At 63.0% G+C, this 55,519-nt stretch carries 56 protein-coding genes; 37 read left to right on the top strand and 19 right to left on the bottom strand.

From position 1 onward, the window contains the following. Positions 1-139: 139 nt before the first annotated feature. Together A0O30_RS13595 and A0O30_RS13590 are read right to left on the bottom strand one after the other, a co-directional pair. Positions 140-1,345 carry a transporter associated domain-containing protein gene (locus tag A0O30_RS13595; protein ID WP_105946859.1) on the bottom strand — a complete coding sequence of 402 codons (1,206 nt, stop codon included), beginning with the start codon at positions 1,343-1,345 and terminating at the stop codon, positions 140-142. 9 nt (positions 1,346-1,354) lie between these two features. Then, positions 1,355-2,164, bottom strand: a complete 810-nt coding sequence (locus tag A0O30_RS13590) for an inner membrane protein YpjD (protein ID WP_060497395.1) — start codon at positions 2,162-2,164, stop codon at positions 1,355-1,357. A gap of 314 nt (positions 2,165-2,478) precedes the next feature. Between A0O30_RS13590 and ffh the strand changes: the two genes are divergently transcribed. The 6 genes from ffh (at position 2,479) to A0O30_RS13555 (ending at position 6,548) form a co-directional block, all read left to right on the top strand. After that, positions 2,479-3,855, top strand: a complete 1,377-nt coding sequence (gene ffh / locus A0O30_RS13580) for a signal recognition particle protein (protein ID WP_012270758.1) — start codon at positions 2,479-2,481, stop codon at positions 3,853-3,855. A 247-nt stretch (positions 3,856-4,102) separates the two neighbouring features. Beyond that, positions 4,103-4,354 (top strand): 30S ribosomal protein S16, encoded by a 252-nt coding sequence (rpsP, locus tag A0O30_RS13575; protein ID WP_008094480.1) that lies wholly within the window; start codon positions 4,103-4,105, stop codon positions 4,352-4,354. Between the two features lie 5 nt (positions 4,355-4,359). Then, positions 4,360-4,896: a ribosome maturation factor RimM gene (gene rimM / locus A0O30_RS13570; RefSeq protein WP_060497393.1), complete on the top strand. Its 537-nt coding sequence runs from the start codon at positions 4,360-4,362 to the stop codon at positions 4,894-4,896. 3 nt (positions 4,897-4,899) lie between these two features. Continuing rightward, entirely contained in the window at positions 4,900-5,652 is a 753-nt protein-coding gene (trmD, locus tag A0O30_RS13565; protein ID WP_087502637.1) for a tRNA (guanosine(37)-N1)-methyltransferase TrmD, read from the top strand. A gap of 42 nt (positions 5,653-5,694) precedes the next feature. Continuing rightward, positions 5,695-6,045: a 50S ribosomal protein L19 gene (gene rplS, locus A0O30_RS13560; protein WP_003252148.1), complete on the top strand. Its 351-nt coding sequence runs from the start codon at positions 5,695-5,697 to the stop codon at positions 6,043-6,045. A gap of 95 nt (positions 6,046-6,140) precedes the next feature. Continuing rightward, positions 6,141-6,548 (top strand): acyl-CoA thioesterase, encoded by a 408-nt coding sequence (locus A0O30_RS13555; RefSeq protein WP_016501229.1) that lies wholly within the window; start codon positions 6,141-6,143, stop codon positions 6,546-6,548. A 3-nt stretch (positions 6,549-6,551) separates the two neighbouring features. Here the strand turns inward: A0O30_RS13555 and A0O30_RS13550 are convergent, their stop codons facing one another. Then, positions 6,552-8,357 carry a sodium:proton antiporter gene (locus A0O30_RS13550; protein WP_105946857.1) on the bottom strand — a complete coding sequence of 602 codons (1,806 nt, stop codon included), beginning with the start codon at positions 8,355-8,357 and terminating at the stop codon, positions 6,552-6,554. A 68-nt stretch (positions 8,358-8,425) separates the two neighbouring features. Between A0O30_RS13550 and xerD the strand changes: the two genes are divergently transcribed. The 6 genes from xerD to A0O30_RS13520 all read left to right on the top strand — a co-directional run bounded on the left by xerD (position 8,426) and on the right by A0O30_RS13520 (position 14,073). Beyond that, complete coding sequence (xerD, locus tag A0O30_RS13545; RefSeq protein ID WP_060497391.1) at positions 8,426-9,322, top strand: site-specific tyrosine recombinase XerD; 897 nt, start codon at positions 8,426-8,428, stop codon at positions 9,320-9,322. A 153-nt stretch (positions 9,323-9,475) separates the two neighbouring features. Beyond that, positions 9,476-10,219: a thioredoxin fold domain-containing protein gene (locus A0O30_RS13540; RefSeq protein WP_012270764.1), complete on the top strand. Its 744-nt coding sequence runs from the start codon at positions 9,476-9,478 to the stop codon at positions 10,217-10,219. Positions 10,220-10,302: 83 nt separating this feature from the next. Next, positions 10,303-11,607 carry a homoserine dehydrogenase gene (locus tag A0O30_RS13535; protein WP_016712995.1) on the top strand — a complete coding sequence of 435 codons (1,305 nt, stop codon included), beginning with the start codon at positions 10,303-10,305 and terminating at the stop codon, positions 11,605-11,607. A 55-nt stretch (positions 11,608-11,662) separates the two neighbouring features. Continuing rightward, on the top strand, positions 11,663-13,072 hold the full coding sequence (gene thrC, locus A0O30_RS13530; RefSeq protein WP_105946856.1) for a threonine synthase: 1,410 nt from the start codon (positions 11,663-11,665) through the stop codon (positions 13,070-13,072). Between the two features lie 220 nt (positions 13,073-13,292). Next, positions 13,293-13,712: a response regulator gene (locus A0O30_RS13525; RefSeq protein ID WP_105946855.1), complete on the top strand. Its 420-nt coding sequence runs from the start codon at positions 13,293-13,295 to the stop codon at positions 13,710-13,712. Positions 13,713-13,791: 79 nt separating this feature from the next. Next, entirely contained in the window at positions 13,792-14,073 is a 282-nt protein-coding gene (locus A0O30_RS13520; protein WP_105946854.1) for a DUF3509 domain-containing protein, read from the top strand. 138 nt (positions 14,074-14,211) lie between these two features. Here the strand turns inward: A0O30_RS13520 and A0O30_RS13515 are convergent, their stop codons facing one another. Next, the gene (locus tag A0O30_RS13515; protein WP_105946853.1) at positions 14,212-15,087 is read right to left on the bottom strand and encodes a TIGR02285 family protein; all 876 of its coding nucleotides are present in this window, start codon (positions 15,085-15,087) and stop codon (positions 14,212-14,214) included. A 21-nt stretch (positions 15,088-15,108) separates the two neighbouring features. Further along, positions 15,109-16,308 (bottom strand): CaiB/BaiF CoA-transferase family protein, encoded by a 1,200-nt coding sequence (locus A0O30_RS13510; RefSeq protein ID WP_105946852.1) that lies wholly within the window; start codon positions 16,306-16,308, stop codon positions 15,109-15,111. 131 nt (positions 16,309-16,439) lie between these two features. On the opposite strand from A0O30_RS13510, the gene A0O30_RS13505 reads away from it, so the two are divergent. The 3 genes from A0O30_RS13505 to A0O30_RS13495 all read left to right on the top strand — a co-directional run bounded on the left by A0O30_RS13505 (position 16,440) and on the right by A0O30_RS13495 (position 19,942). Continuing rightward, positions 16,440-16,982, top strand: a complete 543-nt coding sequence (locus A0O30_RS13505) for a YaeQ family protein (RefSeq protein ID WP_003252169.1) — start codon at positions 16,440-16,442, stop codon at positions 16,980-16,982. An 8-nt stretch (positions 16,983-16,990) separates the two neighbouring features. Further along, positions 16,991-18,700, top strand: a complete 1,710-nt coding sequence (recJ, locus tag A0O30_RS13500; protein ID WP_016712989.1) for a single-stranded-DNA-specific exonuclease RecJ — start codon at positions 16,991-16,993, stop codon at positions 18,698-18,700. Between the two features lie 135 nt (positions 18,701-18,835). Then, positions 18,836-19,942, top strand: coding sequence for an NADH:flavin oxidoreductase/NADH oxidase (locus A0O30_RS13495; RefSeq protein ID WP_060497383.1), 1,107 nt, complete (start codon positions 18,836-18,838; stop codon positions 19,940-19,942). Positions 19,943-20,099: 157 nt separating this feature from the next. Here the strand turns inward: A0O30_RS13495 and A0O30_RS13490 are convergent, their stop codons facing one another. The 7 genes from A0O30_RS13490 to ydcS all read right to left on the bottom strand — a co-directional run bounded on the left by A0O30_RS13490 (position 20,100) and on the right by ydcS (position 26,293). Continuing rightward, the gene (locus A0O30_RS13490) at positions 20,100-20,432 is read right to left on the bottom strand and encodes a type II toxin-antitoxin system HicB family antitoxin (protein ID WP_043203391.1); all 333 of its coding nucleotides are present in this window, start codon (positions 20,430-20,432) and stop codon (positions 20,100-20,102) included. Further along, entirely contained in the window at positions 20,429-20,683 is a 255-nt protein-coding gene (locus A0O30_RS13485; protein WP_105946851.1) for a type II toxin-antitoxin system HicA family toxin, read from the bottom strand. Before A0O30_RS13485 ends, A0O30_RS13490 begins: the two co-directional genes overlap by 4 nt. A gap of 127 nt (positions 20,684-20,810) precedes the next feature. Next, positions 20,811-22,235, bottom strand: coding sequence for a gamma-aminobutyraldehyde dehydrogenase (locus A0O30_RS13480; RefSeq protein ID WP_105946850.1), 1,425 nt, complete (start codon positions 22,233-22,235; stop codon positions 20,811-20,813). 17 nt (positions 22,236-22,252) lie between these two features. Continuing rightward, positions 22,253-23,059 carry an ABC transporter permease gene (locus A0O30_RS13475; RefSeq protein WP_025337926.1) on the bottom strand — a complete coding sequence of 269 codons (807 nt, stop codon included), beginning with the start codon at positions 23,057-23,059 and terminating at the stop codon, positions 22,253-22,255. Beyond that, positions 23,049-23,960: an ABC transporter permease gene (locus tag A0O30_RS13470; protein WP_105946849.1), complete on the bottom strand. Its 912-nt coding sequence runs from the start codon at positions 23,958-23,960 to the stop codon at positions 23,049-23,051. The genes A0O30_RS13475 and A0O30_RS13470 overlap by 11 nt, the downstream gene beginning before the upstream one ends. A 1-nt stretch (position 23,961) precedes the next feature. Further along, positions 23,962-24,993, bottom strand: a complete 1,032-nt coding sequence (locus tag A0O30_RS13465) for an ABC transporter ATP-binding protein (protein ID WP_105946848.1) — start codon at positions 24,991-24,993, stop codon at positions 23,962-23,964. A gap of 148 nt (positions 24,994-25,141) precedes the next feature. Then, positions 25,142-26,293 (bottom strand): putative ABC transporter substrate-binding protein YdcS, encoded by a 1,152-nt coding sequence (gene ydcS, locus A0O30_RS13460; RefSeq protein WP_016712983.1) that lies wholly within the window; start codon positions 26,291-26,293, stop codon positions 25,142-25,144. 216 nt (positions 26,294-26,509) lie between these two features. Between ydcS and A0O30_RS13455 the strand changes: the two genes are divergently transcribed. The 8 genes from A0O30_RS13455 (at position 26,510) to wspR (ending at position 35,887) form a co-directional block, all read left to right on the top strand. Further along, positions 26,510-27,193 carry a tellurite resistance TerB family protein gene (locus A0O30_RS13455; RefSeq protein ID WP_105946847.1) on the top strand — a complete coding sequence of 228 codons (684 nt, stop codon included), beginning with the start codon at positions 26,510-26,512 and terminating at the stop codon, positions 27,191-27,193. A gap of 275 nt (positions 27,194-27,468) precedes the next feature. After that, a complete protein-coding gene (locus A0O30_RS13450; RefSeq protein ID WP_105946846.1) occupies positions 27,469-29,091 on the top strand; it encodes a methyl-accepting chemotaxis protein in 1,623 nt (540 codons plus the stop codon). Between the two features lie 5 nt (positions 29,092-29,096). Continuing rightward, positions 29,097-29,603 (top strand): chemotaxis protein CheW, encoded by a 507-nt coding sequence (locus tag A0O30_RS13445; RefSeq protein ID WP_105946845.1) that lies wholly within the window; start codon positions 29,097-29,099, stop codon positions 29,601-29,603. Further along, the gene (locus A0O30_RS13440) at positions 29,600-30,871 is read left to right on the top strand and encodes a protein-glutamate O-methyltransferase CheR (RefSeq protein WP_105946844.1); all 1,272 of its coding nucleotides are present in this window, start codon (positions 29,600-29,602) and stop codon (positions 30,869-30,871) included. The genes A0O30_RS13445 and A0O30_RS13440 overlap by 4 nt, the downstream gene beginning before the upstream one ends. After that, positions 30,868-31,533 (top strand): chemotaxis protein CheW, encoded by a 666-nt coding sequence (locus A0O30_RS13435; RefSeq protein WP_105946843.1) that lies wholly within the window; start codon positions 30,868-30,870, stop codon positions 31,531-31,533. Before A0O30_RS13440 ends, A0O30_RS13435 begins: the two co-directional genes overlap by 4 nt. Continuing rightward, on the top strand, positions 31,530-33,821 hold the full coding sequence (locus A0O30_RS13430) for a hybrid sensor histidine kinase/response regulator (RefSeq protein WP_105946842.1): 2,292 nt from the start codon (positions 31,530-31,532) through the stop codon (positions 33,819-33,821). The genes A0O30_RS13435 and A0O30_RS13430 overlap by 4 nt, the downstream gene beginning before the upstream one ends. After that, positions 33,818-34,831 carry a Wsp signal transduction system protein-glutamate methylesterase WspF gene (gene wspF / locus A0O30_RS13425; RefSeq protein ID WP_105946841.1) on the top strand — a complete coding sequence of 338 codons (1,014 nt, stop codon included), beginning with the start codon at positions 33,818-33,820 and terminating at the stop codon, positions 34,829-34,831. The genes A0O30_RS13430 and wspF overlap by 4 nt, the downstream gene beginning before the upstream one ends. Before the next feature lie 51 nt (positions 34,832-34,882). After that, positions 34,883-35,887: a Wsp signal transduction system regulator diguanylate cyclase WspR gene (wspR, locus tag A0O30_RS13420; RefSeq protein WP_105946840.1), complete on the top strand. Its 1,005-nt coding sequence runs from the start codon at positions 34,883-34,885 to the stop codon at positions 35,885-35,887. 852 nt (positions 35,888-36,739) lie between these two features. On the opposite strand, the gene A0O30_RS13415 is transcribed toward wspR, so the two are convergent. After that, the gene (locus tag A0O30_RS13415) at positions 36,740-37,249 is read right to left on the bottom strand and encodes a hypothetical protein (protein WP_105946839.1); all 510 of its coding nucleotides are present in this window, start codon (positions 37,247-37,249) and stop codon (positions 36,740-36,742) included. 327 nt (positions 37,250-37,576) lie between these two features. Here A0O30_RS13415 and prfB point away from each other — a divergent pair. The 7 genes from prfB to A0O30_RS13380 all read left to right on the top strand — a co-directional run bounded on the left by prfB (position 37,577) and on the right by A0O30_RS13380 (position 44,386). Then, positions 37,577-38,672 (top strand): peptide chain release factor 2 gene (gene prfB / locus A0O30_RS13410; RefSeq protein ID WP_097083287.1). Its coding sequence is split into 2 segments (ribosomal slippage): positions 37,577-37,648 and positions 37,650-38,672, totalling 1,095 coding nucleotides; the frame shifts between segments, so codons are not numbered across the junction. Between the two features lie 93 nt (positions 38,673-38,765). Then, complete coding sequence (gene lysS, locus A0O30_RS13405; protein WP_105946838.1) at positions 38,766-40,268, top strand: lysine--tRNA ligase; 1,503 nt, start codon at positions 38,766-38,768, stop codon at positions 40,266-40,268. Between the two features lie 204 nt (positions 40,269-40,472). Further along, on the top strand, positions 40,473-41,177 hold the full coding sequence (locus A0O30_RS13400) for a TetR/AcrR family transcriptional regulator (RefSeq protein WP_016712971.1): 705 nt from the start codon (positions 40,473-40,475) through the stop codon (positions 41,175-41,177). 29 nt (positions 41,178-41,206) lie between these two features. Then, positions 41,207-41,755 (top strand): hypothetical protein, encoded by a 549-nt coding sequence (locus tag A0O30_RS13395; protein WP_105946837.1) that lies wholly within the window; start codon positions 41,207-41,209, stop codon positions 41,753-41,755. A 93-nt stretch (positions 41,756-41,848) separates the two neighbouring features. Further along, positions 41,849-43,168, top strand: coding sequence for a flavohemoglobin expression-modulating QEGLA motif protein (locus A0O30_RS13390; protein ID WP_177410278.1), 1,320 nt, complete (start codon positions 41,849-41,851; stop codon positions 43,166-43,168). After that, a complete protein-coding gene (locus tag A0O30_RS13385) occupies positions 43,140-44,063 on the top strand; it encodes an alpha/beta hydrolase (RefSeq protein ID WP_105946836.1) in 924 nt (307 codons plus the stop codon). Before A0O30_RS13390 ends, A0O30_RS13385 begins: the two co-directional genes overlap by 29 nt. Next, on the top strand, positions 44,060-44,386 hold the full coding sequence (locus A0O30_RS13380; RefSeq protein ID WP_003252219.1) for a hypothetical protein: 327 nt from the start codon (positions 44,060-44,062) through the stop codon (positions 44,384-44,386). Before A0O30_RS13385 ends, A0O30_RS13380 begins: the two co-directional genes overlap by 4 nt. 85 nt (positions 44,387-44,471) lie before the next feature. Here A0O30_RS13380 and A0O30_RS13375 read toward each other — a convergent pair whose 3' ends face one another. The 5 genes from A0O30_RS13375 to A0O30_RS13355 all read right to left on the bottom strand — a co-directional run bounded on the left by A0O30_RS13375 (position 44,472) and on the right by A0O30_RS13355 (position 47,039). Next, a complete protein-coding gene (locus A0O30_RS13375; RefSeq protein WP_105946835.1) occupies positions 44,472-44,789 on the bottom strand; it encodes a type II toxin-antitoxin system RelE/ParE family toxin in 318 nt (105 codons plus the stop codon). Continuing rightward, complete coding sequence (locus tag A0O30_RS13370; protein ID WP_105946834.1) at positions 44,743-45,027, bottom strand: type II toxin-antitoxin system Phd/YefM family antitoxin; 285 nt, start codon at positions 45,025-45,027, stop codon at positions 44,743-44,745. The genes A0O30_RS13375 and A0O30_RS13370 overlap by 47 nt, the downstream gene beginning before the upstream one ends. A 134-nt stretch (positions 45,028-45,161) precedes the next feature. After that, a complete protein-coding gene (locus tag A0O30_RS13365) occupies positions 45,162-45,953 on the bottom strand; it encodes an OmpA family protein (protein ID WP_105946833.1) in 792 nt (263 codons plus the stop codon). A 50-nt stretch (positions 45,954-46,003) separates the two neighbouring features. Continuing rightward, complete coding sequence (locus A0O30_RS13360) at positions 46,004-46,417, bottom strand: DUF4398 domain-containing protein (protein WP_016712966.1); 414 nt, start codon at positions 46,415-46,417, stop codon at positions 46,004-46,006. Positions 46,418-46,694: 277 nt separating this feature from the next. After that, entirely contained in the window at positions 46,695-47,039 is a 345-nt protein-coding gene (locus tag A0O30_RS13355; protein WP_105946832.1) for a pilin assembly protein, read from the bottom strand. A gap of 262 nt (positions 47,040-47,301) precedes the next feature. Between A0O30_RS13355 and ppc the strand changes: the two genes are divergently transcribed. The 6 genes from ppc (at position 47,302) to A0O30_RS13325 (ending at position 53,998) form a co-directional block, all read left to right on the top strand. Beyond that, on the top strand, positions 47,302-49,929 hold the full coding sequence (ppc, locus tag A0O30_RS13350; RefSeq protein WP_105946831.1) for a phosphoenolpyruvate carboxylase: 2,628 nt from the start codon (positions 47,302-47,304) through the stop codon (positions 49,927-49,929). 257 nt (positions 49,930-50,186) lie between these two features. Beyond that, a complete protein-coding gene (gene adk, locus A0O30_RS13345; protein WP_016712963.1) occupies positions 50,187-50,837 on the top strand; it encodes an adenylate kinase in 651 nt (216 codons plus the stop codon). Positions 50,838-51,170: 333 nt separating this feature from the next. Further along, positions 51,171-51,845 (top strand): tRNA (adenosine(37)-N6)-threonylcarbamoyltransferase complex dimerization subunit type 1 TsaB, encoded by a 675-nt coding sequence (tsaB, locus tag A0O30_RS13340; RefSeq protein WP_105946830.1) that lies wholly within the window; start codon positions 51,171-51,173, stop codon positions 51,843-51,845. Positions 51,846-51,976: 131 nt separating this feature from the next. Then, on the top strand, positions 51,977-52,267 hold the full coding sequence (locus tag A0O30_RS13335; protein WP_105946829.1) for a hypothetical protein: 291 nt from the start codon (positions 51,977-51,979) through the stop codon (positions 52,265-52,267). A 3-nt stretch (positions 52,268-52,270) separates the two neighbouring features. Continuing rightward, positions 52,271-53,140, top strand: coding sequence for a DUF72 domain-containing protein (locus tag A0O30_RS13330; RefSeq protein ID WP_105946828.1), 870 nt, complete (start codon positions 52,271-52,273; stop codon positions 53,138-53,140). 27 nt (positions 53,141-53,167) lie between these two features. Continuing rightward, the gene (locus A0O30_RS13325; protein WP_105946827.1) at positions 53,168-53,998 is read left to right on the top strand and encodes an oxaloacetate decarboxylase; all 831 of its coding nucleotides are present in this window, start codon (positions 53,168-53,170) and stop codon (positions 53,996-53,998) included. A 2-nt stretch (positions 53,999-54,000) separates the two neighbouring features. On the opposite strand, the gene A0O30_RS13320 is transcribed toward A0O30_RS13325, so the two are convergent. After that, positions 54,001-54,621, bottom strand: coding sequence for an energy transducer TonB (locus A0O30_RS13320; protein ID WP_105946826.1), 621 nt, complete (start codon positions 54,619-54,621; stop codon positions 54,001-54,003). A gap of 103 nt (positions 54,622-54,724) precedes the next feature. On the opposite strand from A0O30_RS13320, the gene A0O30_RS13315 reads away from it, so the two are divergent. Next, a complete protein-coding gene (locus A0O30_RS13315; protein ID WP_105946825.1) occupies positions 54,725-55,501 on the top strand; it encodes a class I SAM-dependent methyltransferase in 777 nt (258 codons plus the stop codon). Positions 55,502-55,519 lie beyond the last annotated feature (18 nt).

Raw genomic sequence — 55,519 nt, 5'->3', positions numbered from 1 at the left:
GGGATAGGGGCGGGGCGGGCTCTGTTCGGGGTGTTGAAGCAGGACCGCAGGGCGTGTCAGTGGAGCGGACTGGCCGTGTAGCGCCGGGTGCGGGTAGCAGGCGGGACGGCGGGGCTGGGTAAGCGTGACCCGAGTATAGCTATCGGGTCACGGTCCACACCAGTACCTTGCTGGCACAATTGTCCTCTGTTTCGAGGATTTCCAGGCGATAGCGGCCGATCTTCAGGCAAACGGCGCTTTCCGGGATGCTCTCCAGCGCTTCGGTCACCAGCCCGTTGAGGGTTTTCGGCCCGCCGTCGCAGGGCAGGTGCCAGCCCAGGGTACGGTTGATTTCGCGTAGAGAAGCGGTGCCATCGATGACGAACGTGCCATCGGGCTGCGGGTGTACATGGGGGTTGTCCAGGCTTTGCTCGTCCTCGAACTCGCCGACGATCTCTTCGAGGATGTCTTCCAGGGTGACAATGCCCAGCACCTCGCCGTACTCATCCACCACCACGCCCAGCCGGCGCTGTTGCTTGTGAAAGTTCAGCAGCTGCATTTGCAGCGGCGTGCTTTCCGGCACGAAATAGGGTTCGTAGCAGGCGCTGTGCAGCGCCTCCAGGGTCAGTTCGGCCTTGGGTAGCAGGTGGCTGATCAGCTTGGTGTTGAGGATCGCCTCAACCTGGTTGATGTCGTTGTGGTAGACCGGCAGGCGGGTGTGGCGGCTGACGATCAGCTGCTCGATGATGCGCTCGATCGGCTCGTCGAGGTTGATGCCGTCCACTTCATTGCGCGGCACCAGGATGTCGTTGACGGTGATCTTGTCCAGCGATTGCAGGCCGTCGAGCAGCCCGTGGCGAGGTGTTTCGTGTTCTTCGTCTTCGTCGAAATCATCGGCTTCCTGCGGGTGCAGGGCCACTGCGGTTGGTTGCACGCGGAACGGGCGCAGCAGCAGTTTGGCGAAGCCGTCCAGCAGGCAGGCCAGCGGCTGCAGCAGGGCGAGGGGCACTTTCAGCAGGCTGGCACCCAGGCTGACGAACGCCTGCGGGTTGCGCCGGGCCAGGCGCCGTGGCAGGTACTCGGCAAATACCAGCAAGGTGAAGGTAGCGGCCAACCCCGCCAGCCAGAAGCCGTGCTCGCCGCTATGACGCTGGCCCAGCAGGCAGGCCAGGCCTAGCACCAGCAGCTTGCCAAGGCTGGCGCACAGCACCAGGGCCTGGGCCGGCAGGGCGAGCGTGTCGTCTTCGTGGGGGCGCAGCGAGCCATTGAGCTGCAGGCGGGCGGCATCCACGGCAGTGAACAGCGCTGACCACAACAGGGCCAGTGCGAGGGTGCCGAATAGCGGTGCGTACGGCAGGGTGTCCATGGGCGGCCGTCAGATATGCAGGATGAATTCGCGAACCAGCTTGCTGCCGAAGTAGGCCAGCATCAGCAGGCAGAAACCGGCCAGCGTCCAGCGGATAGCCTTGTGGCCACGCCAGCCGAGGCGGGTGCGGCCCCACAGCAGTACGCTGAACACCACCCAGGCGACACAGGCCAGCAAGGTCTTGTGCACCAGATGCTGGGCGAACAGGTTGTCGAGGAACAGCCAGCCAGAGATCAGCGACAGCGACAACAGGCACCAGCCGGCCCAGAGGAAGCCGAACAGCAGGCTTTCCATGGTTTGCAGGGGCGGGAAGTTGCGGATCAGTCCGGACGGGTGCTTGTTCTTCAGCTGGCGGTCCTGCAGCAGCAACAGCAGCGACTGGAACACTGCGATGGTGAACAGCCCGTAGGCCAGGATCGACAGCAGGATGTGCGCGAGGATGCCGGGTTCTTCGTTGATCAGCGGCACCGTGCCGGGTGGCGCGAACTGGGCCAGCAGCGCGGTTACCGCACCCAGCGGGAACAGCAGCACCAGCAGGTTTTCCACCGGGATGCGCAGGCAGGCCAGCAGGGTCAGGGCAATGACGGCTACGGCGATCAGGCTGGCGGCACTGAAGAAGTCCAGGCTCAGGCCCAGCGGGGTGATCAGCTGGAAGAACAGTGCACCGGCCTGGGCCAGCACCGCGAAGGCACCCAGCAGGCCAGGCAGACGCTTGTCGGCCTTGCGGCCCTGGGCGAGGTGCGTGCCCTGGTAGATGGCCGCTGCTATATAGAGGCCGGCGGCGATCAGGTTGGGGATGAGGCTGGGTGAGGAGACCATAAGTCCTGGTTGGCGAGCCTTAAAGAGACGGAGTTTGGCATAGATTCCGCTGCTCTAGGAAGACTGAAGGCTTGTGTCAGGGCATTCGCGGGCACGCCCGCTCCTACAGGTCCTGCACTGGCTCTGAAAGTGGTGAAGATCCTGTGGGAGCGGGCGAGCCCGCGAAGAGGCCAGTAATGCCACCGACCATCTCCCAAGGTGTGCGCCGCCGCCGCACTTCGCTATAATCGCCGCCTTGCTGTGCCCGGCGGGTGTGTATTTCCCCCCTGGGCGCCTGACAAACCTCGGCTTTTACTGGGCCTGAAAGGATCACCATGTTCGAAAACCTGACCGACCGCCTGTCACAGACGCTGCGCCATGTCACCGGCAAGGCCAAGCTGACCGAAGACAACATCAAGGACACGCTGCGCGAAGTGCGCATGGCCCTGCTTGAGGCCGACGTTGCCCTGCCGGTGGTCAAGGATTTCGTCAACAGCGTCAAGGAGCGTGCGGTCGGCACCGAAGTGTCGCGCAGCCTCACCCCGGGCCAGGCGTTCGTGAAGATCGTCCAGGCCGAGCTGGAAAGCCTGATGGGCGCGGCCAACGAAGACCTCGCGCTGAACGCCGCCCCGCCAGCCGTCGTGCTGATGGCCGGCCTGCAGGGCGCCGGTAAGACCACCACCGCCGGCAAGCTGGCGCGCTTCCTTAAAGAGCGCAAGAAAAAGAGCGTGATGGTGGTGTCCGCCGACGTTTACCGCCCGGCGGCGATCAAGCAGCTGGAAACCCTGGCCAACGACATCGGCGTCACCTTCTTCCCGTCCGACATCAGCCAGAAGCCGGTGGCCATTGCCGAAGCAGCCATCCGCGAAGCCAAGCTGAAGTTCATCGACGTGGTCATCGTCGACACCGCCGGCCGTCTGCACATCGACGCCGACATGATGGACGAGATCAAGGCGCTGCACGCTGCGGTCAAGCCGATCGAGACCCTGTTCGTGGTCGACGCCATGACCGGCCAGGATGCTGCCAACACCGCCAAGGCGTTTGGCGAGGCCCTGCCGCTGACCGGTGTTGTGCTGACCAAGGTCGACGGTGATGCCCGTGGCGGTGCTGCGCTGTCGGTGCGTGCCATTACCGGCAAGCCGATCAAGTTCATCGGTATGGGCGAGAAGACCGAAGCCCTTGAGCCGTTCCACCCCGACCGTGTTGCTTCGCGCATCCTCGGCATGGGTGACGTGCTCAGCCTGATCGAGCAGGCCGAGCAGACCATCGACAAGGCCAAGGCCGACAAGCTGGCCAAAAAGCTGAAGAAGGGTAAGGGCTTCGACCTCGAAGACTTCCGTGACCAGCTGCAACAAATGAAGAACATGGGCGGCCTGGGCGGCCTGATGGACAAGCTGCCGAGCATTGGCGGGGTCAACCTGTCGCAGATGGGTAACGCACAAGGCGCCGCCGAGAAGCAGTTCAAGCAGATGGAAGCGATCATCAACTCCATGACCCCGGCCGAGCGCCGCGACCCTGACCTGATCAGCGGTTCGCGCAAGCGCCGTATCGCCCTGGGTTCCGGTACCCAGGTGCAGGACATCGGCCGGCTGATCAAGCAGCACAAGCAGATGCAGAAGATGATGAAGAAATTCTCTGCCAAAGGCGGCATGGCCAAGATGATGCGCGGCCTGGGCGGTATGCTGCCTGGCGGCGGCATGCCGAAGCTGTAACACCTATTCCGGGTGTCTGCCGTTTATCGGGCAGGCGCCCAGAACCCCCGCCTTGGCGGGGCAACGGCCGCGGATTTCGCGGCGCAACCGGCAAATCTGGACGGTGGGGCAGGGCCTTGCCGAAAAAGTCATTTGCAAATGTCCGTGTATTCCCCGAGAATATGCGGCCTTTTGGGCACCCGTGTGCCTATTTGGCATTCAGATTTGCAGTACAAACTGCAACACCGACTATAGGAACGATGTTCACATGGTAACCATTCGTCTGGCCCGTGGCGGCTCGAAAAAGCGCCCATTCTACCACCTGACCGTGACCAACTCGCGTAACGCCCGTGACGGCCGTTTCGTTGAGCGCGTTGGCTTCTTCAACCCGATCGCATCGGGCGCCGAAGTCAAGCTGTCGGTCAACCAAGAGCGCGTCACCTACTGGCTGAGCCAGGGCGCACAGCCGTCTGAGCGCGTTGCTCAGCTGCTGAAGGACGCTGCCAAGGCCGCTGCCTGAACAGTATGAACGCGACGCCAGAAAAGGCTGATGACCTCATCGTCGTCGGCAAGATTTTTTCGGTTCACGGCGTTCGCGGCGAGGTGAAGGTGTATTCCTTTACCGATCCGATTGAAAACCTGTTGGATTATCCGCGCTGGACGCTTCGGCACGAAGGCAAGGTAAAGCAGGTCGAGCTGGTCAACGGTCGTGGCTCCCAAAAGGGCCTGGTCGTGAAGCTGAAAGGCCTCGACGATCGCGATGAAGCCCGTCTTCTGAGCGGTTATGAAATCTGCATTTCGCGGAGCCTTTTGCCCAACCTGGCTGCCGACGAGTACTACTGGTACCAGTTGGAAGGCCTGAAGGTCATCAACCAGGACGAACAGCTGTTCGGCAAGGTCGATCACCTGTTGGAGACCGGTGCGAACGATGTAATGGTGGTCAAGCCCTGCGCAGGCAGCCTGGATGATCGCGAGCGTCTGTTGCCCTATACGGCGCAATGCGTGCTCAACATCGACCTGGAAGCAGGCGTGATGCGGGTTGAATGGGACGCGGACTTCTAAACGATGGGTAACCTTCGCGTAGACGTCATCACGTTGTTCCCCGAGATGTTCTCGGCCATCACGGAGTACGGCATTACCAGCCGCGCGGTGAAACAGGGGTTGCTTCAGGTGACTTGCTGGAACCCGCGGGACTACACCACAGATCGTCACCACACGGTAGATGATCGGCCGTTTGGCGGTGGTCCGGGCATGGTGATGAAAATCAAGCCTCTGGAAGACGCCCTGGTTAGCGCCAGGCAAGCGACCGGAGCAACGGCAAAGGTGATCTACCTTTCGCCACAAGGCCGCAAGCTGACTCAGCAGGCGGTCAAAGGCCTGGCCGAACAGGAATCGTTGATCCTGATCGCCGGTCGTTATGAAGGCATCGACGAGCGCTTTATCGAGGCTCATGTCGATGAGGAGTGGTCGATTGGGGACTATGTGCTTTCCGGTGGCGAGCTGCCGGCCATGGTACTGATCGATGCGGTTACACGGCTGCTGCCCGGAGCTTTAGGGCATGTGGACTCGGCGGAAGAAGATTCCTTCACCGACGGTCTGCTGGATTGCCCGCACTACACCCGACCTGAGGTGTATGCGGATCAGCGTGTTCCCGACGTGTTGCTAAGTGGCAACCATGCACATATCCGGCGTTGGAGGATGAAGCAGTCCCTTGGTAGGACCTTCGAACGACGCGCCGATCTTCTGGAAAGTCGCTCGCTTTCTGGAGAAGAGAAGAAGCTGCTCGAGGAATACCTCCGCGAGCGGGACGATAGTTAAACGTATCGATGGTGGATCGCGTATCCATCTTAGGAGCACAGCATGACCAACAAGATCATCCAGCAGCTCGAAGCCGAGCAGATGAGCAAGGAAATCCCGACCTTCGCACCAGGCGACACCGTTGTCGTTCAGGTTAAAGTGAAGGAAGGTGAGCGTTCCCGTCTGCAGGCGTTCGAAGGCGTTGTTATCGCCAAGCGTAACCGCGGTCTGAACAGCGCCTTCACCGTGCGCAAGATCTCCAGCGGCGTTGGCGTAGAGCGTACCTTCCAGACCTACAGCCCGCAAATCGACAGCCTGGCCGTGAAACGTCGTGGTGACGTGCGTAAAGCCAAGCTGTACTACCTGCGCGACCTGTCCGGCAAAGCCGCTCGCATCAAGGAAAAACTGTCCTGAGTACAGTTTGCCCGGTGGCCGAGGCCGCCTAGCGAGAAAAAAGCAGCCTTCGGGCTGCTTTTTTGCGTTTTGAACCTTTCAAAGATGTGAATGCCATGACTACCCGAGACCAGGAAATCCAGCGCCGTACCGAGCTGTCGGTGACTCGCGTGACCAAGGCGGTGTTCCCCAACACCACCAACCACCACAACACCCTGTTCGGCGGCACCGCCCTGGCCTGGATGGACGAAGTGTCGTTCATCGCCGCCACGCGCTTTTGCCGCCTGCCGCTGGTGACCGTGTCCACCGATCGCATCGACTTCAAGCACCCGATTCCGGCGGGCTCGATCGTCGAACTGGTCGGCTCGGTGATCAAGGTGGGTAATACCAGCTTGCAGGTGCAGGTGGACGTGTTTGTCGAGAACATGTACCTGGACGGCCGCGAACGGGCCATTCACGGCGTGTTCAGCTTTGTCGCCATTGACGAGGACAAGCGCCCGGTGCCGGTGCTCCCGGGCGCCTGAGTGTCAGGGCTCCGGGGCTGGCTCGATCAGCGCCACCAGGGTCCATCCCGGTTGCGGCTGTAGCGGGTTGTCGGGGCTGGCTACATGTACCCAGCCATGCCCGTCGCGCGCGAACAGCACGTGCGCACGCTCGCCATGCAGTGCCTGGTAGGCATCCCAGCCAAAGCTTTCGGTCAGGTTGGTGCTGTACAGTTCGGCGCCCTGATGCAGCCGGTTGGCCAGTTGCAGATAGGTCATTGGGCTGGCCCCCAGTAGATGCCCCCGATGCTCTTCGGCAGCTCGGTGCTTGTCGCTGCGTTGCTTCTCCAGGCCGCTGGCCAGCACGAACAGCCGACCGTTACCGAAGTCATGGCGGAACCTTGCGCAGGCCAGGGCGTTGATTTCGCCAGCGGGAGACAGCCCCAGCAAGTGCCCGAGGCCGACCAGGTCCAGGTGCGCGTCGGCATGCTGCGAGGCGGGGTTGCCAAAGTAGGTCGGTAGCCCGTCCATGCGTGCGGCGCGAATGTTTTCCCAGCTGGAGTCTGTCAGCAAAACCCGACAGCCCAATTGCTGCAGGGCTTTGGCGATGGCCCGGGCCGGCTCGTTGGCACCGACTACCAGAAAACCACTGGGCGCCGGCTCGGCGACCTTGAGCAGGCGTGCCAGCGGCCTGGCCGTGGCGCTTTGCAGTACCACCGTGCCGATGATCACGGCGAAGGTCAGCGGCACCAGCAGCAAGGCGTCCGGGTGCCCGGCCTGATGCAGGCGGATGGCGAAAATCGCTGAAACGGCGGCGGCAACGATGCCGCGTGGGGCAATCCAGGCCAGCAGTGCCCGTTCCCGCCAACTGAGCGGTGAGCCCAGTGTGGCCAGCCACACGTTCAGCGGGCGTGCCAGCAGCTGGATCACCAGCAACAACGCCAGTACCGCCGGGCCGAGGCCCAGCAGGGCATGCAGGTCAAGGCGCGCAGCCAGCAGGATGAACAGGCCGGAAATCAGCAGTACGCTGAGGTTCTCCTTGAAGTGCAGGATCTGCCGCACATCCACCCCGCGCATGTTGGCCAGCCACATGCCCATCACGGTTACCGCCAGTAGCCCGGACTCATGCACGATCTGGTTGGCGGCGATGAAAATACCCAGCACCGCTGCCAGGGATGCGAGGTTGTGCAGGTATTCCGGCAGCCATTGCTCGCGCATGATCTGCCCCAGCAGCCAACCCCCGGCCGCACCCAGGGCGCTACCGCAGAAAATAACCCCCGCGAAGGTGGTGAGGCTCTGGAACAGGCCATTGCCGTCTGCACTGGCGATGATGAAGCTGTACACCACCACGGCCAGCAGCGCACCGATGGGGTCGATCATGATCCCTTCCCAGCGCAGGATGTTGGCGATGGTCGACTTTGGCCGCACCACGCGCAGCATCGGCACGATCACAGTGGGGCCAGTCACAAGGGTCAAGGTGCCGAACAGAATCGCCAGCGGCCAGTCGAACCCCAGCAGCCAGTGGGTCGCCAGGGCGATGACCAGCCAGGTGACCAGCGCGCCCACGGTGACCAGGCGATGCACCACGCTGCCGATTTCGCGCCACTGCGACAGGTGCAGGGTGAGGCTGCCCTCGAACAGGATCAGCGCCACTGCCAGCGACACCAGCGGCATCAGCAGCGGGCCGAACAACGCCTCGGGGTCGAGCCAGCCCAATGCCGGGCCGGCAATGATCCCGGTCAGCAGCAGAAACAGAATCGCCGGTAGCTTCAGGCGCCAGGCCAGCCACTGGCAGGCCAGTGCAGCGGCGCCGATGCCGCCGACGCTAAGTAGTATCTGCTCTTCGCTCATGTGGGCTCCCTATGCCTGCGCTGTTATGAAAGACTAAGCATCAATCCGCCGTTTGCCACCGAGTTTTCATGTCCGCCCTCGACCATCCCCTGATCGACCAGTTTCTTGACGCCCTGTGGCTCGAAAAAGGCCTGTCCGACAACACCCGCGTGTCCTACCGCAGCGACCTGGCCCTGTTCAACGGCTGGCTGCAGGCACACTCGGTTTCCTTGCCTGATGCCGGCCGTGACCTGATCCTCGATCACCTGGCCTGGCGCCTCGACCAGGGCTACAAGCCACGCTCCACGGCGCGCTTCCTTTCCGGCCTGCGCGGCTTCTTCCGCTACCTGCTGCGGGAAAAGCTGGTGGCCATCGACCCGACCCTGCAGGTCGAGATGCCGCAGTTGGGCAAGCCGCTGCCCAAGTCGCTCTCCGAAGCCGACGTCGAGGCCTTGCTGCAAGCCCCGGACCTGGGCGAAGCCATTGGCCAGCGCGACCGCGCCATGCTTGAAGTGCTGTATGCCTGCGGCCTGCGCGTCACCGAACTGGTCAGCCTGACCCTCGATCAGGTCAATCTGCGCCAGGGTGTACTGCGTGTGATGGGCAAGGGCAGCAAGGAACGCCTGGTGCCGATGGGGGAAGAGGCGGTCGTGTGGCTGGAGCGCTATCAACGTGACGGTCGCGCCGAACTGCTCAATGGCCGCCCCAGCGACGTGCTGTTCCCCAGCCTGCGTGGCGAGCAGATGACCCGGCAGACCTTCTGGCACCGCATCAAGCACCACGCCCGGGTTGCCGGCATCGACAAGCCGCTGTCGCCGCATACCCTGCGCCACGCCTTCGCCACCCACCTGCTCAACCATGGCGCCGACCTGCGCGTGGTGCAGATGCTGCTTGGCCACAGCGACCTGTCCACCACGCAGATCTACACCCACGTCGCCAAGGCCCGTTTGCAGCAGTTGCACGCCCAGCACCACCCGCGTGGATGAATGTTTTTCATGTTCCGCCGACTGGTCCTTGCAAGGCCCTTCACCGGCGGTGTGATGTGGTAGGCTTGGGCGGTTTGCACCAAGGGCCGCACGGCCACCGCGTTTTTTCCGCAGGTGGCGCCCTCCGGCCCCTGTCCGCCTTCAGGAGTTCCCATGCGCGTGACCCAGTTTTTCGCCGCCGCCGCGTTGGCGCTGGCCAGTACGTTTGCCGTAGCTGCGGCAACCGATAGCAATGCCGGTGCCGAGCAGGCCATCCGTAAATCGTTGCAGAACCTTGAGCTGGAAGTGCCCGTGGAAAGCGTGGCCAGCAGCCCGCTCAACGGCCTTTATGAAGTGAAGCTGCAGGGCGGCCGCGTGTTGTACGCCAGCGCCGACGGCCAGTTCGTGATGCAGGGCTACCTGTTCCAGATCCAGGACGGCAAGCCGGTCAACCTCACCGAAAAAACCGAGCGCCAAGGCATCGCCAAGCTCATCAACGGCATTCCAGCCGCCGAGATGGTGGTTTATCCTGCCAAGGGTGAGACCAAGTCGCACATTACCGTATTCACCGACACCACCTGCCCGTACTGCCACAAGCTGCACGCCGAAGTGCCCGAGCTGAACCGCCGCGGTATCGAAGTGCGTTACGTCGCCTTCCCGCGTCAGGGCCTCGGCTCGCCGGGTGACCAGCAGTTGCAGGCGGTGTGGTGCTCCAGCGACCGCCGTGGGGCGATGGACAAGATGGTCGAAGGCGAAGAAATCAAGGCTGCCAAGTGCACCAACCCGGTCAGCAAGCAGTTCCAGCTGGGCCAGTCGATCGGCGTCAACGGCACGCCGGCCATCGTGCTTGAAAGCGGCCAGGTCATTCCGGGCTACCAGCCGGCACCGCAGGTCGCCAAGCTGGCACTGGCCAAGTAATCCAATTCAGTACGCCGTCGTCATGGGGTGACGGCATGTTTCACGGTCGGCAAACGTGCCGGCCGTTCAATGGGGAGTTCACAGTGAAACCGGTCAAAGTAGGCATCTGTGGGTTGGGGACCGTCGGTGGCGGAACCTTCAATGTACTTCAGCGCAACGCCGAGGAGATTGCCCGCCGTGCCGGGCGCGGTATTGAAGTGGCACAGATCGCCATGCGCTCGCAGAACCCGAACTGCCAGATTACCGGTACCCCCATTACCGCTGACGTGTTCGAAGTTGCGAGCAACCCGGAGATCGACATTGTCATCGAGCTGATCGGTGGCTACACCATCGCCCGCGACCTGGTACTCAAGGCCATTGAAAACGGCAAGCACGTGGTCACCGCCAACAAGGCGCTGATTGCCGTGCACGGCAACGAAATCTTCGCCAAGGCCCGCGAGAAGGGCGTCATCGTCGCCTTCGAAGCGGCCGTGGCTGGCGGCATCCCGGTGATCAAGGCCATCCGCGAGGGCCTGTCGGCCAACCGCATCAACTGGCTGGCCGGTATCATCAACGGCACCGGCAACTTCATCCTCACCGAAATGCGCGAGAAGGGCCGTGCCTTCCCGGACGTGCTGGCCGAAGCCCAGGCGCTGGGTTACGCCGAAGCCGACCCGACCTTCGACGTCGAGGGCATCGACGCCGCGCACAAGCTGACCATTCTGGCGTCCATCGCCTTCGGCATCCCGCTGCAGTTCGACAAGGCCTACACCGAAGGCATCACCCAGCTGACCACTGCTGACGTGAACTATGCCGAGGCCCTGGGCTACCGCATCAAGCACCTGGGCGTTGCCCGTCGCACTGCCGAAGGCATCGAGCTGCGCGTACACCCCACGCTGATCCCGGCTGACCGCCTGATCGCCAACGTCAACGGCGTGATGAACGCCGTGATGGTCAACGGTGACGCCGCCGGTTCCACCCTGTACTACGGCGCGGGCGCCGGCATGGAGCCTACCGCTTCGTCGGTGGTCGGTGACCTGGTGGATGTGGTGCGTGCCATGACCTCCGACCCAGAAAACCGCGTGCCGCACCTGGCCTTCCAGCCAGACGCGCTGTCGGCCCACCCGATCCTGCCGATCGAAGCCTGCGAGAGCGCCTACTACCTGCGCATCCAGGCCAAGGATCACCCGGGCGTACTGGCCCAGGTGGCCAGCATCCTGTCGGAGCGTGGCATCAACATCGAGTCGATCATGCAGAAGGAAGCCGAAGAGCAGGACGGCCTGGTGCCGATGATCCTGCTGACCCACGGCGTGGTCGAGCAGCGTATCAACGATGCCATCGTCGCCCTGGAAGCCCTGCAGGACGTGGTCGGCAAGGTCGTGCGCATCCGCGTCGAACAGCTCAATTAATTTTGTTCTCGGGCCGCCCGCGCGGCCCGGGCCTTAGCATCGAAGGTTTGCACCCATGCGCTATATCAGTACCCGCGGCCAGGCACCGGCCCTGAATTTCGAAGACGTGCTGCTGGCTGGCCTGGCCAGTGACGGCGGCCTGTATGTACCCGAGAACCTGCCACGCTTCACCCAGGAAGAAATCGCCTCGTGGGCCGGCCTGCCGTACCACGAACTGGCCTTCCGTGTGATGCGTCCGTTCGTCGAAGGCAGCATCGCCGACGCCGATTTCAAGAAAATCCTTGAAGAAACCTACGGCGAGTTCGCCCACGCCGCAGTCGCCCCGCTGCGTCAGCTGAACAGCAACGAGTGGGTGCTGGAGCTGTTCCACGGCCCGACCCTGGCGTTCAAGGACTTCGCCCTGCAGCTGCTCGGCCGCCTGCTCGACCACGTGCTGGCCAAGCGCAACGAGCGCGTGGTGATCATCGGCGCCACCAGCGGTGACACCGGTTCCGCCGCCATCGAAGGCTGCCGCCGTTGCGACAACGTCGACATCTTCATCCTGCACCCGCACCAGCGCGTGTCGGAAGTGCAGCGCCGCCAGATGACCACCATCTTCGGCGACAACATCCACAACATCGCCATCGAAGGCAACTTCGACGACTGCCAGGAAATGGTCAAGGCCAGCTTCGCTGACCAGTCGTTCCTCAAGGGCACCCGCCTGGTAGCGGTCAACTCGATCAACTGGGCGCGGATCATGGCCCAGATCGTCTACTACTTCCATGCAGCCCTGCAGTTGGGTGGCCCGGCGCGTTCGGTCGCGTTCTCGGTACCTACCGGCAACTTTGGCGACATCTTCGCCGGTTACCTGGCCCGCAACATGGGCCTGCCGGTCAGCCAGCTGATCGTCGCCACCAACCGCAACGACATCCTGCACCGCTTCATGAGCGGCAACCAGTATGTGAAGGAAACCCTGCACGCGACCCTGTCGCCGTCGATGGACATCATGGTTTCGTCCAACTTCGAACGCCTGCTGTTCGACCTGCACGGCCGCAACGGTGGCGCCATCGCCGAACTGATGGCCAACTTCAAGCAGGGCGGTGGTTTCAGCGTCGAGCAAGACCGCTGGACCGAAGCGCGCAAGCTGTTCGACTCGCTGGCTGTCAGCGACGAGCAAACCTGCGAGACCATTGCCGACGTGTTCGCCGCCACGGGTGAAGTGCTCGACCCGCATACCGCAATCGGCGTCAAAGCCGCGCGCGAGTGCCGTCGCAGCCTGGACACGCCGATGGTGGTGCTGGGTACCGCCCACCCGGTCAAGTTCCCGGAAGCGGTGGAGAAGGCAGGTGTTGGCAAGGCGCTGGAGCTGCCAGCACACCTCAGCGACCTGTTCAGCCGTGAAGAGCGTTGCACGGTACTGGCCAATGACCTGAAAGCTGTTCAGGGCTTTGTCAGCCAGCACGGTAACCGCGGCAAACCGCTGTAACAGCCAGGGCCGCGTTGCGGCCCATCGCCGGCAAGCCAGCTCCCACCTTGATCGCGTAGATCCAAGGTCATGTGCACTACATGTGGGAGCTGGCTTGCCGGCGATGGGCTGCAAAGCAGCCCCAAAATCTCGGATTTTTCTTGGGCTGCGCAGGAAAAATCTCATTCTTCCATGCCAAGCGCAAAGCTAACTTAGCCGGTCCTCCCACCAGGAGCGGCTCATGCACCAGCCCTACGTGTTGATTCACCAGGCTCGCCCATCCCACCAGATCCTTCTGCACCAGGCCCTCAACGCCCAAGGCCTGTTCAACGTGCGCATCAGCGCAAACACCAATGACCTGGACGCCTGCCTGAACGCTGAGCGTCGCCCCGACCTGCTGATTCTCGACCATGCCATGCCAACTCGCTCAGGCCTCGCCTTGCTCGCCCAGCAGCACCGGGCGCGTGCGCTGTTGTTCGTCGGTCAGCCCACCCCAAAGCGCCATAACCTTGCCCAGGCAGCCAGAAGTCGAGGGCTGTGGGTGCTCGCCGAGCTGCCCTGGCCGCTGTCGATGCCGCGCCTGCAGCATGCCCTGCAAACACTGCAGGCCCGCCCGAGGCAGCGTATTCAAACTGTCATCTCAGCCCCGCATGCTCACTGAAGCGGGCGCGGTTTGACGAACTTTCTGCGGCGCCTGCTGGTCAGTTCCTTTAGATCCCACCACGCAGCGAGTGATCCGGATGGAAAGAATCTGCAGCCTGCTCAACGACGCCCTGACCCCCTATCAGACCCACCTCGGCATCACCGATGCCAATGGCAATCGCCAACTGACCGTTCACGACCGCCTCGCCGGCATCACCCTGCGGCGCACGGTCAGCGAGCGCCAGTTACAGGAGCAACGCCTGTTGATCGATCTGGTGGATGGCCTGCACCGTGACCTGCAGATCGCCGAAGGGCGCTTGCAGCCCTGCGTGATCGCGGCATTGCAGCAGCGTCAACAACCGCAGGGAACCTTTGCCTGAGTGGTTTATCAGACATTGTAGGGGCAGCCAGCCAGTGCTGTGCTCCGGCGCTGGCAAGGCTGTCACGGGAAGTCCCCAAGGACTTTCGCTTGGCCCCGGGCGTCTTCCCCAGCGTCCGGGGTTTCTTTTTTCAGGTGATCAAGGGGCTTCGAAGAAGCGTTTGCTGTCTTCCAGGTAGTCTTCCTGCAACGACGGGTCCAGCCAGTGCGCATACAAGCCAGGCAGCACGTCCCGGCGCAAAGCAGGCAATAGCTGGTTGATATGCGCCACCGCTTTGCGGCCCGACGGATTGTCAGAGCAGGCGACATGGAGAAACTGATAGCGCTCCACCCCCTGGACAGGATGAAACTGATAGTCGGCCAGTGAGCCGCCTTGCTGCTGAAGCAAGTAACGAACTTCATGCCAGTAGCCGAGCACCAAGCGTAGGCGCCCCAGTTTTTGCATTTGCAGCAGGTTAGCTGTGGCGTCGTTGCCATAGTGCCGGCTAAGCGCAGTATCAGGTAGCTGCTGCAGAATGGCGTCGATCTGCGTGCCATAGCTACGTTCGGCAACAATGCCCAGTTTCACCGGAGCGTTGCTCAGCAGGCCATGCAGGTCCACTTCCTGGCTGTCGAGGTAGGGCGCCACCAGTGCCTGGTTTTCCTTGCGCAGCACCAGGCCACCGCTGAGCACACCCAGCGTTGGCATGGAAAAAAGCGCATATCTGGCCCGGTCCGGGGTCCATAGCAGGGTCGGGTCGCAGGTGAATGTGTTGCGGTCTTGCAGCATCTGGATGCCGCGTGCACGGTTGACCCGCACGATGGTGTGGTCGTACTCGGGCATCTGCCTGGTCAGCAGCGGCAATAGCTGGTCGATCACCCCTTGGCCTTTTTCCGGGCCTTCGAAAATGGTGAAGGGTGGCAGGTCGCGCACCAGCCAGAAGATGCGCTCCTTGGCGCTGGCAGGTTGCATGAGCAATGCGGGCAGCAGCCCGCACAGCAGGATCAGGTGGCGTAGCCAGCAGGCAGCGCGCATCGGCAAGGGCAGCGGCAGGCGTCAGACCGCGCCGGCCTGGCGCAGGCCGGCAATGGCCGCTGCGTCATAGCCCAGGCGGGTGAGCAGTGCCTCGGTGTGTTCGCCCAGCGCCGGGCCGACCCACTCGGTGGAGCCAGGTGTATCCGACAGCTTGGGCACGATGCCCGGCATGCGGAACGGCTTGCCATCCGGCAACCTGGCCTGCAGGAACATCTCTCGCGCCAGGTATTGCGGGTCGTTGAACATGTCCTCGGCCGAGTAGATGCGGCTGGCAGGCACCTCTGCCGTGGTCAGCACCTGCATCAGTTGGTCCAGCGGCAGGCTGTTGGCCCAGCGGTCAATCACCCCGTAGAGTTCGTCACGGCGCAGGTCGCGGCCATCATTGGTGGCCAGGGTAGGGTCATCCGCCAGGTCGGTGCGGCCAATCGCCAGCATGAAACGTTTGAAGATGGCATCGCCGTTGGCGCCAATTTGCACATGCTTGCCGTCGGCGCTGGTATGGATGGAGGAGGGTGTGATGCCCGGCATGATGTTGCCGGTGCGCTCGCGGATAAACCCGAACACATCGAATTCCGGCACCATGCTTTCCATCATGGCGAAGATCGCTTCATACAGCGCCACGTCCACAACCTGGCCCTGGCCGCCATTGACCTCACGGTGGCGCAGCGCCATTAACGCGCCAATCACCCCCCACAGGGCAGCAATCGAGTCACCGATGGAAATGCCCGTGCGCACCGGCGGGCGGTCGTCGAAGCCGGTAATGTAGCGCAGGCCACCCATCGACTCGCCCACCGCACCGAAGCCGGGCTGGTCTTTCATCGGCCCGGTCTGGCCAAAGCCTGACAGGCGTACCATGACCAGGCGCGGGTTAAGGGCATGCAGTACATCCCAGCCCAGGCCGAGCTTTTCGAGCACGCCCGGGCGGAAGTTTTCGATCAGAATGTCGGCTTCGGCCAGCAGCTTTTTCAGCACCTCGCGGCCTTCGGGGTGCTTGAGGTTAAGCGTGAGCGACTGCTTGTTGCGCGCCTGCACGAACCACCACAGCGAAGTGCCCTCATACAGCTTGCGCCACTTGCGCAGCGGGTCGCCCCCATCCGGAGACTCGACCTTGATCACTTCGGCACCGAATTCGGCACAGATGCGCGAGGCGAACGGCCCGGCAATCAGCGTGCCGAGTTCCACAACTTTAAGGCCGGCGAGGGGTTTGCTGGGCGTCGACATGGGGCATCCGTGGCAGCTGGGCAGAGCCGTGGTTTTATCACACGTCGGTTTCGCCGGGTACTGCTGCGGCGCATGGACGGTGCGGATGGGTTAGACTGTGCCACTTTTCTTTTGCACGAAGCCCCTCGACCATGGCCCAGCCGTCCACCACCTACAAGTTCGAATTGAATCTCACCGACCTTGATCGCAACGTCTACGAAAGCGTCAAGCAGACCATCGCTCGTCACCCGTCGGAAACCGAAGAGCGCATGGCAGTTCGTTTGTTGGCGTATGCGCTTTGGTACAACGAGAACTTGTCGTTTGGCCGTGGCCTGTCGGATGTCGATGAGCCGGCGCTGTGGGAAAAGAGCCTGGACGACCGCGTGCTGCACTGGATCGAAGTCGGCCAACCCGATGCCGACCGCCTGACCTGGTGTTCGCGCCGTACCGAGCGCACCAGCCTGCTGGCCTACGGCAGCCTGCGTGTGTGGGAAGGCAAAGTGGTGAGCGCGGTCAAGAACCTGAAGAACCTGAGCATTGCTGCCGTGCCACAGGAAGTATTGGAAACCCTGGCCACCGACATGCCGCGCAGCATCAAGTGGGACGTGATGATCAGCGAAGGCACGGTGTTCGTGACTGACGACCGTGGCCAGCATGAAGTGCAACTGCAGTGGCTGCTCGGTGAGCGTGGCTGAAGCAACCCATGCGTATCGAACCTCGCCCCCTGCCGCCGACCCTGCCATTCCTGGGTAACCTGCCTCCCTTGCTGACCCGCCTGTACGCCGCGCGTGGCGTGCAAAGCGAGGCCGAGCTGGACAAAAGCCTGGCGCGTCTGCTGCCGTATCAGCAGCTCAAGGGCATCGAGGCCGGTGTTGACCTGCTGGTCGAGGCCCTCGACCAGCGCCAGCGCATCCTGATTGTGGGTGACTTCGATGCCGATGGTGCCACCGCCAGCACTGTCGGGGTGCTGGGCCTGCGCCTGCTGGGCGCGGCCCATGTCGATTACCTGGTGCCCAACCGGTTCGAATACGGCTACGGCCTGACCCCGGAAATCGTCGAGGTGGCGCTGCAGCGCCAGCCGCAATTGCTGATTACTGTGGACAACGGCATTTCCAGTGTCGAGGGTGTGGCCGCTGCCAAGGCTGCCGGGCTCAAGGTACTGGTCACCGACCATCACCTGCCAGGTCAGCAACTGCCTGACGCCGACGCCATCATCAACCCCAACCAGCCGGGCTGTACGTTCCCGAGCAAGGCGCTGGCCGGGGTCGGGGTGATCTTCTATGTGCTGATGGCCCTGCGCGCCCGCTTGCGCAGCCTGGGGCGCTACGAAACGCAACCGCAGCCGAACATCGGCGAACTGCTCGACCTGGTCGCGCTGGGCAGCGTCGCCGATGTGGTGCCGCTGGATGCCAACAACCGCATCCTGGTGCACCAGGGCCTTGAGCGTATTCGCGCCGGCCGTGCTCGGCCAGGGCTGAAAGCCATTCTGGAAGTGGCCCGCCGTGACCACCGGCGCATCACCTCGACCGACCTGGGTTTCATCCTTGGCCCTCGTTTGAACGCTGCCGGGCGCCTGGACGACATGAGCCTGGGCATCGAGTGCCTGCTGTGCGAAGACGCGGCCCTGGCCCAGGACATGGCTCAGCAGCTGGACGACCTGAACCAGGACCGCAAATCCATCGAGCAGGGCATGCAGCGCGAAGCCCTGGCCCAGCTCAAGGACCTGCCGGTCGAGTCCATGCCTTACGGCCTGTGCCTGTTCGATGCAGATTGGCACCAAGGCGTGATCGGTATTCTGGCTTCGCGCCTGAAAGAACGTTATCACCGGCCGACCATCGCTTTTGCCGATGCCGGCGAGGGCATGCTCAAAGGTTCGGCGCGCTCGGTGCCGGGGTTCCACATCCGCGACGCGCTGGATGCCGTAGCGGCCCGCCACCCCGAGCTGATCAGCAAGTTCGGCGGCCACGCCATGGCTGCGGGGCTGTCGTTGCCCGAGGGCAATTTCCCCGCATTTGCCGAAGCATTCGACGAAGAGGTGCGGCGCCAGTTGCGTGAGGAAGACCTCACCGGCCGGTTGCTGTCCGATGGCAGCCTGGCCGTGGAAGAGTTCCACCTCGACCTGGCCAAGGCCCTGCGCCACGCCGGCCCTTGGGGCCAGCACTTCCCCGAGCCGCTGTTCCATGGCGTGTTCCAGCTGGTGGAGCAGCGTGTGGTGGGCGAACGGCACCTGAAGGTGGTGCTCAAGAGCGAGTGCGGTTCGGTGCGGCTGGACGGTATTGCCTTCGGCATCGACCGCGAAGTGTGGCCGAACCCGACCGTGCGCTGGGTCGAGCTGGCCTACAAGCTGGATGTGAACGAGTTTCGTGGCAACGAAAGTGTGCAGTTGATGATTGCCCACATGGAGCCGCGCTGAGCGCACCGACAAATCCGAGGGAACCTACCCCCCACCCATTCTGGTCTAGTCTGAAGTTATGACCGGACCTGGGCCAGGGACGTGCAATTGAGTGTCCGGGCCGGATCACCATTGGAGTCCTTGGGAGGTGCCCTCATGAGCCTGCTGCTCGAGCCTTACACCCTGCGTCAGCTGACCCTGCCCAACCGCATCGCTGTGTCACCGATGTGCCAGTATTCCGCCGTCGATGGCCTGGCCAACGACTGGCACCTTGTTCATTTGGGCAGCCGTGCCGTGGGTGGTGCGGGCCTGGTTATCACTGAAGCCGTGGCGGTAACCGCCGATGGCCGCATCACCGCCGAAGACCTCGGTCTGTGGGACGACGCACAGATCGCCCCGCTGCAACGTATTACCCGCTTCATTACCGCCCAAGGTGCCGTGCCTGGCATCCAGCTGGCCCACGCCGGGCGCAAGGCCAGTACCTATCGCCCATGGCTGGGCAAGCAGGGCAGCGTGAAGCTCGAAGACGGTGGCTGGCAGCCCGTAGGGCCATCGAAGATTGCGTTTGACCCACAACACACGCCGCCACGTGAATTGAACCACGATGAGATCCAGGGTGTGATCGCTGCCTTCGTCGCCTCGACCGAGCGTGCCTTGAAGGCCGGTTTCAAGGTGGTCGAAATCCACGCCGCCCATGGCTACCTGTTGCATCAGTTCCTGTCCCCGTTGAGTAACCAGCGCCGCGACGAGTACGGCAGCTGCTTCGAGAACCGCATCCGCCTGACCCTGCAGGTGGTCGAGGCAGTGCGCAAGATCTGGCCGGCCGAATTGCCGCTGTTGGTGCGGGTATCGGCAACCGATTGGGTCGAAGACGGCTGGAACCCCGATGAAACCGTCGAACTGGCCCGCCGACTGCGCGGGTTGGGGGTCGACCTGATCGACGTATCTTCCGGCGGCACTTCGGTAAACGCCGAGATCCCCACCGGCCCCGGCTACCAGACGCGCTTCGCCGAACGCGTTCGCAAGGAATCGGAAATAGCCACCGGCACCGTGGGCATGATCACCGAACCGGCCCAGGCCGAGCACATATTGCGGACCGGCCAGGCCGACATCATCTTCCTCGCCCGCGAACTGCTGCGCGACCCGTACTGGCCGCTGCATGCCGATGATGACCTGGGCGGTAACAAAGCTACCTGGCCCGCGCAGTACCAACGTGCGACCAGCCGGGCCAACCCGATTCACGAGTCGGATCTGCGCGACTGATCTAAGCCGTGCGAGGCCCCTGTAGGAGCGGCCTTGTGTCGCGAAAGGGCCGCGAAGCGGCCCCGGATTTCAGCTCCGCCGCTGACATTGCCGGGGCCGCTTTGCGGCCCTTTCGCGACACAAGGCCGCTCCTACAGGGGCCAGTTGGTAGCTCGATTCAGTTATAGGCAGCCTTGCTGAGAATATCGCTTACCCATTGGTTGATGCTCTTCTCTGCCAGTTCCGCCTTGGCAGCCACGCTGGCGTGAAGAGTAGGCTCAAGGCGCAGGCTGAGCTTGCCCGAGTACGTCTTCTGCGGTTCTCGCCCAAGGCGTTCACATGTCTCAAGATAGTCGTCCACGGCCTCCTCGAATGCCTGGCGCAACTCACTGATTGATTCGCCATGAAAACCGATCACATCGCGAATACCTGCGACGTGGCCAATCAGCAACTGGTCTTCGTCGCTGTATTCGATACGGGCGGCATAGCCGCGGTAAGTCATGACATTCATGGTATTACTCCTGCCTGCTCGAGGAACTGGCGGGCGTCTCGTAGTTGGTAGGGCTTGGCGTGTCTGTCCGGATGAGGACGGTGGAAGGTTGCTACTGCTCCATTAAGTTCAAAGCGAACCCGTGACCCTCTGCCTTCGATCACCCTGGCGCCCACTGATACCAACAGTGACTCCAGTCGCGCCCACTCCAGTGTCTTGGGAACCGGCTTTTTCAGTACTGCTTCAAGTGTGGCTTGCTGATGATTATTCATGGTATCAGATTATGATACCAACAGCATTGGCTCAACGGATGCACAGTAGGAGGGAGTAGATCGAGGTTGAAGGAAGTTTCTGAGACGGTGACCGAGGGGCGCAAAGCCCCTCGGTCGAAACAATCGCTTAGTGCTTGATCATCACATGCCGCACGCAGGTGTAATCCTCCAGCCCATACATCGACATATCCTTCCCGTACCCCGAATGCTTCTGCCCGCCATGGGGCATTTCGCTCACCAGCATGAAGTGGGTGTTCACCCAGGTGCAGCCATACTGCAGGCGCGCCGCCAGGCGATGGGCGCGGCCGGTGTCGCGGGTCCATACCGATGAGGCCAGGCCGTAGTTGGAGTCGTTGGCCCATGCCAGCGCCTGCGCTTCGTCGGCGAAGCGGGTGACCGACACCACCGGGCCGAACACTTCGTTGCGCACGATCTCGTCATCCTGCTGGGCATCGGCCAGCACCGTCGGCTCGAAGAAGAAACCCTCGCCATCGATCACCTTGCCCCCCGTTACCAGGCGAATGTGCGGCTGGGCGATGGCGCGCTGCACCAGGCCGGCCACCTTGTCGCGGTGCTGGGCACTGATCAGTGGCCCCAGCTCGGTGTCCTCGGCATCTTGCAGGCCAGGTTTGAGGCTCGCGACGGCTTCACCCAGGCGCTCGACAAAGCGCTCGTAGATCCCGTCCTGCACATACAGGCGGCAGGCGGCGGTGCAGTCCTGGCCGGCGTTGTAGAAGCCGAAGGTGCGGATGCCATCGACGGCAGCGTCGATGTCGGCATCGTCGAACACCAGCACCGGGGCCTTGCCGCCCAGTTCCATGTGCATGCGTTTCACGCTGTCGGCGGTGGCGCTGATGATGTGCGCGCCGGTAGGGATCGAGCCGGTCAGCGACACCATGCGCGCCTTGGGGTGATTGACCAGTGGGTTGCCGACCGTCTGGCCGCGGCCGAACAGGATGTTCAGTACGCCCGGTGGCAGCAGGTCCTGAGACAGTTCACCCAGGCGCAGGGCGGTCAGTGGGGTCAGTTCGGAAGGCTTGATCACCACGGTGTTGCCAGCGGCCAGAGCGGGGGCGATCTTCCAGGCCAGCATCATCAACGGGTAGTTCCACGGGGCAATCGAAGCCACCACGCCCAGAGGGTCGCGGCGGATCATCGAGGTGTGGCCCGGCAGGTACTCGCCGGCCGCCGAACCGCCCAGGCAGCGCGCGGCACCGGCAAAATAGCGGAACACGTCGGCAATGGCCGGGATTTCGTCATTCAACGCGGCACTCAGCGGCTTGCCGCAGTTCTGCGATTCAAGCCGGGCCAGTTCATCGCCATGGGCTTCGATGGCATCCGCCAGCGCCAGCAAGGCTTGCGAGCGGTCCTTGGGGCTGGTTTGCGACCAGCTGTCGAAGGCCTGGTCGGCGGCGCGCACGGCGCTGTCCACCTGGGCTTCGGTGGCTTCGTTGATCTGCGCCAGGGCAGTGCCCAGCGCCGGGTTCAGTACCGTCCAGGCCGGGCCTTCGCCAGCGACCAGCCGGCCATTGATCAGCATCTGCGTTTGCATCGGGGACTCCTCCAGGGTCATTTGCCACTGCCCGCAACGCTTTCGCCGCCACGGGTCAGGTAATAGGCGCCAAGGATCGGCAGCATGGTCACCAGCATCACCAGCATGGCGACCACGTTGGTCACCGGCACGTCGCGCGGGCGGCTGAGCTGGTTGAGCAGCCAGATCGGCAGTGTGCGCTCGTGGCCGGCGGTGAAGGTGGTGACGATGATTTCATCGAACGATAGGGCAAAGGCCAGCATGCCACCGGCCAGCAGCGCCGAGCCGAGGTTGGGCAGGATGATGTAGCGGAAGGTTTGCCAGCCATCGGCGCCCAGGTCCATCGAGGCTTCGATCAGGCTTTGCGAGGTGCGCCGCAGGCGGGCGATCACGTTGTTGTAGACGATGACCACGCAGAACGTGGCGTGGCCGACCACGATGGTGAATACACCGGGCTCTATGCCCAGCGTCTTGAACGCCGAGAGCAGGGCGATGCCGGTGATGATGCCGGGCAGGGCGATGGGCAGGATGAGCATCAGCGAAATGCTTTCCTTGCCGAAAAAGCTGCGCCGGTACAGCGCCGCCGAGGCCAAGGTGCCGAGCACCAGGGCGATCAGTGTGGCCAGGCAGGCCACCTGCAGCGACAGCTTGATCGCCTCCAGCACATCGGGCCGGGCGAAGGCCACGGCGAACCACTTCAGGGTAAAGCCCTTGGGCGGGAAGCTGAATGCCGCGTCTTCGGTGTTGAACGCGTACAGGAAGATGATCAGGATCGGAAAATGCAAAAACAGCAACCCGCCCCAGGCCGCCAGGCGCAGCCCCGTTGACGCTTTTTCAGAGTGCATCGAAGGCCCCCAGGCGCTTGACGATAGACAGGTACACCGCAATCAGCACGATCGGCACCAGGGTGAACGCTGCAGCCATCGGCATGTTGCCGATCGCCCCTTGCTGGGCATAGACCATGCTGCCGATGAAATAGCCGGGCGGGCCGACCAGTTGCGGCACGATGAAGTCGCCCAGGGTGAGCGAGAACGTGAAGATCGAGCCGGCCGCAATGCCCGGAATCGACAGCGGCAAGATCACCTGGACGAAGGTTTGCCCAGGCCGTGCGCCGAGGTCTGCCGAGGCTTGCAGCAGTGACGGCGGCAGGCGCTCCAGCGAGGCCTGGATCGGCAGGATCATGAACGGCAGCCAGATGTACACGAACACCATGAAGCGACCCAGGTGCGACGTCGACAGCGTGCTGCCACCCACACCCGGCACGGTCAGCACCGCTTGCAGCAGCCCGTCCAGGTGCAGCTGCTGGACAAACCACTGCGCCACACCGCCCTTGGCCAGCAGCAGGGTCCAGGCATAGGTCTTGACGATGTAGCTGGCCCACATCGGCATCATCACCGCGATGTAGAAAAACGCCTTGGTCTTGCCGCTGGTGTAGCGCGCCATGTAATAGGCGATGGGGAAGGCCAGCACCGCGCTGGCCAATGATACGGCCACGGCCATGCCCAGGGTTCGCAGGATGATGTCGAAGTTCGACGGGTTGAACAGCGCGGCGAAGTTGCCCAGGGTGAGGTCCGGGGTCACCGCCATGGTGAAGTCGTCAAAGGTATAGAAGCCCTGCCACAGCAGGTTCAGCAACGAGCCCAGGTAGATCGCGCCAAACCAGGTCAGCGGCGGTACCAGCAGCAGTGCCAGGTACAGGTTGGGGCGCCGGTACAGCTGGTTGGACAGGCTGCGCAGTGCACTCATGTCAGCGGGCCTCGGTTTCCTGCAGCACCGTCATGGCCTCACGGGGCCAGTGCGCCAGTACCTGTTGCCCGGGCTGCCAGGCCTGGGCCTGTGCTTGCCAGCGGTCGTTGGCCTGGCTGACTGCCAGCAGTTGGCCGTTGTCCAGTTGCAACTCATAGCGCGTGGCGCTGCCTTGGTACTGGACATCGCGCAGCACGCCGTTGACCTGCACCTCATGGCTGGTCACCACCGGGTCGCCCAGGCGGATGTGCTCGGGGCGGATGGAGAAGGGCGCCGAGCTGCCGTTAAGCGCCATGGCCAGCTCGCCACGCACCACGTTGGAGGTGCCGACGAACTCGGCAACAAAGGTGGTGGCAGGCTTCATGTACAGGTTGCGCGGTGTGTCGACCTGTTCGATGCGGCCGCGGTTGAACACCGCAACCCGGTCGGACATCGACAGCGCTTCGGTCTGGTCGTGGGTGACGAAGATGAAGGTGATGCCCAATTGGCGCTGCAGCTTTTTCAGCTCGCCCTGCATCTGCTCGCGCAACTTCAGGTCCAGCGCGCCCAGCGGCTCGTCCAGTAGCAGCACCCGCGGCCGGTTGACCAGTGCCCGGGCCAAAGCCACGCGCTGGCGCTGTCCGCCGGACAGCTGCGCCGGCTTGCGTGCGCTATAGCCGGCCAGGGCCACCATGGCCAGGGCTTCTTCGGCGCGGCTGTGGCGTTCGGCCTTGGCCACGCCCTTTACCTTCAGGCCATAGGCGATGTTGTCCAGCACGTTCATGTGCGGGAACAAGGCGTAGTCCTGGAACACGGTGTTGACGTCACGCTGGTAGGGCGGCACACCAGCGGCCTCGACACCGTGGATACGGATCGAGCCGCTGGTGGGTTGTTCAAAACCGGCGATCAGGCGCAGGCAGGTAGTCTTGCCCGAGCCGGAAGGGCCGAGCATGGAGAAGAACTCGCCATCGATGATGTCGATGCTGACCTGGTCGACAGCCTTGACCTCGCCGAAGGTGCGGGAAACCTGGGTGAACTGGACGGCTAGGGGCATTGGCTCTACTCAGTTGTTTTTGTATTGCCTGCACCGGCCCTATCGCCGGCAAGCCAGCTCCCACAAGTCATGCGCAAGGCTTGGAGCCTGTGGGGATCCTGTGGGAGCTGGCTTGCCGGCGATAGGGCCAGTTCAGGCCAATTAACCTCTAGCGCCCACCCATGATCGCAATGTAATCCTGGGTCCAGCGGCTATACGGCACGAACTTGCCCCCCTGGGCCTGCGGGGTTTTCCAGAAAGCGATCTTGTCGAAGTTGTCGAACCCGTTGGTCTTGCACCCCTCGGCGCCCAGCAGTTCGCTACCGGTACACGCTGCCGGTACCGCCGGCAACGAGCCGAACCAGGCCGCCACGTCACCCTGCACCTTCGGCTGCAGCGACCAGTCCATCCATTTGTAGGCGCAGTTGGGGTGCTTGGCCTCGCTGTGCAGCATGGTGGTGTCGGCCCAGCCGGTCGCGCCTTCCTTGGGAATGGTCGAGGCCACTGGCTGGTTCTCGGCCTTCAGGCCATTGACCATGTAGCCCCAGGAGCTGGAGGCAACCACGCCTTCGTTCTTCACATCGCTCATCTGTACCGTGGCGTCATGCCAGTAACGGTGGATCAGCGGTTGCTGCTGGCGCAGCAGCTCCAGCACGGCCTTGTACTGTGCCTCGTTCAGCTCGTACGGGTCCTTGATGCCCAGCTCCGGCTTGGCCGATTTCAGGTACAGCGCCGCGTCGGCGATGTAGATCGGCCCGTCGTAGGCCTGCACGCGGCCTTTGTTCGGCTTGCCGTCGGGCAGGTTCTGCGGCTCGAACACCACGCCCCAGCTGGTGGGGGGCTGCTTGAAGGTATTGGTGTTGTACAGCAGCACGTTCGGCCCCCACTGGTACGGGGTGCCATAAACCTGCTTGTCGACCACGTACCAGCCACCGTTCTGCAAGCGCGGGTCGAGGTTTTTCCAGTTGGGGATCAGTGCGGTGTTGATCGGTTGCACGCGCTTGCCCACGATCAGCCGCAGCGAAGCATCGCCCGAGGCAGTGACCAGGTCGTAACCGCCCTTGGTCATCAGGCTGACCATTTCGTCCGAGGTGGCGGCCGTTTTCACGCTGACCTTGCAGCCGGTTTCCTTCTCGAAACCGGTCACCCAGTCGTAGGCTTTGTCGCTTTCACCGCGCTCGATGTAGCCGGGCCAGGCGACGATATCCAGGCGCCCCTCGCCAGGCCCCAGGGCCTTGGGCGGTTCGGCAGCCTGCAGGCTGGCGCTGGCCAGCACGGCGCCCGTCATGGCGCCGAGCAATGCGGTCTTGTGCACTGACATGGTGTTCCCTCTTCTTGGAGATCTTGGTCGGGGCAGTCATCAAGCAAGCCGTGAAGCAATTGTTATAAGCGTAGTGCGGTTGCGCGAGGTATTGGCGATATCGAGTCTAGTTGGCTTTTTGCCAGCCAATGCAACATCCCGAAGCAAATCCACGATGGCGTGTACTGCGCCAAGCCTTACTCTGGCGATTGAATTTTCTTACGTGGAGACACGCGAATGAACACCCGGGGCTTGCTCGATCAACTCCTCAAATCCGGCCAGCAGATGCTCGAAAAACAGGGCGGCGCGAACAAGTCCGGCAGCGCTGCCGGTGGGCTTGGCGGGCTGTTGTCCGGAGCCGGTGGCGGCCTGTTGGGTGGCGGGGCACTGGGCCTGTTGCTGGGTAGCAAGAAGGCCCGCAAGTACGGCGGCAAGGCCCTGACCTACGGTGGCCTGGCCGCGCTGGGGGTGCTGGCCTATAAAGCCTACGGCAACTGGCAGGCCAACCAGCGGGTGGCCACAGCCGAACCGCAAACCGTCGACCGCCTGCCGCCCGCCCAGGCCGAGCAGCACAGCCAGGCCGTGCTGCGGGCGCTGGTGGCGGCGGCCAAGTCCGATGGCCACATCGACGAGCGCGAGCGGGCGCTGATCGAAGGTGAATTCACCCGCCTGGACAGCGACCGCGAACTGCAGCACTGGCTGCATGCCGAACTGAACAAACCGCTGGACCCGGCCGAAGTGGCCCGCGCTGCGCAAACGCCAGAGATGGCGGCCGAGATGTACCTGGCCAGTGTGATGATGGTCGACCAGGAAAACTTCATGGAACGTGCCTACCTGGACGAACTGGCCCGCCAGCTGCGGCTGGACCCGGCGCTGCGCCAGGAGCTGGAGAGCCAGGTGCGGCAAGCCGCAGGCCAATAACTGGCGCGGTCCTTGTGGGAGCGGCCTTGTGTCGCGAAAGGGGCGCGAAGCGCCCCCAGCTTTTCGCATAAATGCAAAAATTGCCGGGGCCGCTTTGCGGCCCTTTCGCGACACAAGGCCGCTCCCACAAAATGAAGTGCCTTTCAGGGCCAGCAAATGGCATGTCCATCAGCAGGGATGCCTGTTTACCCCTCATTTCACCCGCAAATCTGTAAGGCCTCTGGGCTATACTTCGGCGATTTTTCCCGCTCGTTGTGAATTCCTGAGGGCTGAATGTGAAAAACTGGACCTTGCGCCAACGGATCCTGGCAAGTTTCGCCGTGATCATCGCCATCATGCTGCTGATGATCGTGGCCGCCTACTCGCGGTTGGTCGCCATCGAAACCGCCGAAGAGGCCGTGGGGACCGACAGCATTCCCGGGGTCTACTACAGCTCGATGATCCGCAGCGCCTGGGTCGACAGCTATGTCACCAGCCAGCAACTGGTGGGCCTGTCCAACCACCGCGAAATCACTTCGGCTGACATGGAGCTGTTCAAGAGCTTTGAAGACAGGCTCAAGCAACACATGGCCAGCTACCAGGCCACCATTCAGGACAAAGACGACCAGACCCGCTTCGACGCCTTCGTTCAGCTCGAAGAAAACTACATGAAGCTGATAGGCCAGGTACTGGATGCCTATCGCCAGCACAATTACGACGAAGCCCAGCGGCTGATTACCGATGTACTCACCCCTGCCTGGGTGGACGGGCGCAAGCACCTGAATGAAGTGATCGAAAACAACCGGGCTTCTGCCGACGCGGCCACCAACGAAATCGTCAGTGCCGTGAGCACGGCCAAAGGCAGCATGGTGGTTTCGCTGCTGCTGGCAATCGTCGCCGCCGGCATTTGCGGCCTGTTGCTGATGCGTGCCATCACCGCCCCCATGCAGCGCATCGTCCATGCCCTCGACAAGCTGCGCTCCGGCGACCTGAGCATGCGCCTGAGCCTGGACCGCAAAGACGAGTTCGGCGCCATCGAAAGCGGTTTCAACGAAATGGCCGAGGCACTGGCCAACCTGGTGGCCCAGGCCCAGCGCTCGTCGGTGCAGGTAACCACTTCGGTCACTGAAATCGCTGCTACATCCAAACAACAGCAAGCCACCGCTACCGAGACGGCCGCCACCACCACGGAAATTGGCGCTACCTCGCGGGAGATTGCCGCCACCTCGCGTGACCTGGTGCGCACCATGACCGAAGTCACCTCGGCCGCCGACCAGGCTTCCAGCCTTGCAGGCTCCGGCCAGCAGGGCCTGGCGCGCATGGAAGAGACCATGCACCAGGTGATGGGCGCTGCCGACCTGGTCAATGCCAAGCTCGGCATCCTCAATGAAAAGGCCAGCAACATCACCCAGATGGTGGTGACCATCGTCAAGGTCGCCGACCAGACCAACCTGCTGTCGCTCAACGCTGCCATCGAAGCGGAAAAAGCCGGCGAGTACGGCCGTGGTTTTGCCGTGGTAGCCACTGAAGTGCGCCGCCTGGCCGACCAGACCGCCGTGGCCACCTACGACATCGAGCAGATGGTGCGCGAGATCCAGTCGGCGGTATCGGCCGGGGTCATGGGCATGGACAAGTTTTCCGAAGAGGTGCGCCGCGGCATGTTCGAGGTGCAACAGGTGGGCGAGCAGCTCAGCCAGATCATTCACCAGGTGCAGGCTTTGGCGCCGCGTGTGCTGATGGTCAACGAAGGCATGCAGGCCCAGGCCACCGGTGCCGAGCAGATCAACCAGGCGCTGGCCCAGCTCAGCGATGCCAGCACCCAGACTGTCGAGTCGCTGCGCCAGGCCAGTTTTGCCATCGATGAGCTGAGCCAGGTGGCCGCCGGCCTGCGTGGCGGCGTGTCGCGCTTCAAAGTCTGACCGCGATGAACGACTTGCAACCGCACGCCGCACGGGCGGACAACGCCAAAGGGGCGCTGTACCTGCAGTTTCGTATCGGGGAACAGCGTTTTGCCCTGAGCGTGCACGAGGTCATCGAGGTGTTGCCGCGCCAGCCGCTGAAACCGATAGCCCAGGCGCCAGGCTGGGTCGCGGGGATCCTTTCCCATCGTGGGCAACTGGTACCGGTGATCGACCTTGCTGCGCTGAGTTTTGGCCAGCCTGCGGCGCACCGCACCAGTACCCGTCTGGTGTTGGTGCATTATCGGGGTGGCCTGCAACTGGGTCTGATCCTGGAGCAGGCCACCGAGACGTTGCGCTGCCGCCCCGACGAGTTCCAGCCCTATGGTGTGGACAGCGGCGAAGCCCCTTACCTGGGGCCGGTACGCCAGGATGACCAAGGCCTGCTGCAACGCATCGAGGTCAACGATCTGTTGCCTGATGCCGTGCACCAACTGCTGTACACGGTCGAGCCGACAGGGATGCCGACATGAACGAACGTTTCTTCCGCTTCTTGCGCGAGCGCATTGGCCTGGACGTCGAATCGGTGGGTGCGCCCATGGTCGAGCGCGCGCTGCGCCAGCGTTGCGTGGCCATGAACGCTATCGACCTGGATGATTACTGGCTGCGCCTGCAGCAGTCGGCCGATGAGCAACAGGCGTTGATCGAAGCGGTGATCGTCCCGGAAACCTGGTTCTTCCGCTACCCGGAATCCTTCACAGCCCTGGCCAGCCTGGCACACAAGCGCCTGGCCGAGTTGGCCGGGGCACGGCCACTGCGCCTGCTCAGCCTGCCATGCTCGACAGGCGAGGAGCCCTATTCGCTGGCCATGGCCCTGCTCGACGCCGGCATCGCGCCGGGGGCGTTCCTGATCGACGGCATGGACATCAGCCCCAATTCGGTGGCCAAGGCCGGGCAGGCCGTATACGGGCGCAACGCCTTCCGGGGCAGCGACCTGGGCTTTCGCGAGCGCTACTTCGACGCCCTCGACGAAGGCCATCGCCTGCATGAGCGGGTGCAGCAGCAAGTGAGCCTGCAAGTGGGCAATGTGCTCGACCCGGCGTTGGCCACCCGCGATGGCCTGTACGACTTCGTGTTCTGCCGCAACCTGTTGATCTACTTTGACGTGGCGACCCAGCAGCGTGTGTTCGAAGTGCTCAAGCGTCTGCTGCATCCCCAGGGTGTATTGTTCATCGGCCCGGCCGAAGGCAGCTTGCTGGCGCGGATGGGGATGCGCCCGCTGGGCATTGCCCAATCGTTCGCCTACGTGCGCCAGGAAGGCAGTAGCGCCCCACAGGCCGTTGCCCCGGCACAACCTGCACGGCGTACCGTGCTACCGCAGGCCCCGGCGGGTTATCCACCCCCCGTCGCACCATTGCCGCGTCCGTTACGGGCAGTACCGGCGGTCGCTAAGCCCGCGCTGGCCCGCGAACCCAAACGCGAGGACGCAAACGAACTGCTGGCCAGTATCGCCCGGCTTGCCAATGCTGGCGCCAGCGAACAGGCGCGTGCCGAATGCCAGCGCTACCTGGGCCAGTACGCGCCCTCGGCACAGGTTTACTACTGGCTGGGGTTGCTCAGTGATACCGACGGCGATGCGCAACAGGCACTGACCCACTACCGCAAGGCGCTGTACCTTGAGCCGCAACACCCTGAGGCGCTGGTACACCTGGCGGCCTTGCTGGCGGCCCAGGGCGACCAGGCCGGTGCCCGACGCCTGCAGGAGCGTGCAGCGCGGGTTGGCCGGGAGCCTGAACGATGAAGGGTGACACTGCGATGCAGCTACTCGCCGAAGACGACGCGCACATCGACGATTGCTGGAACCGCATTGGTGTGCACGGCGACAAGCAATGCCCACTGTTGGCGCGTCATGTTCACTGTCGCAATTGCGACGTGTATGCGGCAGCGGCCACACGCCTGCTTGACCGCTACGCACTGATGCAGGACCACCAGGTCGCGGCGGCGCAGCCGGTCGAAGAAAACACCGGCCGCTCCATGCTGTTGTTCCGTCTGGGCGAAGAGTGGTTGGCACTGGCCACCGCCAGCCTGGCCGAAATCGCCCCGTTGCAGGCTGTGCATTCGCTGCCGCACCAGCGCTCGCGGGTGTTGCAAGGGGTTGCCAATGTTCGCGGTGCACTGGTGCCGTGCCTGTCACTGGCCGATTTGCTGGGCGTACAAGCCGGCACCGCCGAACAACGTAGCGGCAGGGCGATGCCACGCATGCTGATTCTGGCTGCCGAAGGTGGCCCTGTGGTGATGGCCGTAGAGGAAATCGACGGTATTCACCGGCTCGACCCGCTGCTGCTGGGCAGTGGCCAGGACGCCACGCGCTTCACTGCCGCAGTGCTGCAGTGGCGCGGCCGTAGCGTGCGAGTGCTGGACGATCAACACTTACTGTCTGCCGTGCAGCGGAGCCTGTCATGACCCCAGAGCAAATGCGCGATGCATCGTTGCTCGAACTGTTCAGCCTGGAGGCCGAGGCGCAAACCCAGGTGCTCAGCGCCGGCCTGATGGCGCTGGAGCGCAACCCCACCCAGGCCGACCAGCTTGAGGCCTGCATGCGCGCCGCCCATTCGTTGAAGGGGGCCGCGCGTATCGTCGGGGTGGATGCCGGCGTGAGTGTCGCCCACGTCATGGAAGATTGCCTGGTAGCCGCCCAGGAGGGCCGCTTGCGGTTGAGCGCCGAGCACATCGACGCACTGTTGCAGGGGACCGACTTGCTGATGCGCATCGCCACACCAGGCGATGCCGTGGCGCAGGCGACCTTGCCGGTATTTCTTGCGCAAATGGCCAGCTTGCTCGACCCAGGCGCTGCGACCGTGCCTGCGGCGCCGCTGCAAGCGGAACCGCAGGTGGCAACCTTGCCGTCTGAACCGCTGGTAGTGCCAGTCGACCTGGCTGAACCCGAGCCGGAGCCCGAGCCTGTCCTGCGGCGCAAGCCCGGCAAGCGCGTTGGCGAAGGGGCCGAGCGGGTACTGCGTGTCACCGCCGACCGTCTTAACAGCCTGCTCGACCTGTCCAGCAAGTCGCTCGTGGAAACCCAGCGGCTCAAGCCGTACCTGGCCACCTTGCAGCGCCTCAAACGCATGCACGGCCAGGGCATGCAGGCGCTCGACGGCCTGCGCATGCAACTGGAGGACAGTGGCCAAAGCAACGAGGTGCTCGAAGCCCTGGCGCAAACCCAGCGGTTGCTGGCGGAAACCCAGCAGATCTTGCAGCAGCAGGCGGCCGACCTGGACGAGTTCGGCTGGCAGGCCAGCCAGCGTGCGCAGTTGCTCTACGACACCGCCCTGGCCTGCCGGATGCGCCCGTTCGCCGACGTGTTGACCGGGCAAAGCCGTATGGTGCGTGACCTTGGGCGCTCGCTGGGCAAACCGGTGCGACTGGTGGTGGACGGCGAGAAGACCCAGGTCGACCGCGACGTGCTGGAAAAGCTCGAAGCGCCCCTGACCCACCTGTTACGCAATGCCGTCGACCACGGTATCGAGCTGCCAGAAAGGCGGCTGCTGGCGGGCAAGCCAGACGAGGGCGTGATCCGCCTGCGCGCTTCGCACCAGGCCGGCATGCTAAGCCTGGAGTTGATCGACGATGGCGCCGGTATCGACCTGGAGCGCCTGCGCAGCAGCATCGTCGAACGCGCCCTGTCACCTGCCGACACGGTGGCGCGGATGAGCGATGCGGAGCTGCTGACGTTCCTGTTCCTGCCCGGTTTCAGCTTGCGTGACAAGGTCACCGAAGTGTCCGGGCGCGGCGTGGGGCTGGATGCGGTGCAGCACATGGTTCGCGAACTGCGCGGCTCGATCGAGCTGACGCAGGTGGCGGGGCAGGGCTGTCGCTTCCACTTGCAGGTGCCGCTGACCCTGTCGGTGGTGCGTAGCCTGGTGGTCGAGGTGGGCGGTGAAGCCTACGCCTTCCCGCTGGCCCACATCGAACGCACGCTGGAAGTGACCGCGGAACAGATTGTTCAGATCGAAGGCCGTCAGCACTTCTGGCACGAAGGCCGGCACATTGGCCTGGTGGCGGCCAGCCAGTTGCTCAACCGTCCAGCCGGGCACAGTGACGAAGCCAGCCTGCGGGTGGTGGTAATCCGTGAGCGCGAGCAACTGTACGGCGTGGCCGTGGAGCGGCTGGTGGGCGAGCGTGTGTTGGTGGTGATGCCTCTCGACCCACGGTTGGGCAAGGTGCAGGACATTTCCTCCGGCGCCTTGCTGGATGATGGTTCGGTGGTACTGATCGTCGATGTCGAAGACTTGCTGCGTTCGGTGGAAAAACTGCTCAGCACCGGCAGCCTGGAGCGCATCGAGCGCGGCAGCAGTGGCGTTCGTGGCGTGACCCGCAAGCGGGTGCTGGTAGTCGATGACTCGCTGACCGTGCGCGAGCTGCAGCGCAAGCTGCTGGGCAACCGTGGCTACGACGTGGCGGTGGCGGTAGATGGCATGGACGGCTGGAACGCCCTGCGCGGCGAGGACTTCGACCTGCTGATCACCGACATCGACATGCCGCGCATGGACGGTATCGAACTGGTGACCCTGGTGCGCCGCGATCAGCGCCTGCAATCGCTGCCCGTGATGGTGGTGTCCTATAAAGACCGTGAGGAAGACCGACGGCGTGGCCTGGATGCCGGCGCCGACTACTATTTGGCAAAGGCCAGTTTCCACGACGATGCGTTGCTGGATGCTGTGGTGGAGCTGATCGGAGGTGCTCAGGGATGAAGATCGCCATCGTCAATGACATGCCCATGGCCGTCGAGGCGCTGCGCCGGGCAGTTGCCCTGGAGCCTGCGCATCAGGTGGTGTGGGTAGCCAGCAATGGCGCCGAAGCGGTGCAACGCTGCGCCGAGCAACTGCCGGACCTGATCCTCATGGACCTGATCATGCCGGTGATGGACGGCGTGGAGGCCACTCGGCGGATCATGGCCGAAACCCCGTGCGCCATCGTCATCGTTACGGTCGACCGCAAGCAGAACGTGCATCGGGTGTTCGAGGCCATGGGCCATGGCGCCCTCGACGTGGTCGATACGCCGGCGCTGGGGGCTGGTGATGCCCGTGAAGCGGCCGCACCACTGCTGCGCAAAATTCTCAATATCGGCTGGCTGGTCGGCCAGCAGCGAGCCCCGGCAGCAAGGCCGGTGGCTACACCGCTGCGCGAGGCTTCCCAACGTCGCGGGCTGGTGGCGATCGGCTCGTCGGCGGGCGGCCCGGCAGCGCTTGAAGTATTGCTCAAGGGCTTGCCGGCCGCGTTTCCGGCGGCCATCGTGCTGGTTCAGCATGTGGACCAGGTGTTTGCCGCCGGCATGGCCGAATGGCTCAGCAGCGCAGCGGGCCTGCCGGTGCGCCTGGCCCGTGAAGGCGAACCGCCGCAGCCCGGGCAGGTGTTGCTGGCCGGTACCAACCACCACATTCGGCTGCTACAGAACGGCCAACTGGCCTACACTGCCGAACCTGTCAATGAAATCTACCGGCCCTCGATCGATGTGTTCTTCGAGAGCGTGGCACGTTACTGGAATGGCGATGCGGTGGGTGTGCTGCTTACCGGCATGGGGCGCGACGGCGCCCAAGGCCTGAAACTGATGCGCCAGCAAGGTTTTCTGACCATTGCCCAGGACCAGGCCAGCAGTGCGGTGTACGGCATGCCCAAGGCCGCTGCGGCCATCGATGCCGCCGTAGAAATCCGCCCGCTGGAACGCATCGCCGGGCGCTTGATGGAATTTTTCGCAAAATGACGAAATGTATTGAATCACGCCGCCAGACCGGTCGTGATCGGGTGAACAGGTATGAATGATTTACCGATCGAAGGTTTCGCGACCCCCAACGAAAACTCGGCGATGGTGCTGCTGGTCGATGACCAGGCCATGATCGGCGAAGCGGTGCGGCGTGGCCTGGCCAATGAAGACAACATCGACTTCCACTTCTGCGCCGACCCGCATCAGGCGGTGGCCCAGGCCATGCGCATCAAACCCACGGTTATCCTCCAGGACCTGATCATGCCTGGCCTGGACGGCTTGACCCTGGTGCGCGAGTACCGTAATAACCCGGCGACCCAGGACATCCCGATCATCGTTCTGTCGACCAAGGAAGACCCGCTGGTCAAGAGCGCGGCCTTTGCCGCCGGTGCCAACGATTACCTGGTCAAGTTGCCGGACACCATCGAACTGGTGGCGCGCATTCGTTACCACTCGCGCTCCTACCTCACCCTGTTGCAGCGCGACGAGGCTTACCGCGCCCTGCGCGTCAGCCAGCAGCAGCTGCTTGATTCCAACCTGATGTTGCAGCGGCTGATGAACTCCGATGGCCTGACCGGGTTGTCCAACCGCCGCCATTTCGACGAGTACCTGGAGCTGGAATGGCGCCGAGCGATGCGTGAACAGCAGCAGCTGTCGTTGCTGATGATCGACGTCGATTACTTCAAGGCCTATAACGACAGCTTCGGTCACCTGGCCGGTGATGAGGCACTGCGTCAGGTCGCCGAGGCCATTCGAGGCTCCTGTTCGCGTCCTACTGACCTGCCAGCGCGTTACGGTGGCGAAGAATTCGCCCTGGTGTTACCCAATACCTCGCCAGGTGGCGCTCGCCTGGTGGCGGAAAAGCTTCGTCAGACGGTGCTTGGGCTGAACATCCCGCACAGCGCGCCCCATGCTGATTCGCGGCTGACCGTGAGCATTGGCCTGGCGACCCAGACGCCCAGCGTTGGCAGCCATTGCCGGCAACTGATTTCGGCTGCGGACAAGGGGTTGTACCTGGCGAAGAATAATGGCCGCAATCAAGTGGGCGTCAGCTGATTGATAGTCAAAAGGCAGAGGCAAACCAGTGCCTCTACCTCTGCTGCCTACGGTGTTTCGAGTTAGCGGACTACCTTGTATGTCTCGGATACCTTCTCGTGTTCTTCTTTGCGACCATCGTTGAACTCGTAGACTAATTTATAGGCAGGCGTTGCCTCGGTGCCAAAGTGCCCATCTACTAGTTTGAGCCCAAATTCGCCGGGCTCGGCACTCGACCCTAATCCAACTCTAAATTCCTGAAAGGATGTTCTGTTGTTGGTCCTGGAGTAGATGGTTACGTAGCAGGACTTAAGGTTTGGTACCGCTGAATGGCCTGGGTATTTGAAGACTGCGTAAACGTATTCGTGGGGTAGTTGCAGGTTCAATGTTGGGCTTTTGCCGGGTTTTAGTTTTTCGTTACCGTAGGGTGATTGTATGCCTGCGTTTTCAATGTCTTTAGGGGCTTCTGACTGTTCGTTAGAAAATGAGAGGCTGTATTTGACTTCTTCTACAGGGGGCGGCAGCTGCGTGAGGTGATTTTTTTGGGATTGTTGCTCATGTTGCATCTCCGGGGCGTTGATTCAGGGGTGGCGTATTACTGCTTTCAGGTTCGTATGTTGTATTTCACCGATTTCGAATTACCGGTGCAACTGACAAAAAAGACAGGTGCTCCCTGTGCGTTTGCGCGTTAAAGTTACCTGTTTGACTTCACTGGACTGAGTTCGGCTGGCGATGAGGCCAGCAGTCGCATTGCCGGGCGCGGCTTTATCCGCATTCGGTGATTGAATACGCGGTGAGCGCAGTAAAAAGTTCGGATTGAGAGTGCAATTGATTTTCAGCGTATTCTGCAATCCCGTGCCACAGGTACAGCGACTAAATTTTGGTATTGCCTGGCTCCGCAGTTACCAATATATCGTGCTCTCGGGTACCGATGATAACGTTTTCGCCTGGGTTTTTCAGAATGGCTACGAACTGAGCGCGCCCCTTGATTGTGTCGCCGGGCTTGGGCTTGATGAACAATGGCACGCTTCCTGTCAGCTTTTGCTCATCTCTTGTGAGGTGCCAAGGGTCGAAGTTATCGCCAAACTCAAACATTGCCAAGACTTCAATCAGCCGGTCCGGGTCCTCGCATTCGATGCCAGGGTATGTGTAGGTGTAATGGAGTGTGTTGTCGGTGAGGCGCTGGATGTTGATCTGGTGCGGCGTCGTAGTTTGATCCTCTTCTTTGAAGTGGAACTCATCAAGCGGTTTGACCGGCGTGCAGCGTGCATTTCCGGTGGTGATCCCGTTCTGCAAGATTTTAAAGAGAGTGTTTGCTATCGCTTGTTGGTTTGGCTTTTTGGGTGCAGCCGACTTGCCCGACGTTTTTGCGGTTTTACTCATGGCTTGCCTCATGCATTGAGCGTTTGTAGGGAGTCCCTACGCTTCACCAAGTGTGTGCGGGTCTATTCGACTAGGTTATGTGTGATGGGACAACTGGCAAAAATGACAGGTGGTCCCGTACCGCATTTCATCAGGCCGCTCTTTGGGAATCTCGCTGTGTTGTCAGCCCGAGGTGTTCATTTCTGGTCCGAGACCAAACGCGATGAACCTGCTTGCCGGTAGTGGAACCCACTCGGAAACCGCGCCGCCCGGCGGGCCTGCCGCCGTGCTCAAGACTGGGTTATACTCGCGGGCTTTTCACCGAATTCGCACGAGAGCTGCCCGCCCATGGAAATCCAACCGATCCTGAACACCATCAAGGACCTCACCGAGCGTTCCCAGTCCATTCGGGGGTATCTTTGACTACGATCACAAGCATGACCGCCTGATCGAAGTCAACCGCGAGCTGGAAGACCCCAACGTCTGGAACAAGCCCGAGTACGCCCAGGCCCTGGGCCGTGAGCGTGCCATGCTGGCGCAGGTTGTCGAGACCCTGGACAAGCTGTCCAACGGCCTGGGCGACTGCCAGGACCTGCTCGACATGGCCGTCGAGGAAAATGACGAAGGCGCCGTCAGCGACGTCGTGACCGAGCTGGAAGGCCTGGAAGAAAACCTGGCCCAGCTTGAGTTCCGTCGCATGTTCAGCGGCGAGATGGACATGAACAACGCCTACCTGGACATCCAGGCCGGTTCCGGTGGTACCGAAGCGCAGGACTGGGCCAACATCCTGCTGCGCATGTACCTGCGCTGGGCCGACAAGCGTGGTTTCGACGCCACCATCATCGAGCTGTCCGAAGGCGAAGTCGCCGGTATCAAAGGCGCGACCGTGCACATCAAGGGTGAATACGCCTTCGGCTGGCTGCGGACTGAAATCGGCGTGCACCGTCTGGTGCGCAAGAGCCCGTTCGACTCCGGTGCCCGTCGTCACACCTCGTTCTCGGCAGTGTTCGTGTCGCCCGAAATCGACGACAAGGTCGAGATCGAGATCAACCCGTCCGACCTGCGCATCGACACCTACCGCTCCTCCGGTGCCGGTGGTCAGCACGTGAACACCACCGACTCGGCCGTCCGTATCACCCACGTGCCGACCAACACCGTGGTGGCCTGCCAGAACGAACGTTCCCAGCACGCCAACAAGGACACCGCCATGAAAATGCTGCGGGCCAAGTTGTACGAACTGGAAATGCAGAAGCGCAACGCCGCCTCGCAGGCGCTGGAAGACAGCAAGTCGGACATCGGCTGGGGCCACCAGATCCGCTCGTACGTGCTGGATGACTCGCGCATCAAGGACTTGCGTACCGGCGTCGAGCGTAGCGATTGCCAGAAGGTGCTGGACGGCGACCTCGACCAGTACCTGGAAGCGAGCCTCAAGCAAGGGCTGTAAGCCGCACACCACTGCCGCGATACCTGGCTACCCGCCGGTATCGCGTGCCCTGCCCGAAAAGGGCAACGAATACCTGATGGAAAGAATGACGACATGAGCGACCTCAAGACCGAATCGCAAGACCTGCAACAGGAAGAAAACGCCCTGATCGCCCTGCGCAAGGAAAAACTTGCCGCCGAGCGTGCCAAGGGCAACGCCTTCCCCAACGACTTCCGTCGCGACAGCTACTGCAACGACCTGCAGAAGCAGTACGCGGACAAGACCAAGGAAGAGCTGGAAGCAGCCGCGATCCCGGTCAAGGTAGCCGGCCGTATCATGCTCAACCGTGGTTCGTTCATGGTGATCCAGGACATGACCGGTCGCATCCAGGTCTACGTCAACCGCAAAACCCTGCCAGAAGAAACCCTGGCCGCCGTCAAAACCTGGGACCTGGGCGACATCATCAGCGCCGAAGGCACCCTGGCCCGCTCCGGCAAGGGCGACCTGTACGTCGAAATGACCAGCGTGCGCCTGCTGACCAAGTCGCTGCGCCCGCTGCCCGACAAGCACCACGGCCTCACCGACACCGAGCAGCGCTACCGCCAGCGTTACGTCGACCTGATGGTCAACGAAGAAACCCGCCACACCTTCCGTGTGCGTTCGCAGGTGATTTCGCACATCCGCAAGTTCCTCATCGAGCGTGACTTCCTCGAAGTGGAAACCCCGATGCTGCAGACCATCCCGGGTGGTGCCGCGGCCAAGCCGTTCGAAACCCACCACAACGCCCTGGACATGGCCATGTTCCTGCGTATCGCGCCGGAGCTGTACCTCAAGCGCCTGGTCGTGGGTGGCTTCGAGAAGGTGTTCGAGATCAACCGCAACTTCCGTAACGAAGGCGTTTCGACCCGTCACAACCCAGAATTCACCATGCTTGAGTTCTACCAGGCCTACGCCGACTACCGCGACAACATGGACCTCACCGAGGAACTGTTCCGCGAACTGGCGCTGCTGGTACTGGGCAGCACCGACGTGCCGTACGGCGACAAGGTGTTCCACTTCGGCGAGCCGTTCGCCCGCCTGTCGGTGTTCGACTCGATCCTCAAGTACAACCCGGAGCTGACCGCTGCCGACCTGCAGGACGTTGACCGCGCCCGCGACATCGCCAAGAAGGCCGGTGCCAAGGTGCTGGGCCACGAAGGCCTGGGCAAGCTGCAGGTGATGATTTTCGAAGAGCTGGTCGAGCACAAGCTGGAGCAGCCGCACTTCATTACCGAGTACCCGTTCGAAGTGTCGCCGCTGGCCCGCCGTAACGACGACAACCCGGCCGTTACCGACCGCTTCGAGCTGTTCATCGGTGGCCGCGAAATCGCCAACGCCTACTCCGAGCTCAACGATGCCGAAGACCAGGCCGAGCGCTTCCTGGCCCAGGTGGCCGAGAAGGACGCCGGTGACGACGAAGCCATGCACTACGACGCCGACTTCGTGCGTGCCCTGGAGTACGGCATGCCGCCGACCGCCGGTGAAGGCATCGGCATCGACCGTTTGGTGATGCTGCTGACCAACTCGCCGTCGATCCGCGACGTGATCCTGTTCCCGCACATGCGTCCGCAGGCCTGAGTGAATTGAACAAGCCGCCTTTCGAGGCGGCTTTTTCTTGCCTGAAGCTTTATGTTGTCAGTGCCGGCCTCTTCGCGGGCAAGCCCGCTCCCACAGGTCTTGCACAGGTCCTGAATGTTGTGGGGTCCCTGTGGGAGCGGGCTTGCCCGCGAAGAGGCCGGCACTGACACCCCATATCCATGAGGTATCCCCGTGACACCCGCCATGCCTGACCAGGGCGCCGCCGGCATCGCCACCGCCGTCGCCGAAAGCGTGCAATACCAAGGCCGCAAGACTGCCCGCCAAGGCAGCGAGCAGCGCCGCCAGCTGATCCTCGATGCCGCCATGCGCATCGTCGTGCGCGATGGCGTGCGCGGTGTGCGCCACCGTGCCGTGGCCGCCGAGGCCGGTGTGCCGCTGTCGGCCACCACCTACTACTTCAAGGACATCGAAGACCTGCTCACCGACACCTTCGCCCAGTACGTCGAGCGCAGCGCGGCCTACATGGCCAAGCTGTGGGCCAACACCGAGGTCGTCTTGCGCCAGTTGCTGGCCCAGGGTGACGGCAGCCCGCAGGCACGGGCGCGGCTGGCTGACGATGTGGCCCGCATGACGGCCGACTATGTACAGCGGCAACTGTTGACCCGGCGCGACTTCCTGATGGCCGAACAGGCCTTCCGTCAGGAGGCATTGCTGTGCCCACGGCTGGCCGAGCTGGTGCGTGCCCATGAGCAGATCCTGTTGCACGGTACCCGGCAATTGCTGCAGGTGGTGGGTTCGCGGCAACCGGAACAGGACGCCCAAATGTTGACGGCGATTATCGAGCAGATGGAATATCAGGGCCTGCTCAAGGATGCGAATGCGCAAGCCGATGGGCAGATGCTCGCTATGCTTACCCGATACCTGCAGCTGGTGCTGGCGTCGGCCTGAGCCGAGACCGACTTTTCAAGGAGAACCTGATGAAAGCCTGGCGTGTGGTGCTGTTGACTTTGTCATTCCTGCTGCTGGGCGGTTGTCTGGTGACCTTCCATGAGCCGTTGCCGAGTAACCAGGCGGCGCCCAAGGCCCTGTTGGGCAAGTGGAGCAGCAAGGACGCCTGGGGCGAGCCGTTGAAGCTGACCATCAGCCGCAGCGGTGCAGATGCCTACAAGGCCGTTGCCACGGCCAAGGGCAAGAAGCCCGAGGAATATGTATTCACCGTTTCCCGCCACGGCAACCGCTGGTACCTGTCGGCCGGCGTGCCCAAGCGCCTGGGTGGCAACTTCCTGATTGGCGGTTTCGATATCGTCGATGGCAAGGAACTGGTGGTGTACAACCTGGACGTCGAGCAGGTGCAGCAGGCGGTGGACAAGAAGGAGTTGACCGGGCGTGGCACCGAGGTGCCGGAAGACAACGGCGACGGTGTGCTGATCGATAGCCCGTCGGCGCGGGTGCTGGCGTACCTCGATGACCCGGCCAACTCCGACCTGTTCGTTGAAGTGGCGCGGTTCCAGCGGTCCGGCAAATGACCGTGTCGGCGCCATCGCCGGCAAGCCAGCTCCCACAGGTATATCACTGCTTTTGAGCCCTGTGGTGTACTTGTGGGAGCTGGCTTGCCGGCGATGAGGCCGGTACAGGTTTCTTGTACTCAAAAGGAGTCCCCGGTGGACGAATACCAGCAAACCATCCGCGCCCTGTCCGACCGCATCGTCGCGGCGCAAACCCCCATCCGGGTGCTGGACGCGGTGAAGTGGGACGACAACATTCGCCAGGGTTTCCTCAAGGCCAAGGGCAAGGAGCCGCCGGCCGTCGACCGCGCCTATTACCAGTCGCGCCCGCTGGCGTTCGACTCCGGCGCGGTCAAGGCCGAGTTCCAGGCCATCGAGCGCGACATCATTCGCCAGCTTGGCCAGTTCAACCCGGTCGGGCAGATCATGAAGCGCATGTGCCGCGAATACCGCATGGTGGTGCGCATGCTCGAAGCGCGTGGCACCGAGGACTTCGGCCTCATCTCTCAGGAATTGTACGGCGCCGCCTCCGATGCCTTCCACGCCGGTGACCCGACCTTGGCCGACCTCGGCCTCATGCTCTCGGATTACCTGAACAACATCGATGGCCGTGGCGATCTCAAGGACGAACCGAAAAACCTCACCGCCAAGGAGGCCGTGGATATCCTCCAGCGCCGGCTGAACAAGGTGTTCGGTGAAGCCGAGGAGACCATTCGGGTATTCGAATCTGACGGGATCGTGGCCGATGCCGCCGCTGGCGCCGACTACATCAAGGTGCGCGCCGATGCCATGTTCAACAGCCGCGATGTGCGTGCCCTGGAAGTGCACGAAGGGCTGGTCCATGTGGGCACCACGCTCAACGGCCTGAACCAGCCGATCTGCACCTTCCTGGCCAAGGGCCCGCCCTCGTCGACGGTAACCCAGGAAGGCCTGGCGATTCTCATGGAGGTCATCGCCTTTGCTTCCTACCCCAGCCGCCTGCGCAAGCTTACCAACCGCACCCGCGCCATCCACATGGTCGAGGAGGGCGCCGATTTCCTCCAGGTGTTCAATTTCTTCCGCGAGCAAGGCTTCGAGATGGCGCAGAGCTACAGCAACGCCAGCCGGGTGTTCCGCGGCTCGGTGCCCAATGGCCTGCCATTCACCAAGGACTTGTCCTACCTCAAGGGCTTCATCATGGTTTACAACTACATTCAGTTGGCCGTGAAGAAGGGCAAGCTCGAACAGATCCCGTTGCTGTTCTGTGGCAAAACCACGCTGGAAGACATGCGTACCTTGCGCCAGCTGGTGGAGGAGGGGCTGGTCGAGCCGCCCAAGTACCTGCCCGAACAGTTCCGCGACCTTAACGCACTGTCGGCCTGGATGTGCTTCTCCAACTTCCTCAACCACCTGAGCCTGGACCGTATTGAAGCCGACTACGCGAACATTCTCTGAGTGCTGCCGCCTGCTGGCGCTTGGCCTGGTCCTGCTGGGCCTTGGCGGCTGCAGCAGCCTGCTGTTCTATCCCGAGCGTGGCCAGGCATTCACCCCCGAACGGGCCAAACTCGACTACCGCGATGTCACCCTTGTCACGTCAGACGGCCTGCGCCTGCACGGCTGGTGGTTGCCGGCCAAGGCGGGTGTCGAGCTGAAGGGCACGGTACTGCATTTGCACGGTAACGGCGGCAACCTGCCTGGGCACCTGGGGGGTAGCTATTGGCTGCCGGAGCAGGGCTACCAGGTGCTGATGATCGATTACCGCGGCTATGGCCTGTCGCAGGGCACGCCGACCCTGCCTGAGGTGTATGAAGACATCGCGGCGGCCATGGCCTGGCTGGACCAGGCACCCGAGGTCAAGGGCAAGCCGTTGGTGCTGCTGGGGCAAAGCCTTGGCGGCGCCATGGCAATCCACTACCTGGCGGCCCACCCCGAGCAGCGCCAGCGCTTCAGCGCCTTGGTGTTCGATGGCGTACCGGCCAGTTACCGTGGGGTGGGGCGCTATGCCCTCAGCACGTCATGGATGACCTGGCCGTTGCAGGTGCCGCTGTCGTGGCTGGTGCCGGACGGCGACAGTGCAATCCGCTCGATCGAGCAGTTGAGCAGCCCGCCCAAGCTGTTCTTCCACAGCATCGACGACAACCTGGTGCCGATGGACAACGGCATCCGCCTGTACCAGCACGCGCCGCCCCCACGGGTACTGCAACTGACCCGAGGCGGCCATGTGCAGACCTTCGCCGACCCTACCTGGCGCCAGGTGATGCTGCGTTTTCTTGACGACCCCAGCCATTTCAACGGCCTTCGGCGCCTGGCCGAAGTGCCCAATTACCCTGACGAGAAGAACAAGCAATGAGTGAAGAACGCAACGCCATCCCGCTGATCCTGACCGGCGTCGGCAGCATCATCGTGACGGTGGGGGCCTTGTGGTACTACGGTTACCTGCATTTCGCCAAACCCGAGGATGCCCTGTTGTTGCAGGACTTCACCATGCTCAAGACCATCCCGGGCGAGGATTACAAGGTATCGCTGGACCCGGCGCCGCAAGTGGCCCAGTGCGTCGATGGCGTGCTGGTGCTGTTCGACACTCAGCAGAAAGGCCTGACCGGCGTACTGGTGGACAACCGCAAGCGTGCCGTGCGCTGCATGGGCGAGGAAACACCGCAGCAGGTGCAGTGAGCCAGCCTCTCTATAGCCTGCGCGGTCCCTGTGGGAGCGGCTTTAGCCGCGAAAGGGCCGGCACAGGCCATGAAAATCCTTCAGGTCACTCCAGGCGTAAGCGGGCAGCATCATAAATATCGCCTCGCTCTCGCTTGCCTACCGCGATGACGATCACCACCACGCGCTGATCGACAACCCGATAAACCAAGCGATAACCAGCCGACCTCAGCTTTATCTTGTAGCAGTCCGCCATGCCGGAAAGTTTGTCCTTCTCCACCTTCGGCTGAACCAACCGCTCTTTTAGTTTTTTGGCGAAATGAACCTGCAATACGCCATCGAGCTTTTGAAATTCCTTCCTTGCCCGCACATCAAATTCAAGGTCGTAGCTTTTGGCTTCCTTCGGCTTCGGCGATGAGCTCATCGATATCCACTCTGACGGTGGGCCCACCACGCCGCTGACGAACAAGCTCTGCCAACTGCATGTCGTCGATCAACTCCATCATCGCTTCATAGCGTTCGGGCGGAACCGCATAGAATGCGGGCTCGTTCCGATTGAGGATGACCACCGTTTCACCAGCAGCTTCGCGGATAGTGCCCATGGGGTCTTTCTTCAGGTCTGTGATGGATGCTGCCAGATCGGCAAGAACCGGGTAGGTCATAGTTGTTTCAACCCATGAGTGTGGTTGGCGATGCTGGAAATTCTAGTGCTTCATAAAGTGCTTTTAAAGGTGCTTCTGTCGATTGGAACGTAAGAAAAACCCCGCCACAAGGGCGGGGTCGGGGTTAGCCAGCCTTACTGCTGAACCTGGCTCACCGAACGTGGCGCAACTGGCTGGTTGTCGTTGGAGATGGTCACCTCCACCCGGCGGTTTTGCGCACGGCCCGAGTTGCTGCCGTTGTCCGCGACCGGGTACTCCTTGCCGTAACCCTGGGCGACGATGCGCGCAGGGTCTACGCCGGCACGCACCAGCGCCATGCGCACGGAACCGGCGCGGCGTTCGGACAGGCTCTGGTTGTAGTTGGCCGAGCCGACGCTGTCGGTGTAGCCCTCGACAATCACCTTGCGCTCAGGGTTTTCCTGAAGGAACTGGGCCAGCTTGGTGATGTTCGGGTAGGCGTTGCTCTTGAGTTCGGCCTTGTTGAAGTCGAACAGCACGTCACCGAAGGTGACCAGCGTACCGCGGTCGGTCTGCTTGGCGTTGAGGCTGTCCTGCAGCTTGGCAATCTGTGCGTCGCGGGCGTCCAGCTTGGCCTGGGCGCGTTGCGCCGCGGCGTTTTTCAGCTCGCCTTCGGCGGTACGCAGGGCGATGGTCTGCTTGGCCACCTCGACACGCTGGTTGGTCAGGTAGGCGAGCTGGTCGACCTTCTTCTGGTCTTCCCGGTCCATGTAGGCCTTGTCAGCCTTGTTCAGCCAGTCCTGGGCGTCCTTGGTCTCCAGCGCCGCCACCTTGCTCGATTGCGGGTCGCTCTGCAGCGAGGAGAAGTTGGTGCGGGCCGCCTCCAGGTTGGCGTTAGGGTCGTGCGAGCAGGCAGCAAGGCCGACGCTCAGGGCCAGCAGGGCGGGAATCATGACGTAATTGCGCATAGTGTTCATCCTTTGATCGTGTGCGAAGGCTAAGGTTGGCGGGGCAGGGCTCACTGAGCGCTGCGCAGGCCTTCCTCACGTACGTCCTGGACACCCTGGCGGGCGTCCTGCACGGCCTTCTGGGCCTTGGCCGCCTGGGCCTTGCGTTCGGCGAGGCGTGCGTCCCACTCGGCTTGCTGGGCCAGCAGTTTGGCTTCGTCATACTTTTTGTCGTGCATGGCGATTTCGGCCTGCTTGAACTTGTCCTGGGCCGCTTTCATCTCAACGGCGGCGAACTCGGTACCGCCAGCGCTGACGGCGGCGTTCACGGCGGACTGGGTAACGGCATACTGCTCGGTAGGCGGGTTGCCCGCACAGCCGGCCAGGACCAGGCTACTGCCCAGGGCCAGCGCGGCCAGCTTGAACCCGCGCACGTGAGTGGATGACAGTTTGCTAGTGCGGGTTTTCATGGTGGTCAGCTCCATTGGATCACTCCTGATTACGACGATGTCCGTAGCAGTCCATCGCTCATTCCCTGACAAATCCGTGCGCTTCAGCTGAACGGTGCACAAGGGCAGGTGTGCAGGGTTTTAGCGTGATGGCTATTGGCTCCGACTCGATCGTTTTTCGAATGGTTCAGAAAAAAGTGATCCGCACGAGCAATTATTTCTGACTGATTGGTCAGTGAGGACTTTCTTGAACTTTCGCTGGCGGGAGCGGTATTCCGGGCCTCCAGCAGGCCCGGAACGGTGGCGCGGGGAGTTATTTGTCGCTGTCGGCAGCGGTGTTGCTCAGGCTGTGCAGGTGCTGGCGCGAGAGTGACAGAAAGCGCGGGGTAGGCCCTACATCTTCGTACAGCGGGTCGCCTTCTTCATCGGTGGCGATGACCTGACGGCCCTGCACATAGGGGAAGCTGGCCTCCACTTCTTCAAGGGCGGCGGCTACCAGTTCGCCGAGCAATTCCTCGGCGGTACGCTTGGGGTACATGTCGATCAGCGCGGCCAGACGCGCCTCTGACTCCAGGTCAAGGTGCAGGACATGGCCCGTGCGGCTGAGGGTGCCGGCGGCATTCTGTTCCCAGTGCTGGGCGAGTTCACGGATTTTCATGATGACCTCTGGTTACGCCTGCTAAGGCTGCATGGCATGGGAGTGCTATGCCTTCACTTTAGTTTGCTTTGGCCGATCACGGCTTGCCATCGCGGCTCGGCTGGGGGCACTCTTCAGTGCAGATGCAGTGCCTGTGGGAGCGGGCGTGCCCGCGAAGAATCAAAACACAGTGCCTGGCACCGGCTGCGCCGGTGTTCGCGGGCATGCCCGCTCCCACAGGGATCGCGTGGAGCCTGAAAGGGATGCAACGGAGAGAGGGCCAATGACCGATATCGATGTGCGTTTGCGTGAAGATGTCCATGTGTTGGGTGAGCTGCTCGGCGAAACCATTCGCCAGCAGCATGGTGATGCGTTCCTGCAGAAGATCGAGGACATCCGCCACAGTGCCAAGGCCGACCGGCGTGGCCCCGGCGAGCAACTGAGCTCGACCCTGGCGGACCTGGCCGAAGAAGACCTGCTGCCCGTGGCCAGGGCCTTCAACCAGTTTCTCAACCTGGCCAACATGGCCGAGCAGTACCAGTTGATCCGCCGTCGCGACGCCGACCAGCCCGAACCCTTCGAGGCCCGTGTGCTGCCCGAGTTGCTGGCGCGCCTGAAGCAGGCCGGGCTTGGCAACGATGCCCTGGCCCGGCAACTGGCCAAGCTCGACATCCAGCTGGTACTGACCGCACACCCTACCGAAGTGGCCCGCCGCACCCTGATTCAGAAGTACGACGCCATCGCCGGCCAGCTGGCTGCCCAGGACCACCGCGACCTGACTCCGGCTGAACGCCAGCAGGTACGCGAACGCCTGCGCCGGCTGATTGCCGAAGCCTGGCACACCGAAGAAATCCGCCGCACCCGCCCCACGCCGGTAGACGAAGCCAAGTGGGGCTTTGCAGTGATCGAGCATTCGCTCTGGCACGCCATCCCCAGCCACCTGCGCAAGGTCGACAAGGCGCTGCTGGAGGCCACCGGCCTTCGCCTGCCGCTTGAAGCCGCGCCAATCCGCTTTGCCTCGTGGATGGGCGGTGACCGTGACGGCAACCCCAACGTGACCGCAGCCGTCACCCGCGAAGTGCTGCTGCTGGCCCGCTGGATGGCCGCCGACCTGTTCCTGCGTGACATCGATGCACTGGCTGCGGAGCTGTCCATGCAGCAGGCCAACGAGGCCCTGCGCGAACGGGTTGGCGACAGTGTCGAGCCCTACCGCGCCGTGCTCAAGCAGTTGCGCGACCGGCTGCGGGCGACGCGTGCCTGGGCGCATTCGGCATTGACCAGCAGCCAACCGGCCAGCGCCGACGTGCTGGTGGATAACCGCGACCTGATCGCACCGCTGGAGTTGTGCTACCAGTCGCTGCACGAATGCGGCATGGGCGTGATCGCCGAAGGCCCGCTGCTGGACTGCCTGCGCCGCGCCGTCACCTTTGGCTTGTTCCTGGGCCGCCTGGATGTGCGCCAGGACGCTGCCCGTCACCGAGACGCACTGACCGAGATCACCGACTACCTGGGCCTGGGGCGCTATGCCGACTGGGATGAAGAGCAGCGCATCGAATTCCTCCAGGCCGAGCTGAAGAACCGTCGGCCCCTGCTACCTGCGCATTTCAAGCCGCAAGCGGATACCGCCGAAGTGCTGGCAACCTGCCGGGAAGTCGCTGCCGCGCCGGCTGCTTCCCTGGGCTCCTACGTCATTTCCATGGCCGGTGCCGCTTCGGATGTGCTGGCGGTGCAACTGCTGCTCAAGGAAGCCGGCCTTACCCGCCCCATGCGTGTGGTACCGCTGTTCGAAACCCTGGCCGACCTGGACAACGCTGGCCCCGTGATGCAGCGACTGCTTGGCCTGCCAGGCTACCGCGCCGGGCTGCGCGGCCCGCAGGAAGTGATGATTGGCTACTCCGACTCGGCCAAGGACGCTGGCACCACGGCGGCGGCCTGGGCGCAGTACCGGGCCCAGGAAAACCTGGTGCGCATTTGTGCCGAACATCAGGTTGAGCTGCTGCTGTTCCACGGCCGTGGCGGCACGGTAGGGCGCGGCGGTGGCCCCGCCCACGCGGCGATCCTGTCGCAGCCGCCGGGATCGGTGGCGGGACGTTTCCGCACCACCGAGCAGGGCGAGATGATCCGCTTCAAGTTCGGCTTGCCGGGCATTGCCGAGCAAAACCTCAACCTGTACCTGGCTGCCGTGCTCGAAGCCACGCTGTTGCCACCACCGCCCCCGCAGCCGGCCTGGCGTGAGGTGATGGACCAGCTGGCTGCCGATGGCGTCAAGGCTTACCGCAGCGTGGTGCGGGACAATCCCGACTTTGTCGAATACTTCCGCCAGTCGACGCCAGAGCAAGAGTTGGGGCGCCTGCCACTGGGCAGCCGCCCGGCCAAGCGCCGCGCCGGAGGCATCGAAAGCCTGCGGGCCATCCCGTGGATTTTCGGCTGGACCCAGACGCGCCTGATGCTGCCGGCCTGGCTGGGCTGGGAAACGGCGTTGAGCAACGCACTGGCCCGTGGCCGGGGCGAGCTGCTGGCGCAGATGCGCGAACAGTGGCCGTTCTTCCGCACCCGTATCGACATGCTGGAGATGGTGCTGGCCAAGGCCGATGCGCAAATTGCCGAGGCCTACGACGAACGTCTGGTGCAACCGCACTTGCTTCCTTTAGGTGCGCACCTGCGCGACCTATTGTCGCAGTCCTGCCAGGTGGTACTGGGCCTGACCGGGCAGCCGGTGCTACTGGCGCACAGCCCCGAAACGCTGGAATTCATCAGCCTGCGCAACACCTACCTGGACCCGCTGCACCGCCTGCAGGCCGAGTTGCTGGCCCGCTCGCGCAGCCGCGAAGCCGCTCTGGACAGCCCGTTGGAGCAGGCCTTGCTGGTGACCGTGGCGGGTATTGCCGCCGGGCTGCGCAACACCGGCTGAGGGCGCGTGCAGGCTGCCCTGAATGTGTGCCGTGCAGCCCCTGCATGGGTAAGGGGAGGGTGGTTGCGCCGGGCGCAACCACCTGCCAGGTCAGCCGCAAGTGGCGCATTCCTGCAACTTTGGGACGCTTGTCTGGCTGCCGGGCGCTGTGTATCTTGAGCAGCCTTCTGACCGATTTTGGGTCATACCCGATTTTCCGGACTTGGCCCTGGTTGCCGAATCCATTGAATTTCATAAAAAAATTTGAGGAGCACAAGATGCGCGTAATTCTGCTGGGAGCTCCCGGGGCCGGTAAAGGTACTCAGGCAAAGTTCATCACCGAAAAGTTCGGTATTCCACAGATCTCCACCGGTGACATGCTGCGTGCCGCTGTCAAGGCCGGCACCCCGCTGGGCCTGGAGCTGAAGAAAGTCATGGATGCCGGCCAGCTGGTCTCCGACGAGCTGATCATCAGCCTGGTCAAGGAGCGCATCGCTCAGCCTGATTGCGCCAACGGCTGCCTGTTCGACGGGTTCCCACGCACCATCCCGCAAGCCGAAGCCATGGTCGCTGCCGGTGTCGACATCGACGCCGTGGTCGAAATTGCCGTGGACGACGAAGAAATCGTTGGCCGCATGGCGGGCCGCCGCGTGCACCTGGCCTCGGGCCGCACCTACCACATTCAGTACAACCCGCCGAAAGTGGAAGGCAAGGACGACGAGACTGGCGAAGACCTGATCCAGCGCGACGACGACAAGGAAGAAACCGTTCGCCATCGCCTGTCGGTCTACCACAGCCAGACCAAGCCGCTGGTGGACTTCTACCAGAAGCTGTCGGCCGCCAACGCCGGCAAGCCGAAGTACAGCCACATCGAAGGTGTCGGCTCGGTTGAAGCCATCACCGCCAAGGTCCTGGCAGCCCTGAGCTGATCCAGCGCCTGACGCCCATCGACAACGGCCCGCTAGCGGGCCGTTGTCGTTTGTGGAACGCGCAGTTCCTGTGAGCGAAAAATCTGAATGCCGGCACGATCACTGTGGGAGCGGGCGAGCCCTAATGCCAGTCAGTTAAGCCAATCGGGGCTGCTGCGCAGCCCATCGCCGGCAAGCCAGCTCCCACACCGACCGCATCGCACTCAAGCCATGCGCTGTACCTGTGGGAGCCTGGCTTGCCGGCGATGGGCCGCACAGCGGCCCCTTCGGGACACAACGCCGCTGCTGCTCTATACTGCTGCTCTTTTTCATTCGCACCTGGATACCTGTTCGATGACCACCCTGTTGGCCCTGGATACCGCCACCGAAGCCTGTTCCGTTGCGCTGCTGCATGATGGCAAGGTAACCAGCCATTACGAGGTGATCCCACGTCAGCACGCGCAGAAGCTGCTGCCGATGATCAAGCAGCTGCTGGCCGAGTCGGGCGTTGCGCTGAACCAACTGGATGCCATCGCCTTTGGCCGCGGCCCGGGCGCCTTCACCGGCGTGCGCATTGCCATTGGCGTGGTACAGGGCCTGGCCTTCGCCCTGGAGCGCCCGGTGCTGCCGGTTTCCAACCTGGCCGCGCTGGCCCAGGGCGCATTGCGCGAGCAGGGCGTGCAACAGGTGGCAGCCGCTATCGATGCACGCATGGACGAAGTGTACTGGGGTTGTTACCAGGCCACAGCCGGTGAAATGCGCCTGGTCGGCCGTGAGGCAGTATTGCCGCCCGAGCAGGTGGCACTGCCCGAAGGCAGTCATGGCGAGTGGTATGGCGCCGGCACCGGTTGGGGCTATGCCGAGCGCCTGGCGGTGCAGGTGGCTGCCAGCAATGCCAGTGCCTTGCCCAACGCTCTGGACGTGCTCAGCCTGGCCAGCTTCGCCTGGGCCCGTGGCGAAGCGATCGGCGCCGAGCAGGCGCAACCGGTTTACCTGCGCGATAATGTAGCTACGCCAAAGAAGCACTGAATGCTGTTCGTCGGTTATCGACGGTAACCCCCAAACCTTCTGCGCGATCTGTGGTCCAGTTATCACTTAAGCATTAGCGACGGAACACTGATGCTGCTAAATTGCCATCATTGGTCCTGAGTATTCATGCCATGCGTATCGACGGTTTCTCATCGCAGTCCTACCCGATCAAGCGCGCGCCGCGCAAGGCAGCGGTGCGTGACGAGGCCATTGATGACGCCGAGGTGATCGAAGAAAACGCCGCGGCGCCTCAGGAAACCACCGCCCGCCGCCGCAGCGGTGGCTTGCCCGCCCGCCAGCAGGACATGATCTTCCCCCGCGCCCGTGACCGCCGCACAGCCACCGCACTGGCCAGTTACCTGAATACTGCCGGTTTCACCGATTGGGACATGGAAGTACTGGGGCTCGACCTGTACATTTGATGGATGAGTCCATCACCACTGCCTTATTTTCTCGGTTGCCCGTCGTGGAGTGAAAACGCCTGGCGTGACTACCTGTACCCCGCCGACGCCAACAGCAATGAAATGCTTGGCTTTTACAGCCAGGTGTTCAACGCCGTCGAGGGCAACACCACCTTCTACGCACGCCCCGCCCCCGGCACCCTTGCCCGCTGGGCGCAGGTGATGCCTGAACACTTTCGTTTCACCGCCAAGTTTCCCCGTGACATCAGCCACGAGGGTGACTTGCGTGATCAGCTTGAGCCTGCCTTCGATTTCACACGCCTGATGGCCCCGCTGGGCCAGCGCGTATCGCCGTACTGGTTGCAATTGCCGGCGCTGTTCGGCCCGGCACGGCTGGGCGAGCTTTGCCACTTCCTTGATGAAATCGGCGTGCCGGTGGCGGTGGAGGTGCGCAACCAGGCCTTTTTTGCCAAGGGTGACGAAGAACGCCTGCTCAACCGCCTGCTGCACGAGCGCGGGGTGGAGCGCATCTGCCTCGACCCGCGTGCGTTGTTCAGTTGCACTTCGCGCGATGCTGCCGTGCTGCACGCGCAGTCCAAGAAGCCCAAGGTGCCACCACGCCCTGCGGCCTTCAGCCAGCACCCGCAGGTGCGCTTCATTGGCCACCCTGAGCTGGAGGCTAATGAGGCCTTCCTTACCCCCTGGGTAGAAAAGGTCGCCGCCTGGATCGAAGAGGGCCGCAGCCCTTACATTTTCCTGCACACCTCGGACAATCGTCTGGCCGCAGCCCTGGCCCAGCGGTTCCATCAACGCCTGATGGCACGCCTGCCGGGCCTCGCTTCTTTGCCTGAATTGCCGCGCGCGCCCGAGGTCGAACAACTGGGGCTACTCTGACCTTTCCTGACTGCCGGAGGTTGATTCATGGATGTGCAAACCCTGCGAGCCGAAGCCTTCAAGGCACTGCATGAACGTAATGGCACGTTCGTCATCCCCAACCCGTGGGATGCCGGCTCCGCCAGATTGTTGGCCAGCCTGGGCTTCGAGGCGCTGGCCACGACCAGTGCCGGCCTGGCCTTCAGCCTGGGCCGCCCGGATGCCGAAGGTGCCTTGAACCTGGAGGACACCCTGGACAATGCCGGGGAGATTGTCGATGCCACCCCCTTGCCAGTGGCTGCCGACCTGGAAAACGGCTTTGGCGACCTGCCCGAGGATTGCGCCAATACCATCTTGCGTGCCGCTGAAGCGGGCTTGGTGGGCGGCTCCATCGAGGATGCCAGTGGCCGCAGCGAATTGCCCATCTATGACGTGGGGCTTGCGGTGGAGCGCATCCGCGCCGCCGTGCAGGCTGCCCGTAGCCTGCCGTTCCCGTTCACCCTGTGCGCCCGGGCAGAAAACCTGCTGCACGGGCGCATGGACCTCGACGACACCATCAAGCGCTTGCAGGCCTACGCCGAAGCCGGCGCCGATGTGCTTTACGCACCGGGCCTGCGGACCGTCGAGGAAATTCGTGCTGTGGTGCAGGCCGTGGCGCCGCGCCCGGTGAACGTGTTGATGGGCATGGCAGGCGTGCCGCTGAGCGTGAACCAGTTGCAGGACCTGGGTGTGCGCCGCATCAGTGTCGGCTCGTCGCTGGCTCGCGCCGCCTTGGGGGCGTTCCACCGGGCAGCGCTGGAAATTCGCGATGAGGGTACATTCGGCTATGGGGAGCAGGCACTGCCGTTCGCTCAGCTGAACGACCTGTTCCGCCGCTGACTTCAGGCGTGAACGCGCACGTTGTTCAGCACCACCGGGCGCGCCCAGTGGATGTCGAACTCCAGGTCGTTCTGCTGCTTGGCCAGGGTTGTGTCATCAAACGGTTCGGGCGCCGGGTCCAGCAGGTCGGTTTCGAATTCGGCGATGGGCAGGAACAATGAGCGCGGGGTAGGGCCTGGGCCGGGTTCGGCAATCGGTTGGCCCTGGCTCATTACCACCGGGCGCATCCAGCTGTTGCTGATATCCAGCTGACGCTGCTGCTCGATCAGTTCCAGGGCACTGAACGGCTCGGGAGCAGGGGGCAGCAGCTTGGCTTCTAGCTCTGCCTTGGGCAGGAACAGCGGCTCGGGCGGTGCCACCTCGGTGTCTTGCACCGGGCAGGCGCGCTGGGCGTCGATCAGCGCCAGTGCGCGGGCGCCGCCGATGGGTTCGCCGCTGTCCTGGTCATACTGCACGAACGACTGGCTGACGCTGTCTACGAGCTCTTCCTGCTGTTCGGCCATGGCCCGGGCAAAAAAATCCTGCCACAGGTGGCTGACGCCCCCGAGTGCCTGGGTGTTGTGCTGACTGTAGTTGCCGACAGGCGACAAATAGGTCAAGCCGATGGGAAGAGTATCTGACATGGCAGTCGCGCGCGTTGTGCTCTGGCAGAATAGCGGGATATTGCCTGTATCGGCCGTGGCTGCCGATTCATTAAGGCTTGGTTTGACTTTTTAGGTGTGGACGATGGAAGAGCAAGGCACGGGTATCAGGGTCGAAGCGATGTCGACTGAGTATGCGGAACAGGCCAAGGCGTGGGCCGAGCGTCTAAGCCTGCCGCTACAGGACGATAGCGCCGGCTTCGCCGTGCAGGTGGGCGCCGAGGGTTTGCAGATTCAGCAACTGGGCCCGCAGGCACCGGGGCCGGTGCGGGTGGACTTCGTTGAAGGCCAGGCGGCGCACCGGCGCCAGTTTGGCGGTGGCAACGGGCAGATGATCGCCAAGGCCGTGGGCATTGCCCAAGGCGTGCGGCCGCAGGTGCTGGATGCCACGGCAGGTCTTGGCAAGGATGCGTTCGTGCTGGCCAGCCTGGGCTGCCAGATGACCCTGATCGAGCGCCAGCCGCTGATTGCCGCGTTGCTGGAGGATGGCCTTGCGCGGGCCCGTGTGGATGAAGAAGTGGAGCCGATTGTCGGGCGCATGCGCTTGCTGACTGGCAACGCCATCGAGCGCATGCGCAGCTGGGAAGGGGAGGCGCCGCAGGTGATCTACCTCGACCCGATGTTCCCGCACCGGGACAAGAGCGCCTTGGTGAAAAAGGAAATGCGCGTGTTCCGGCCTTTGGTGGGTGATGACCTGGATGCCCCGGCCTTGCTCGAAGCCGCTCTGGCGCTGGCCAGCCACCGGGTGGTGGTGAAGCGGCCGCGCAAGGCGCCGATCATTGATGGGCCGAAGCCGAGCCATAGCCTGGAGGGTAAGTCGAGCCGGTATGACATTTACCCGAAGAAGGCGCTGAAGGCCTGATTCTGTTGTGCCTGTGCC

The sequence above is a fragment of the Pseudomonas sp. LLC-1 genome (assembly GCF_002992185.1).
Taxonomy (GTDB): Bacteria; Pseudomonadota; Gammaproteobacteria; order Pseudomonadales; family Pseudomonadaceae; genus Aquipseudomonas; species Aquipseudomonas monteilii.
This window is presented reverse-complemented; position numbering and strand designations above follow the sequence as displayed.

Bases quoted from the DNA above. Each gene is read 5' to 3' on its own strand.
- A0O30_RS13315 (WP_105946825.1), top strand. From the start codon at position 54,725: ATGGAAGAGCAAGGCACGGGTATCAGGGTCGAAGCGATGTCGACTGAG.
- A0O30_RS13395 (WP_105946837.1), top strand. From the start codon at position 41,207: ATGAAAGCCTGGCGTGTGGTGCTGTTGACTTTGTCATTCCTGCTGCTG.
- A0O30_RS13320 (WP_105946826.1), bottom strand. From the start codon at position 54,621: ATGTCAGATACTCTTCCCATCGGCTTGACCTATTTGTCGCCTGTCGGC.
- rimM (WP_060497393.1), top strand. From the start codon at position 4,360: ATGAACGCGACGCCAGAAAAGGCTGATGACCTCATCGTCGTCGGCAAG.
- A0O30_RS13485 (WP_105946851.1), bottom strand. From the start codon at position 20,683: ATGAATAATCATCAGCAAGCCACACTTGAAGCAGTACTGAAAAAGCCG.
- A0O30_RS13325 (WP_105946827.1), top strand. From the start codon at position 53,168: ATGGATGTGCAAACCCTGCGAGCCGAAGCCTTCAAGGCACTGCATGAA.
- A0O30_RS13475 (WP_025337926.1), bottom strand. From the start codon at position 23,059: ATGCACTCTGAAAAAGCGTCAACGGGGCTGCGCCTGGCGGCCTGGGGC.
- wspF (WP_105946841.1), top strand. From the start codon at position 33,818: ATGAAGATCGCCATCGTCAATGACATGCCCATGGCCGTCGAGGCGCTG.
- A0O30_RS13375 (WP_105946835.1), bottom strand. From the start codon at position 44,789: ATGAGCTCATCGCCGAAGCCGAAGGAAGCCAAAAGCTACGACCTTGAA.
- A0O30_RS13505 (WP_003252169.1), top strand. From the start codon at position 16,440: ATGGCCCAGCCGTCCACCACCTACAAGTTCGAATTGAATCTCACCGAC.
- A0O30_RS13335 (WP_105946829.1), top strand. From the start codon at position 51,977: ATGCGTATCGACGGTTTCTCATCGCAGTCCTACCCGATCAAGCGCGCG.
- A0O30_RS13455 (WP_105946847.1), top strand. From the start codon at position 26,510: ATGAACACCCGGGGCTTGCTCGATCAACTCCTCAAATCCGGCCAGCAG.
- wspR (WP_105946840.1), top strand. From the start codon at position 34,883: ATGAATGATTTACCGATCGAAGGTTTCGCGACCCCCAACGAAAACTCG.
- A0O30_RS13550 (WP_105946857.1), bottom strand. From the start codon at position 8,357: ATGAGCGAAGAGCAGATACTACTTAGCGTCGGCGGCATCGGCGCCGCT.
- A0O30_RS13595 (WP_105946859.1), bottom strand. From the start codon at position 1,345: ATGGACACCCTGCCGTACGCACCGCTATTCGGCACCCTCGCACTGGCC.
- trmD (WP_087502637.1), top strand. From the start codon at position 4,900: ATGGGTAACCTTCGCGTAGACGTCATCACGTTGTTCCCCGAGATGTTC.
- ydcS (WP_016712983.1), bottom strand. From the start codon at position 26,293: ATGTCAGTGCACAAGACCGCATTGCTCGGCGCCATGACGGGCGCCGTG.
- A0O30_RS13360 (WP_016712966.1), bottom strand. From the start codon at position 46,417: ATGGAGCTGACCACCATGAAAACCCGCACTAGCAAACTGTCATCCACT.
- A0O30_RS13465 (WP_105946848.1), bottom strand. From the start codon at position 24,993: ATGCCCCTAGCCGTCCAGTTCACCCAGGTTTCCCGCACCTTCGGCGAG.
- A0O30_RS13490 (WP_043203391.1), bottom strand. From the start codon at position 20,432: ATGAATGTCATGACTTACCGCGGCTATGCCGCCCGTATCGAATACAGC.
- A0O30_RS13355 (WP_105946832.1), bottom strand. From the start codon at position 47,039: ATGAAAATCCGTGAACTCGCCCAGCACTGGGAACAGAATGCCGCCGGC.
- rpsP (WP_008094480.1), top strand. From the start codon at position 4,103: ATGGTAACCATTCGTCTGGCCCGTGGCGGCTCGAAAAAGCGCCCATTC.
- tsaB (WP_105946830.1), top strand. From the start codon at position 51,171: ATGACCACCCTGTTGGCCCTGGATACCGCCACCGAAGCCTGTTCCGTT.
- A0O30_RS13540 (WP_012270764.1), top strand. From the start codon at position 9,476: ATGCGCGTGACCCAGTTTTTCGCCGCCGCCGCGTTGGCGCTGGCCAGT.
- A0O30_RS13380 (WP_003252219.1), top strand. From the start codon at position 44,060: ATGAGTGAAGAACGCAACGCCATCCCGCTGATCCTGACCGGCGTCGGC.
- A0O30_RS13445 (WP_105946845.1), top strand. From the start codon at position 29,097: ATGAACGACTTGCAACCGCACGCCGCACGGGCGGACAACGCCAAAGGG.
- A0O30_RS13365 (WP_105946833.1), bottom strand. From the start codon at position 45,953: ATGCGCAATTACGTCATGATTCCCGCCCTGCTGGCCCTGAGCGTCGGC.
- A0O30_RS13510 (WP_105946852.1), bottom strand. From the start codon at position 16,308: ATGTCGACGCCCAGCAAACCCCTCGCCGGCCTTAAAGTTGTGGAACTC.
- A0O30_RS13525 (WP_105946855.1), top strand. From the start codon at position 13,293: ATGCACCAGCCCTACGTGTTGATTCACCAGGCTCGCCCATCCCACCAG.
- rplS (WP_003252148.1), top strand. From the start codon at position 5,695: ATGACCAACAAGATCATCCAGCAGCTCGAAGCCGAGCAGATGAGCAAG.
- A0O30_RS13430 (WP_105946842.1), top strand. From the start codon at position 31,530: ATGACCCCAGAGCAAATGCGCGATGCATCGTTGCTCGAACTGTTCAGC.
- A0O30_RS13435 (WP_105946843.1), top strand. From the start codon at position 30,868: ATGAAGGGTGACACTGCGATGCAGCTACTCGCCGAAGACGACGCGCAC.
- A0O30_RS13515 (WP_105946853.1), bottom strand. From the start codon at position 15,087: ATGCGCGCTGCCTGCTGGCTACGCCACCTGATCCTGCTGTGCGGGCTG.
- A0O30_RS13370 (WP_105946834.1), bottom strand. From the start codon at position 45,027: ATGACCTACCCGGTTCTTGCCGATCTGGCAGCATCCATCACAGACCTG.
- A0O30_RS13400 (WP_016712971.1), top strand. From the start codon at position 40,473: ATGCCTGACCAGGGCGCCGCCGGCATCGCCACCGCCGTCGCCGAAAGC.
- ffh (WP_012270758.1), top strand. From the start codon at position 2,479: ATGTTCGAAAACCTGACCGACCGCCTGTCACAGACGCTGCGCCATGTC.
- A0O30_RS13590 (WP_060497395.1), bottom strand. From the start codon at position 2,164: ATGGTCTCCTCACCCAGCCTCATCCCCAACCTGATCGCCGCCGGCCTC.
- A0O30_RS13470 (WP_105946849.1), bottom strand. From the start codon at position 23,960: ATGAGTGCACTGCGCAGCCTGTCCAACCAGCTGTACCGGCGCCCCAAC.
- adk (WP_016712963.1), top strand. From the start codon at position 50,187: ATGCGCGTAATTCTGCTGGGAGCTCCCGGGGCCGGTAAAGGTACTCAG.
- A0O30_RS13520 (WP_105946854.1), top strand. From the start codon at position 13,792: ATGGAAAGAATCTGCAGCCTGCTCAACGACGCCCTGACCCCCTATCAG.
- A0O30_RS13330 (WP_105946828.1), top strand. From the start codon at position 52,271: ATGAGTCCATCACCACTGCCTTATTTTCTCGGTTGCCCGTCGTGGAGT.
- thrC (WP_105946856.1), top strand. From the start codon at position 11,663: ATGCGCTATATCAGTACCCGCGGCCAGGCACCGGCCCTGAATTTCGAA.
- A0O30_RS13440 (WP_105946844.1), top strand. From the start codon at position 29,600: ATGAACGAACGTTTCTTCCGCTTCTTGCGCGAGCGCATTGGCCTGGAC.
- A0O30_RS13480 (WP_105946850.1), bottom strand. From the start codon at position 22,235: ATGCAAACGCAGATGCTGATCAATGGCCGGCTGGTCGCTGGCGAAGGC.
- A0O30_RS13555 (WP_016501229.1), top strand. From the start codon at position 6,141: ATGACTACCCGAGACCAGGAAATCCAGCGCCGTACCGAGCTGTCGGTG.
- recJ (WP_016712989.1), top strand. From the start codon at position 16,991: ATGCGTATCGAACCTCGCCCCCTGCCGCCGACCCTGCCATTCCTGGGT.
- ppc (WP_105946831.1), top strand. From the start codon at position 47,302: ATGACCGATATCGATGTGCGTTTGCGTGAAGATGTCCATGTGTTGGGT.
- A0O30_RS13415 (WP_105946839.1), bottom strand. From the start codon at position 37,249: ATGAGTAAAACCGCAAAAACGTCGGGCAAGTCGGCTGCACCCAAAAAG.
- lysS (WP_105946838.1), top strand. From the start codon at position 38,766: ATGAGCGACCTCAAGACCGAATCGCAAGACCTGCAACAGGAAGAAAAC.
- A0O30_RS13495 (WP_060497383.1), top strand. From the start codon at position 18,836: ATGAGCCTGCTGCTCGAGCCTTACACCCTGCGTCAGCTGACCCTGCCC.
- xerD (WP_060497391.1), top strand. From the start codon at position 8,426: ATGTCCGCCCTCGACCATCCCCTGATCGACCAGTTTCTTGACGCCCTG.
- A0O30_RS13390 (WP_177410278.1), top strand. From the start codon at position 41,849: ATGAGGCCGGTACAGGTTTCTTGTACTCAAAAGGAGTCCCCGGTGGAC.